This window comes from Vibrio sp. CJQ_6 (assembly GCF_043106745.1).
Classification (GTDB): Bacteria; Pseudomonadota; Gammaproteobacteria; order Enterobacterales; family Vibrionaceae; genus Vibrio; species Vibrio furnissii.
Window position 1 is genome coordinate 1 of the sequence record NZ_JBICMV010000019.1, and the last position, 57671, is coordinate 57671.

The window sequence follows — 57671 nt, forward strand, 5'->3', positions numbered from 1 at the left end:
GATGCGATCATCCAAAGTACAATAAGCGTCTCTCATGTAATCACCTATTTAAAAATAAACATAGTTTATCTGTGGCCTTTCCTTAAATAAGCAACTATAAGCATTACATACAGTTGAACACAAGGAGGTTGATCACCCTTTTCAGTAACTAGAAGGAGAGATTTTGGGTGAAAAGCGATTCCATCACCGTTGGTGATTGTGATGCGAGAAGATTATATGAAAGACATGAGGAGGCAGCTTGCCTCCTCATGTGAGGCTAACCTAATATCGGCATACATTTATTCAATGATTGCCCGTTATCAATTATGACTACAGATGTTACAACGCTAAATTGGGCGAAATCATGGCGAATGTTAAAACTATACATAAAGGACTAGGTATACACGTCAGAAGCCAACGGCTAATCATATATAGTGTTATTGTTCTTCAAGGTGATTTTTCAACAACGCCATTTATTTCCTATTCTTCTATCAATACCTTATATGCTGTTTCTATTGCGGATTTAAAATCAATATCACTAAGCATGTCACCTTTTCGGATTGTTGTTTTAGCGATTAAGAAACCCTCATCATCAAATTCAATTTTACTATTACCATTCAAGAAATAGCGAATGGCATCTGCATATTCTTCAATGCATTCTTCATTTAACTCTGAGGGACTGACACCTTGAGATGGTGATACAGCATCATCGATTAGCCCATTTTTACGATATATAAGTTTTTCACCTGTATCTTCAATAATAGGTAAGTCATGAATTTGCTTGAGCATATTGATTTGATTTCTTGCTGACCTCAACTCGTTATATAAGGTTTGAACCTTGAACTTAACAACATCACTACCAATAGTTGCAAAATCAGCATCTGTCATTGAAGTAAAGTCTACAGGTGAATAATCCGCAGATGCCTTACTTACTTTTGCCTTATCTATATCATGTGACCACGCGTCGAATAAGACTCTGTATGGGTTGGGTTTTCCCCGAACGGTTTTGTTATAAATTGAGCTGGCACTCATTTTTATTCCAATAGCCTCTAATGCACCAACTACATTAGGCACGGTTAAATCCACATGATTCTTTTTAAAACCATAAATAATTTTATTCAACGCTTTTAGGCGTGTTTCAACATTTGAATTTGCATCTTTAAGAAGGCTCTTTAGAACGGTATCAACATCATGCTGCATGGCATACCTCCATCAAATTCTCTAATCTCAAAGCTGCAACTAGATACTTCCCTTCCTGTGCTTTGATGTCGTTTTCAATCAACTTTGCCGTTGCTGATATAGCCTGCTCCTTTTCCTCATGACTTAAGTTCCTTAGAAATATTGGTTGCTCACCAATGGCAACAAGTGCTTTATCAACAAACGTGTCACGTTTGAACTTCAAGTTTTTATCTCTTTCGAAATAGGGCAAATAAGACTCGGACTCTACCACTGCGTTCAAATGTTCAAAGTTAGTACAATCCTCAAAACCGATACTTTCAACGAAATCTTCGCTGGTATTAGTTAGATTTCTAACCGTTTCAAACAGTAAGTTCCCATAATAAACCTCAGAAAGAATCAAATTCACATCTCCTGAGTTCATTTCCATGTTATTTTCCGCTTTCTTAATCAAGTTGTTCAGGCTAGCCCATTCTTCTGAACGACCATTTGCTTTGAACTCTCTCTTCCTCTGCTTTATAAGCTTCCTATAATCAGATTGCAGAAGACTATACTCATCATTGAGTTCTTTAGCCTTATAAAGAAGAGCATTCACATGCGCCCAAATATTAGTTAAGAATGGTTTACCACTGATTAGATACTTACAATTCAAGCACTTACCTATACCATTAAAATGTGCAGCATCTTCATCACGCCCTTCATGACAAAGCGTCCCTGAGTTCGGGCATATCCCCAATGCATTAGAGTTCCAACTGCGTTCTTGAACGTCTCCCCAAGATGTTAGATAGATATCAGGGACGTAAGCAATCTGCCTCGCCTTCTCGATATCCGATGTCTTCAGCTCTTCTGTAAGAGCTAACTCCATCTTGCTACTTATTTTAGCTTGAACTTCAGTAATTCTGTCATTTATATAGCTCTTATCATATTTGGTATAACGGTATGTAGTTCGTACGTTAGCGTGGCCAGCGATTAACTTAGAAATGATATGAATAGGTACACCAAACTCTTCGAGCCTTGTAATGCCTGTAACTCGCGTGCAGTGCGGCGTTAGATAACTGATGTAAGAGTTACCACCGCCAACATTATTTCTAAATTTTTCAAATTTCTCTTGAGATATTACAGAGTAATCAGCTCCCTCAGCATCAAGACGGCGCTGGATCTCCACCATCAATTGGTTCCACATCTTTGTAATCAACAGCTTAGTTGGTGGAAAATCTCTACTTTTTTCATCAGAATTCAAATTACACCTAAACAAATAGAAGCGTGAAGGTGTAATTTCTAAAACCGCAGCAGTTGGCTTGCCGCCTAGGATAGTTTGAGGTCTATCAAGATCTTTCATGGCAGCAGGAGATTTAACGGGATGATGTTTGTTCAAAAACTCTAACTGTCGTGAATATATAGTAAGTGCATCTTCATGATGCCAAGGAATCGTATACCCACTAACCTCACTGAAAGCTACACTTCTATCTGCTGTCTTATTCGTGTTGATGTACATGTAGGCTTGTCTAACTATTGGGGATCCATTTTCATCAATATTTTTACTCTGTATAGCTTCCCTTACTAAGCTAATGTCACGCTTAACAAACCCTCGGTCTTGATTAACTGAATATCTCGATTTCCAATAACCTGCATGACCACTGTCATTTGGTATCCATCGTAAACTGTCAAAGTCATAACGATAGTCGTCACCCTCACCACTATCTAACACTTGAGCTTGAATTATTCTTATCGGTAATAGAAAAACCAAAGCCAATAGATTATTCAAGGTTGGGTTAAATACACTATTACCTTCATCATCAATGAAATATTGATCTTTAAGCGTCTTTGCCCACTTATATTCCTCGTCAAGCAAGATATCAATGGCTAGTTGGTGGACTCGCATTGGTATCACCGCTTTAGGTGTTTCGTCTTTACTAGAACCAGTACTTTTCTTGAAAACCTTATCTCTCTGAATACGATCCCATTCATAATTATCAAATAGAGGTTCGAAACCATTCTCAGGATCAATGTTATATTCATTCATCGCCCAAAGCATCATATCTCGGATGTACATGGACTTCGCTCTAACAGTCGCTTTAACTTCATTCTCTAGATAGTGAAGAAAACGTTGAGAACCTCTACGTCCCTGAACTAAAAGCTCAGTTAGTTCATCGACTGTATGAATACACTCAATCCCCAGCACATTCTCAACATAATCAAGCAAGTTATAAAATGCTGAATTTTGCCCCTTCTGGGTCTTTAAAATAAGCGTATCAATGTAAGATTCATTAATCTTTACAAGAAGAGAATATGCAGCTAACTGCTCTTGACGGCCTAGAGATTTGACTTTTCCACGAGCAATACTTCTACCTTGAGGTTTAATAAGATCGTCAGGAACAATCTTCTCTAAAATACCTTTCGGAACTTCAGTTTCGTTAAACTCATAGATTGTTCTTAGAAAAGCAGTTATGCCGTAAAGATCCCTCCTTGTAAGGTTATTTGATTCATCGCCTCTGTTTCCTTTGAATAAATCATAATTACTCACGACCAAATCAAAAAGGTATTGAGCATCTTCTATTTTCAATTCCTTAATACGATATCGCTTGTAAAATAACGAATAGAGCCTAGCGAAGAGCCTTCCCTTTTGTCTTGGTGCAGAGTTGTCACCATAAGATGAATTGTGCTCATCAAATTCATCCACAAACTTTTGAACATCAGGACTAGACTTAGTAGCCAAAGCCGTTAAATATGAGGCTGACCAATTGAACTTGGCAAAGTTGTAGAATTCAGAGAAGCAAACTTTCCTGCGTAGCATCTCATCATGCAGTTTTTCTGAAAAAACACCTGGTAATGATGTAGCATTTAACACCAAGAAACACTCAATCAATTTCGTGTTGCTTAACTCTTTTATGCCCGTATCTTCGATGTATTTTAAGACAGTTGATTTTGTGATTTTCAATTTAGACCTACATACCTTTTAGAGACAATAGATATACACCTGCAACATTTTTCAAAGCTTCGTCGATTGCTCGTTTATTCGCTGACTTATATATTTCTTGTGACATAATACTTCTATGGTTCATCATATCTTGAAGTACTTTTGGAGGTACGCCAGCCTCCTCCAAAATTGATGCAAACCAATGTCTCATAGAGTGCGGCGCAATCCCGTTCTTTGCACCATACTCAACATAATATCCTAATTTTTGAAGTCTCTTACATGCTTGTTTAAATGCTTTTAAATAAGAGTTAATTGACATCGGCGCACCAAGATCATTCACATCTCCAGTTTTTATAAAAAAGAATGGATGCTCATACCCATACTTGGCTTTATACTCTCTCATACAGACTTCTCTTTGATGCATATACTGTTTGAACAATTTAACGAATAATATTTCAGCATCTTCATGAATTAATCTAATTGGTGTTGTGTAGTCTGGATCAAGAGCCAAGTCTTTCCACCCAGCATAATAAGAGTTAGAGTTGTTCTCGTTATCTCTCGGTAATAGGCCTCGCTCCAAAAGATACTCTGCTCGACTTTTATTTTTATATGGAGGGATATCACAACTCGATTCTGATGGGTGATGAAGAGAGATTTCAAGCTTCCCCGAGCTAGGGTAAATATTGAAATCGTTGAACCATAAATGGAACGGCTCACTCTCTCTTAGCCCACCAAAAATCAAGAGCATTGTAATCATCTTAGCACCAATATTTTCTCTTCCATTTCGCAGTTTGAATCCTTCATTTAGAAGTGGCTCAATCAAATCCTCTGGAAACTGGGACACCTTGTTGGAGGTTGTGGTAGTACTCTTGGAAAACTTGAATATGTGATCTGTTGAAGTCGCCTGTAGCCTAGCAGCAACCTTATTAACGTCTGTAACGTGGCTCAGGAACGAGTTATTCTTAACTTGGCTAGCACGAAAGAAATACTCCTTATGTATCTTAGAAGGTGACTTAGGCAGGGTGCCATTCAATCCTATGTAGCGAGAGAAATCTAGAATGTAACCGACATTCCTTCTGACTGTTTTTGCGCTGCTTGGAGTCCAACCCAAACCAGAATCTCCAGATAATGAGCACTGAATAAAGCCCCTTATGGTGTCAGCAACATTGTTGTCATTCTTGTAGGCAGGAGCCTTCTCAACACAGAAGTCGTAGAATAAGCCAATTGCTCGGGCTACCTGACGTTGCCAAGACCCGCTGTTACTATTTGTCTCGAAGTAGTTAATTAACTCTCTAAATACGATTGGCTTCTCTGAGCCAAGAGGTTTGATGTAAAGGACGATAAAGTGATTCGTCACTCCACTCTTGAGCTTTATTTTCTGCTTTACCGTAACATGGTGAACAGGATGAGCGTAAGATTGCTTCCTGAACTTCATTCACCTAACCCCTCTTGCTTACAATGATTAACTATCTTCCATCTTCTTGTTGTAAGTTGTAAGGGATCAACACTTAAACTCACTTGAACAATAATACAGTTTAACTTATAGTTATCAAGACTATTGTTGGAAGTTGTTGTAAGTACATTATAGGTTATATACGAGCAGTCGACTCATAATCGATTGGTCCCCAGTTCAAGTCTGGGAGGGGCCACCAAATGCCAGAAGGCTCGTAGAGAAATCTACGGGCCTTTGTCTTTTCTGGCCCGGTCGATATCCGGCCCTTTTCTCTAAACAATGGTGACTTCGGTAAGCTGTGGTCCATTAGGTCAGCCTAAAGGCTCCACGTGGTCACTACAGAGTCACACTTTCCCTGTCAGAGTGAGATCCACTATCATCGCTATCCATTCCTTATTGATTCTAAGCAACACACGCCCTTAGAACACAAGTTTAAAATGCATAAGCTATTGATATAAAAATAATAACCATGTTATCTCTCATTCAGAGCACCGATACCCTCATCAATCAATTCCGTTACGATTCCTATACAAGAACACTCGCCCACAGCAAAGAATGAGATGATTTAGATGTGGATAAGCGCGTTGATAATACTGAAATTTATACGTACAAACGTCGTTTCCAAACGGGATTGAAAGCGACGTTTTACTAATGATTTGGATGATGAGAAAGGGATGAATTGAGTTTTAACGTTGTAATTGGATGGCTTGAATCAATGCAGACAACCCCTGTTCAATTTTAGAACGAGGGCAGCCAAGATTGAGCCGTAGGTATCCCTTTCCTGAATCGCCATAAACATCACCAGACATGATCGCGACATTGAATCGTTCAATTAACGTCTGATGAAGCAACGACATATCCAGATCTAACGACGATAAGTCAATCCATGCTAAGTATGTCGCATCAGGTATGACATAGTGAATGTCCTGATATGCATTGTGCAGTGTTTCTTGTACATACTGATGGTTCGCAAAGACATATGCATTGAGTGCATTTAACCAAGGCTCCCCTTGGTTATAAGCGGCCATCGTGCCAAGAACGCCAAGAATAGACGGCGACGAGAGCCCGTCCACTGCTTTTAGTTTATGTAGATAGCGCTCGCGTATGGTGGCATCTGCAATCAATGCATATGCACCGTTGAGTGCTGGAATATTGAATGACTTAGATGCAGAAGTCACCACCGCCCACTGCCCTGAACGACTCATGCCCACATAGGGTATGTGCTGTTTAAAACACACATCCATATGAATTTCATCCGAAATTACGTTGACTTGGTATTTGTCACACAACGCTGCAATTTTTTCGAGTTCACAACAGCTCCATACCCGTCCTGTTGGGTTATGAGGGCTGCATAATAACAACACCGTATTGTTGTCATCAGCTAATTTGCTCTCTAGGTCAGGCCAGTTAATTTCGAATCGACCTTGCAGCTTAATCAGCTCGCTACGAACACATTTTCTATCTTGCCCTTCGATCATTTTATCGAATGCGTCATAAGCAGGTGTATGAAAAACAACCCCTTGATTCGGCTTGCTCCACAGTTCTATTAATTTCGACACAATATAGATGACAGAGGGGCCGTAAACCAATTGATTGGTGTCGATGTCACAATCAAAACGAGAGCAATACCAATGACTGATTGCGGTTTTAAAATCATCATGATTCCAGCGACTGTAGCCCAGCACCGGATGCTCAAGCCGCTGTTTTAGCGCACGGATGACCACCTCTGGCGCGGCAAAATCCATGTCTGAAATCGTAAAAGGCAACAGACCAGACTTGCCAAATCTATCTTGAACATAGTCCCATTGCGTACAGTAAGTACCAGTGCGATCAATAGGCGTATCGAAGTCGAATTTCTGAGTCATACCAACCTTCCAATTGAACATCCTCAGCACCGTTCAAAGAACCATAGTGCTGAGGTATTTATATTCAAAAACAATGATTAACTTGCCGACATGATGGCTTGCATTTCGTTTTTAACCAGATGGACTTGCGTTCCAATCACGACTTGCAGGTTGTGCTGATCCAGCTTCACCACGCCAAGAGCGCCATGCGCTTTTAATTTGGCATCATTCACCAAGCTCATGTCGTTCACAGAAAGGCGAAGACGTGTGATGCAGTTATCCAACGAAGTGATGTTCTCTTTTCCACCCAGTGCCGCAAGCACCGCAGCACCTTTACCCGATTCGTTGATGAACGCCGCTTCAAGTTCTTTATCCACTTCCGCCGTATCCACTTCACGGCCCGGTGTTTTTAAATTGAACTTGGTGATGGCAAACTTAAACACTGAGTAATACACCACGAACCAAATAGCAGCGACAAGCGGTACCAAGTACCATTTCGTTGCGGTACCTTGCAGGACGCCAAATACCAAAAAGTCAATGAGGTTACCGTCAGTGTTACCAATGGTCACATCAAGCAATCCCATCACCATGAATCCTAAACCGGTGAGGATGGCATGCACAACATAAAGCACAGGAGCAACAAACAGGAACAGGAATTCTAGCGGCTCAGTGATACCACCAACAATGCATGCAACTACACCAGAGATGAGCAACGCTTTAATTTTTGAGCGGTTCTCCGGGCGGGCACAGTGGTACATCGCCAAAGCAGCACCAGGTAAACCACCAAGGAAAGTCGGCATTTTCCCTTGAGATAAGAAGGCTGTGACCTCTGGTGTAAACGTCGTGGTATCCGCACAAGAGAGTTCCGAGTAGAAGATATTCAACGCACCAGACACCGTTTGACCACACACATCCATGGTGCCACCAGCCTCGGTGAATCGAATTAAGGCAACCAAAATATGGTGAAGCCCAATGGGCAGCAATAAGCGTTCCCCAGTACCAAATAGCATAGGACCAAAGTCGCCTGCGCTTTCAATCACATGACCGATGCCATTGATGCCTGCCGCGAAGTAAGGCCATACAAATGGAATAAAGACCCCCACGACACCCAGCACCAACGCAGAAATGATCGGAACAAAACGGGCACCACCAAAGAAGGCCAGCGCATCTGGCATTTTAAAGGTGTAGAAACGTTGGTGAAGCTTGGCGACTATCACCCCCACCACCACCGCACCCAAGATACCGGTATCAATCGATTCAATACCGATAATGTTTTTGACGCCATAAGCAACACGTTCAGATTGACTATCCAATACACCTGCGACAGTGAGGAAAAAGTTAATCGCTAGATTGAACGCAGCATAACCGACAAATCCCGCGAACCCTGCGACACCTTTTTCTTCACGCGCCAATCCGAGTGGAATCGCGACCGCAAACATCACAGGCAAATAAATGAAAGCAACGAGGCCAATTTTGGTCATCCACATAAACAGATATTGCAATGGCGCATTATCTAAAAAGGGAATCGCTTCTTTAATCGCTGAACTGGAAAAAGAACTACCGACCCCAAGAAGAATACCTGAGAATGCCAGCAGTGCGACGGGCAGCATGAACGTCTTACCGAGGCTTTGCAAAAACTCCCAAATAGTCGATTTGTTGCTTTTAGACATAATCTGTCTCCGGAATTTAAGGACTTGTAGGGCTCATGCACTTCATTCGATGAAGTCATGACGTCTTATTGATATGCGCTCAATATACGCCGCTAAAATTTTTGGTAAAACGTTTTACCAAAAGTTATGTGATCAAGTTAAACAACTTTTATCTAAAGCCTGTCGGGCTTTAAAAATCAGATTAATACGGTTAAAGTTTGCTGATAAAACGTTTTTCTAATCCACAAAGTGAATCTATGTCTTCAAACAAAGTGACCATTACAGAAGTCGCTAAACATGCTGGCGTTTCGGTAACGACGGTCTCAATGGTATTGGGAAATAAAGGCCGAATTTCTCCCGACACCATAGAGAAAGTCAACGCCTCGGTAGAGACGTTAGGTTACATTCGTAACCGCGCCGCCGCCAATTTACGCTCAAATTCCAGTGAGATTATTGGGCTGATCCTGAAAGACATTAGCGACCCTTATGATGCGGAAGTCACAGCCGGGTTAAGTGAAGAGATTGAACAGCAGGGCTACATGTTGTTTCTGGCTCAATGTGGTGATAGCCAAGAAAAATTTGAACACTGTGTATTAACCATGGCACGCCAGGGCGTGGGGGGCATTGCATTTTGTTCCATCGGCGAAAACCAACAACTGAATGTCGACAACCTCAAGCAACACAACCTTCCCATGGTGTGTATCTCGCGCTCGTCCGTAGACAAACACATCGATTATGTCGGCCCAGATAACATGCATGCAGCGAAACTGGCGACAGAACATCTGGTGAAACAAGGTCATCGTAGAATCGCATATGTGGGGGGAGCGAGCAGCTCATTGTGTCGAGCAGAGCGAATTGGTGGGTATTGCACCACCTTGATGCAGTTTGGTTTACCCTTCAAACCGGAATGGGTGGTGGAGTGCGAAAAGAATCAAGCAGCAGCGGCACAAACCGTGCAACAATTGTTACTGGAACATCCACAGATTACCGCGATGCTTTGCCATCACTCATCGACAGCCTTGGGCGCAGTTTATGGCGTAAAACGAGCAGGACGATCCATTGGTAACGATCAGTTCATTGGGAAGCAAGTCGCCATCATTGGTTTTGACGATGTTGAAGAAGCTGAACTTGTAGATCCCCCACTAACATTTATCAATTTCAATGCTCGAGAGATGGGAAGACAAGCCGCAAAACGCTTGATCAGGCAACTCAAAGAGGTGGATCCTGAACCCTATCGATTGGTGCTGTCTCCAAAGCTCATCGTTCGTGAATCGACCTAAGTGAATACACAACGGCGAGCCGACGTGCATTGCAATCACCGACGAATCATCACGTCAATCCTTGATTGATACGCCATGTTCGGCAAAGTTGATGCGAAACTCATCAGGCTTTTTACACTTGTGAATTAATGAGCAAACCTTGACTCACCAAAAATAACGGAAGTTGAGCAGCAGCGAATTCATGCCTGCGTTTTTCGAGTAAATACCACCGTTAGAATAGTGAAGATAGGTGAGCATCAGTGCGCCGACATCATAGCGCAGGCCGAGGGTTAGCCGATCCTCGAACTGGATGTTGCCTCCCATATCGCGATCGCTGAACACAGACTTGCTGATGTAACTCAGCCCAATGCCAGCTTCTAGCAGCGGCTTGCCACCAGCAAACTGCGATGAAAATTGGTAAGATAACACGGGCGAAAACGCGACCATGCGCAGGTCCTCATCCTCATCGAGTGACCACTGATTCAACGATAAGTCCAAGTAGGCAGAGAGGTGCCCCGCCTCACTCTCCCACCATTGTGCATCGAGATGGCGTTGAATCCCGATCCGCACCAGCAACTCATCATCAAAAGACGTTCCAACGCCCAGAGTTACACTGTCGAACCCAAATTGGCAGTCAGCGGCAGCCGAAAAGCAAAGCGAGACACCCACAATCAATGGCTTCCAAAAGCAGACATTCATCATGTATATCTTCATCATTATTGATAAATACAATTTTAGTTCGCAATGTCGATTTTGGCATGCCTGCCGACAATCACTTGAAAAAATGCCCGCATTACTGCGGGCATCAAGGTTAAACCACCGGCGGAAAATCCAACACCATGGTGGCGACACTGAAATAAACAATGACGCCAATGGAGTCGGCAATGGTGGTGATCAGCGGTGCGCTGGCTGATGCTGGATCAAGGTTCATTTTATTGAGCACAAACGGCAACAACATTCCAACCACCGACCCGATGATCACCACGATTTGCATTGTCAGCGCTACGACTAATGCAATGTCGCCCCCGCTACGCCACCAACCCAGCAAGGAGACCGCAGTCGCCATGGTTGCACCAAGCAGCGCCGAGATCGCCAGTTCCTTACCGACCATCTTGGCCCAATCTTTGGCGACCACTTCACCCGTCGCCAGTGCACGCACCATCAACGTGGCCGACTGCGATCCCGCATTGCCACCACTGTCGATCAACAGCGGCAGAAAGAACACCAGCGCCACGTAGGTTTGAATCGTATCTTCGAAATAGGCAATCCCCGCGCCGGAAAAGAGGTTCCCAAACACCAGCAGCACCAACCAAAACACCCGTTTGCGATACATCAAGCCGATGCTGGCGTCTTTAAGGCTGCCGGTAAAATTCACCGCCGCCGTTTTATGAAAGCTGCGATCCGCCTGCGCTTCCGCCACATCCATCGCGTCGTCATACGTCACGATCCCCACCAACCGATTGCGGTTGTCCAATACCGGCAACGCCAACAGATCGTATTTACTGATCGCCTGCGCCGCGAGCGCTTCTTCATCATGTGCGCGCACAAAGATCATCACCTTGGTCATGATCGTCGCCACTTTGATGCTCGGTTCGGCTAGTACCAACTCTCGCAAAGAGATGATGCCGAGCAGCCCTTGCTCCTCATCTAGCACGTACGCTTGATAGATGGTTTCACTCTCATGCGCGCACAGTTTGAGGTGAGCCAACGCCCCTTCCACGGTCAAATCGCGTGTTAAGGTGGCAAAATCTGTGGTCATCACGGCGCCAATCGTGCCTTGCGGATAGGCCGACAGAATCTCGATGTTTTCGCGATCCGCCGCGTTCATCAAGCGCAACACCTGCTGCTGAATGTCTTGTGACAACAACGCCAACAGATCAACCCGCTCATCAGGGGCCATTTGATGCGCCATGGCCGCCAATTCTGCCATCGTCATGCGCTGTGCGATATCCACCTGTATGGTCAGCGGCAGATAGCTGAACAATTCCGCTCGGGAATCTGGCGTCAGCAACTGCAAAATGTCTTTCAGTTCGGCCTGCGAAACGTGTTGCGTGTCTAACAGATGGACCAATGTTTCTGCACAGTCGGCCTTGGGATTGCGCGCAATGAATTGATTCAATTGCGTTTTGTCGGCATGGCGCAGCAGCGCCATCATTTCATGAATCATGCTGAGTTCTCCTAGCCTTAGCGCCAAAAATGAGTCAAACGAAACCAGTGAGAACGGACTTTGCCTGCCAGTTCATAGGGCGAGATTTGCAAACGCTGGCGAATGATGCCGATAGCCGCACGGCTTTCCAGCACACCGACAACGCGGCGCTCGTCATCCAGCACCGGCAGCATGGGCCATGAGCTTTGGCGCAAACGCAACGCAGCCTGATAGGCGGGCGCAAAGGGGGAAACCCAGTGCTGCGCGCCTTGGGCCAGCGCAACAATAGGCAATGTCGGCTGTGCAACCGCCAACGCCGACAGCGGAACCAGCCCCAAATAAGTGCCCTCGTCCGAGGTGACGATCACGGCATCGATCAATTGACCGACAATGTGCAGACTGCGCAGCATGTGAATGACATGATGCACTTTCAGATCGTCCCCGACGCAAAAGCAGTCTTGGGTGAGATGATCGCGAACCCGGTTAAAACCGGACATACGCAGCACCACGCGGTGCTGACGCTCAAAGATGGGTGTAACAGTCATAGCTCTCTCCTGAGATTTGCTCAGGACAAAGAAACCTTAACGCACCGCAGCGCCCACGCGAGATGACGTGCGAGTTTGCTGCGTGATCCCAACAGTTCTTCTCGGCACGCAAGCCGTCACGCCCGATAACACGCGCGCAAACAACGTTGCCAAACCCGAGATGGTTTGGTCAGGACACTGGAATGTTCGAAAACGGATGAGAGAATCTGCATCTGCCAGCGGTGATAATCACCAGGCACATGCATAAGCAGAAGGCTGGTGAACTAGAAACCGCGTGGCATTTTCGTTAAACCGAAAAGACCATACTGTGATATTCGACTACTCGATGAGTCCATAGGTTTCTGTTGTTCCTCGAAAAATTAAACGATAGTCAGCGCAAAACGCGCTGTGCTCAATAAGCGAGCGGGATGTTAAATCTGGCGTAAAATCTTGTCAACGATTGCACAACATGCGTGAACATTTTTAACCCTACGCTGACAAACCGTCACAAACGCTGACACACCTCACCCAGCATTCATTCAGCCGCGAAATATCAGCCTGAAGCAAAAGCCTCAAGCCTGCTGCCGCTTTTGCCTATCGTCACCAAATTGCAATCGAAACGCCATCAAAGCCTCATCCAATCGCAGCGGTTCTGACACACTCGCCCTCTAGCATGACGATAAAACACGGATCGTGAGGACGTTATGCTTTCCACCAGCCCTTTTAAATTGCCGCGCAAAACCCCGTTTGGCCTGGGTGAACACATCGCCGAATGGGCGACCGGTTTACACCAACTGGATAAATTTTACGCTCAGCGCCCAGCCGGGTGCGATACGGCGCAGTTTCTGCGTTTCACGCTCGAAGTGTTGGGCATTGATTACCAAGTGGTCAAAGGCGCACTCGGCCAAGTGCCGCAAACAGGCGCGACCGTGGTGGTGGCAAACCATCCTCTGGGTTGCGTGGAAGGGGTGATTTTGGCTGAACTGCTGCTGACTCGCCGCACCGACATCAAGATCCTCGCCAATCACTACCTTAAAACCGTCCCCGAGCTCGATGAACTGTTTATCGGCGTCGATGTATTTGAAACAAGTAAAGCGCACAAAGCCAATTTGCTGGCGCTGCGTCAGGCGCATAAACATCTGGAACAAGGCGGTTTATTGCTGATGTTCCCCGCGGGCGAAGTGTCGCAATGGGTCGACAGCAAACGGGTCGACAGCAAACAGCGCCGTTTAGAAGACAAAGAGTGGAGCCAGTCGGTCAGCCGCTTGATCAAAAAACACAAGGCCAAATCGGTGCCAGTGTATATTGATGGCCAGAATTCCAAACGCTTCTACATGGCCGGGAAAATTCACCCGCTGCTGCGTACGCTGATGCTGGGGCGCGAACTGCTGAATAAAAAACAGCACTGTATCGACATCGCGATCGGCGAAACCATTCACTACAAAGAAGTAAACGATCTGTGCGATCAGCAACTGGTCAACTACCTGCGCCTAAACACCTATTTGCTGCACAACCCTGCCACCATTACGCGTAACAAAACCGCGCAAGACAGCTCGCTGGTGCCGATTGAGGCGCGCCTGCCGCTAGACGATCTGCGCCAAGACATCGCGCGCCTGTCATTTTCGGATCACTTGCTGCGTCACAACGAATTGGATGTCTACTGCACGCGTGCCGAGAACATTCCCGCCATCCTGCATGAAATTGGCCGCGTGCGAGAACGCAACTTTCGCCAAGTCGGCGAAGGCACCGGCTTATCGCTGGATATCGACGAGTTCGACCGCGACTATCTGCACCTGTTTATCTGGGATCGTGACCAAGAGCTGCTGGTCGGCGCGTATCGCTTAGGGTTGGTTGATGAACTGCTGGCAAGTCGCGGCCTTGATGGCCTCTACTCCAGCACCCTGTTTCAATACGACCCGCGCTTTTTGCATAACATGGGCAAAGCGATTGAGATGGGGCGCTCGGTGATTGATGAGGCGTACCAAAAAAGCATGGCGCCCCTGCTGCTGCTGTGGAAAGGCATCGCCACTTATGTGCAACGTCATCCGGACTACACGCACCTGTTTGGCCCGGTGAGTATCAGCAGCGACTACAGCGACCAAGCGCGTCGCCTGCTGGCCGACACCATGACGCTGCATTATTACGACCAAGCGCAGGCCGAACTGGTGGAGGCAACCAATCCGCTCCCAGTCGGCCAAAACCTGTGGAATGCCAGCCTGCTGACGTCGCTCGCCGACCTGCAACTGCTGTCGCGCGTGATTGCGCGCATTGATGAGGGCAAAGGGATTCCGGTGCTATTGCGCCAATACCTTGGCCTCAATGGCAAACTGGTCAGCTTCAACATCGACCCCGATTTTAACGACGCGCTCGATGGGTTAATTGTGGTCGATTTACGTCACGTGCCACAGCGTACGCTCGCCCGCTATATGGGCAGCGACGAAGCGCAGCACTACCTTGATCATCACGCCCAGTCACCGGACCTTACGGTGCTCACTTGAAGCCATCATCGTCGTCATCATCTGAAGAACATGTGTGAGTCGGTCAGCATCAACGCAAGCGTCTCTCAACGCCACCCCATCAGCAAAAAGGGCTGCCCATGGCAGCCCTTTTCATGTCAACACACTTTCCCGTTATTCAACCGTCACCGCTTTAGCCAAGTTGCGCGGTTGGTCAACGTCCGTGCCTTTGATCAAGGCCACATGGTATGACAGCAACTGCATCGGAATGGTGTAGTAGATTGGCGCCGTGATGTCGCTGACGTGCGGCATGGTGACGATCTTCATTGTGGCATCGGCTTCAAAGCCAGCTGCTTGATCGGCAAACACATACAGCAAGCCGCCACGAGCGCGCACTTCTTCAATGTTGGATTTGAGTTTTTCCAACAGTTCATTGCTTGGCGCCACCACCACCACCGGCATATCGGCATCAATGAGCGCCAACGGGCCGTGTTTCAGTTCACCCGCCGCATACGCTTCTGCGTGAATGTACGAGATCTCTTTTAGTTTGAGCGACGCTTCCAGCGCAATCGGGAAATATTCGCCACGACCGAGGAACAGCGTGTGTTGCTTGTCGGCGAAGTCTTCGGCAATGGTTTCGATCTCTTTCTCACATGCCAGCGCCGCTTCAATTTGTTGTGGCAACGCATGCAGCGCTTCAACGATCTCTTTTTCCTGCGCTTTGTCGATCACGTGTTTCTGTTTGCCCAGCGCCGTCACCAACATCAGCAGTGCGGCCAGTTGCGTGGTGAACGCCTTGGTCGATGCCACGCCGATTTCAGTCCCCGCGCGCGTCATGAATGCGAAGTCGGATTCACGCACCAGTGAAGAGCCAGCCACGTTACAGATGGTCATCGCGGCCATGTAACCTTTTTCTTTCGCCAGACGCAATGCCGCCAATGTATCGGCCGTTTCGCCAGATTGCGACAGGGTGATCAGCAAGCTGTTTGGACGCGTCACAAATTTGCGGTAACGGAATTCAGATGCAATTTCGACATCGCAGCTCACGCCGGCCAGCGCTTCAAACCAGTAGCGCGCCGTCATCCCCGCGTTGTAAGACGTGCCGCACGCGACGATTTGGACGTGTTCCACGTTATTCAGAATGTCTGCCGCGTGCACGCCAATGCTTTCAGTCACCACAGAATCTTTGGTCAGGCGACCTTCCATGGTGTTGATCAGTGCTTTCGGCTGCTCAAAAATCTCTTTTTGCATGAAGTGGCGGAACTGGCCTTTGTCACCCGCATCGTGTTCGGCATTCGATTCGACGATGTCACGCGTCACGGCTTCACCTAACGTGTTGAATACGTTCACTTCGCGGCGCGTCACTTCGGCCACGTCCCCTTCTTCCAGGTACATAAAACGGCGCGTTACGCTCAGCAGGGCCAGTTGATCTGACGCCAGGAAGTTTTCCCCCACGCCAAAACCAATCACGATCGGGCTACCCGAGCGCGCCACCACGAGACGAGACGGATCTTTGCGATCCACCACCACGGTGCCATACGCGCCTTCGAGCTGTTTCACGGTTTTTTGCACCGCTTCGAGTAGTGAACTTGCCGTGCGACGTTCCCATTCCACCAAGTGCGCGATCACTTCGGTGTCTGTTTGTGAGGTAAACACGTAACCGCGCTCACGCAACTGTTCACGCAGCACTTCGTAGTTCTCAATGATGCCGTTGTGAACCACGGCAATATCGCCCGACATGTGTGGGTGAGCGTTGACTTCAGACGGCTCACCGTGTGTCGCCCAGCGCGTGTGCGCAATCCCCGTGCCGCCCGCCACGTGCTGCGCATCGACAGCATCCGCCAGCTCTTGCACTTTGCCCAAACGGCGAACGCGCGTGAGCTGACATTCACTGTCAACCACCGCCAGACCCGCTGAGTCGTAACCGCGGTATTCCAGACGGCGTAGGCCTTCGACCAAGATTTCAGCGACATCACGTTGTGCTACTGCACCAACAATTCCACACATGGTATTAACTCCGTAACTATTTTTTGTTTCAGCTTCTCTGTGGCATTCCAGCCGGGGCAGCAAGCAAAAGGCCCGTCAGAGAAGGAGGGTATTCGTTGTGCTCAGGCGCGAATCACACGCACCTGATGAGATTCAATTTGTGCCACGTCAGCGTCGGGCAATTCTTTATCGGTCACCAGCACATCAATCGTGTCCCAGGACAATTCGAGATTGGGGATTCTGCGCCCCACTTTGTCGGATTCCACCATGACGATCACTTCACGCGAGACTTCCGCCATCACCTTGCTCAGGCCAACCAACTCATTGAACGTGGTCGTGCCGCGCTCCAAATCAATGCCATCGGCACCAATAAACAGTTGGTCAAAATCGTACGAACGCAGCACCGATTCCGCGACTTTGCCTTGAAAGGATTCAGAATTCGTATCCCACGTTCCGCCAGTCATCAGCAGCGTCGGTTCACTTTCTAACTCGTTGAGTGCGTTGGCAACATGCAAGGCGTTGGTCATCACCACCAAGCCACGCTTGTCGTTCAGCTGCTCAATCAACGCGCCGGTGGTGCTGCCGCTGTCGATCACAATGCGATTGTGGTCGCGAATTAATTTCGCCGCGGCTTTGGCAAGCGATAACTTTCGAACCGAAACTTTTGGGCTCATTTCATCGGCGACTACCTCTTTGGGAAGCGCAATGGCGCCGCCATAACGTCTGAGCAGCAGACCGTTACTTTCTAACGAGGCGAGATCCTTTCTAATGGTCACTTCGGAGGTTTCAAACTGGCTGGAGAGCGCTTCAACGCTGACTTCACCTTGCTCATTCACGAGGTTGGCAATAGCGTGGCGTCTGAGCTGTGTATTTCGTTTCGACATGGTTTATTTTTTATCAAGTTTCGAATCGAAACGAAGTATAATCAAAACGAAACATTTATGTCCATTTATTTTGATCCAAAAAATTAATATTTCGCGCTAAAACCTTGTCCTAAGACAAATCTTAAACAGTGATATTGACGCCGTTCAGTGGTAGAATTCGCACCCTAAAAGAAAAAAAATTACAGAATACGGCGTGATATTTTTGTAACTTTGGCCGTTTACCCTGACTAAGTCGCGGATTTCTGAAATTTTAACCCCAACAAATGGTCATAAAATGACTAAACTTGTTGAAAGACTTTCAGCTTTGGAGTGAGCGAAACTCGTGAACTACACTTGGCAATTGAAGACGACATGTTGCCACCACCGAGATCACTTTGGGGCGATGCACCAAACTTCTATTTCTTAATTTCTATTACCGGAGAGACCCTTCCATGAAAAAGACCAAAATCGTTTGTACGATTGGCCCTAAAACTGAATCTGTAGAGAAGCTAACTGAACTGGTTAACGCAGGCATGAACGTGATGCGCCTGAACTTCTCTCACGGTGACTACGTAGAGCACGGTACTCGTATTGCGAACTTCCGTCAGGTCATGGAAAACACAGGTAAGCAACTGGCTATCCTGCTGGACACCAAAGGTCCAGAAATCCGTACAATCAAACTGGAAAACGGCGATGACGTTGATCTAGTTGCTGGTCAAGAATTCACTTTCACCACTGATACTTCAGTTGTTGGTAACAAAAACATCGTTGCTGTGACTTACGCTGGTTTCGCACAAGACCTGAACGTAGGCAACACCATTCTGGTTGACGATGGTCTGATCGAAATGGAAGTGACTGCGAAAACTGATTCAGAAGTAAAATGTAAAGTGCTGAACAACGGCGCACTGGGCGAAAACAAAGGTGTGAACCTACCTGGCGTATCTGTGAACCTGCCAGCACTGTCTGAAAAAGACAAAAACGACCTGAAATTTGGTTGTGAGCAAGGCGTTGACTTCGTTGCGGCTTCTTTCATCCGTAAAGGTTCTGACGTGAAAGAGATTCGTGAAGTTCTGGCTGCAAACGGCGGCGAAAACATCCAAATCATCTCTAAAATTGAAAACCAAGAAGGCGTAGACAACTTCGACGAAATCCTAGAATTGTCTGACGGCATCATGGTTGCACGTGGCGACCTGGGTGTAGAAATCCCAGCGGAAGAAGTTATCTTCGCGCAAAAAATGATGATCGAAAAATGTAACCGCGCACGTAAAGTGGTTATCACTGCAACGCAAATGCTAGATTCAATGATCAAAAACCCACGTCCAACTCGCGCAGAAGCGGGCGACGTTGCGAACGCGATCATGGACGGTACTGATGCAGTCATGCTGTCTGGTGAAACTGCGAAAGGTAAATACCCTGTTGAAGCCGTAACCATCATGGCGCAAATCGCAAACCGCACAGATTCAGCGCTGAAAGCGGAACTGGGTTCTCGTCTGGACAGCCCACGCCTACGCATCACTGAAGCCGTATGTAAAGGTGCAGTGGACACTGCTGAGAAACTAGCCGCGCCACTGATCGTCGTTGCAACTGAAGCGGGTAAATCTGCACGTTCAGTACGTAAATACTTCCCAACTGCAAACATCATCGCGGTTACCACCAACAAGAAAACTGCTGCACAGTTGGTTCTGAGCAAAGGTGTTTCTCCAGTGGTTGTGGATTCTATCGACAGCACTGATGATTTCTACCGTCTGGGTAAAGAAATCGCACTAGAATCTGGCCTGGGTAAAAAAGGCGACATCGTGGTGATGGTTTCTGGTGCACTTGTGGCATCCGGCACAACCAACACAACGTCTGTACACGTACTGTAATTCAGTCGGTTCAGCACATAAAAAAATCGGGGCATGGCCCCGATTTTTTGTTTCTGTCTCTTACCAACCAAAAAACTCTTTGTGGTGGGTGTTAAGCAATAACACCATCGGCAGGAAATAAAGCGCACTGAGCTTAAATCCTAACACCAACAAAAAGCCAATCGTGAGCCTCACTAGAAAATGATTAACCATACTCTGCCTCGTCTTGCCCAGAGTGTGCGATTTCCGTTCCCTTTCCCCGCCCCACTGCGGAAAAAGTGACTGCTCCATTCAAATTTGGGCGACCATCGATGAAAAGATCGACAGTTTACTTATTAATCAGTTTAGCTCAAGCGGGAATAAAAATTAGACTTTAGTCGCATTGTCAGAAAAGTGTGACACTAGGCGATGTCATCACTGCTATGGCAGACCGATACGCGGTTTCGGCCCAATGTTTTCGACTCATACAGCGCAATGTCCGCACATTTATACGAGCGATTGCTGTCGAACGTCAGGTCGGTTACGCCCGCGCTGATGGTCACGGTTAGACTTTGGTCGATAGCCACAGCAGCACGCAAACGATCCACCACGCGGTGCGCTTCGTCAATGGCAGTGTGTGGCATGATCACCGCAAACTCTTCGCCACCAATACGCGCAATAAAATCGGTGCTGCGTAGCTGGTGCGTGAGGATCTGCGCAACCTGAATGATCACGCGATCGCCCTGATCGTGCCCCTGTTCATCATTGATGCGTTTAAAGAAATCAATATCGATCAACACCAAGCAGGCGTCATGATTGTGGGCATAGCGTTCGACCAGTTGCGTTTGCGTTTGCAGCTCTTGTTCGAACTTGCGGCGGTTCCAAAGGTGTGTCAGGGAATCTTTTTCACTCAGCTCGCGCAGTTGGTTTTCCAACGCTTTGCGCTCGCTGATATCAATAATCGAGGTGATGTAGTAACTCACGCGACCCGCTTCGAAAATAGCCTGAATGCGCACAATGGTCGTGAGCATCTGCTGATCCTCGGTGACCAACTCCACTTCCCCTTCCCAGCTATGTTGTTCCGACACTTTTTCAAGCACGTTGAGCACCTGATCCATGCCGTGGTGACTCAGCAGCACTTTGAGTGCGTTCCGTCCCAGCACCCAATGACTGCTCAGCCCGGTCATCGTTTCAAACTCTTCGTTGACCATGATCACTTGGTGCGACTTATCAGAGATCATCACCGCCGACATGCCGCTGAGCGCCGCACGCGCGAGTTTGCTTTCAATCGTCCGTCGATGGTAATGCAGCGCCATGGAAATGGTCGGCAGTGCAAAAATCAGCACGATCAAAAAGACAAACACGCCCTCTTTTACCAGATCGTTCAGATCGCGCGCGACGCGATGCGTGAGTTGGGCTTGGGTCAGTTTGATCACCAAATGCAGTTGTTGCTTGTCAGCAAACGCCATGGTGGTGAACACCAACAGATGGTCGGCTTCTTGGCGGTAGCCGCGTGCCTGCTGCTGCATCTGCGCCCACGTGAACGGGTATTCACGCGCAAAGTGATGCGGTGAATAGGCGCTGTCTTGGTTGTGCATGAACGGCGTTTCCGGCGTCAGGTAGACACCTGTATTCGAAATCAGTTTTGGTCGCAGGGTGGCATCCAGCGCGTAGCTGAGACGATTCGACAGATTGAGAATGTCCACATCGATCATCACATACCCGACCCGCTGGCCAGCCATATTGATGGGCGTCACCACACAAACAGAAGGAATCGTCTCCATCGTCTCGCCCCGCTTCACACGGCGTGTGCCACTCCAAGCGCCTACTTGGTCATCCCCCAATGATTGCGCGTAGCGCAGCAATGCGCTCTGTTGGTAGTGCTCCTCAGTCTCAACCGCTTTGGCCTGATGCGCAGCCGCCGAGTAATCGACGCGAATCAACACCTGCCCCTGCACATCCATGAAGCGAATATGGTCGTACCATTTCTGGCTTTTGGCGACCGACATAAACACGCCCGCCAAACGAGATTGATGCTGTGGGGTTGGCGCCTGAGCAAAGTCGTACGTACTTTGGCTATGACCTAACAGGTCAACGACCGAAAATAGCTGTTCTTGAATCCGGGAGAACTCACGCTCACTGTAGGTGAGCTGATTGAGCGTTTCGCGCGCGGTTTCGGTGATGTTGCTCTGCTTGAGCTGCTGATAGCGTTGCACGTAATACGCGGTAATCGCGGTGGTGATCAACGTACAGGCGATGAGAAGAAATATGACGACTCTCGAAAACCTCATGACCCTGCACTATCATCCCTGCGAAAAAGAAGGTGGGTACTATATCACCATTTCATGCGCACTGAATAAAAAAGCGACCGCAGACTCGGTTTTGATTGTGTCGAAATAAAACAGCCAGAATCGAGCATGATCCTGGCTGTTTACCGCATGATGGGGTGTTTATTCTGCCAGTTTATAAATCACATCCACGCGATCGCGAATCACCAACGTGGCATCCTGATAAGTATCGCTCGCGCTGACTTTTTCATTCATGCTCATCGCACGCATCATCACGGGCTGCGGATTCATGGTGTTGTAATCAATTCGCCACACGCCGCCCAAGTTGCGTTTGAACCCTTTGGCAATCGAGCGCGCTTTCAGTTTCGCGTCTTCAATCGCCGCCATGCGGGCTTGCTGTTGGTATTTCGCTTCATCACGCACTTTCAGCTGCACGTTATCAACTTGATTGATGCCGTTGGCCAGCGCCACATCCAAATACTGGTTCAGGTTGGCCACATCATCCACTTCCACCGTTACACTGCGTGACGCACGGTAGCCGACCAGTTCCGGTTGGCCGGATTTCGGGTAATGGTATTGCGGTGCCAAATAGAGGTTGGAGCTGGAGATGTGCTGCGCATTGACGCCCGTCGCTTTCAGCTGCGCGGTAAATGCCGTCACCACTTTATCGACCGCAGCCTTAGCTTGCTCGGCATTCATGGTGGTTTCCGTCACTTTCACAGAGAACTGCGCCATGTCTGGTTTTGCGACGACTTCACCGTACCCAGTGGTCACCAAATGCGGAAAGTTAGGGTCTTGCGCCTGAACGCTGGCTGCGCCAAATAAGCACGCCACAATCGCAAGCTGAGGGATCAATTTCATGCCGTTTACCTTATCGGTTTACGCTAGGTGACCTAGCCAAAATCCGGTCGTCTGCATGACGATCCGGTCAAAATCATTGGCTCTATCATAGGTGAAATAATGCGCGTTCGAAGCGTATGGCGGTGAAAATCACACAACTTTGACTTTGCTCGCAAGCGCTCCCCACAGGGGTGTCATCTATTGCGGTAATGCGTGTCGGGCATAACTGACAATCGACTCCGAGATGGTTTTCAGTAGGCCGCTTTCCAGTTGCCAATGGTGCCAATAGAGCTTTTGATCGACGAAATACTCCGGCAACATGTCCACCAACAGCCCTTGCTGTAACTCCTCTCGAATCTGCACTTTGGGGATCAACGCAAACCCAAAGCCATGCAGCGCCGCTTTGACACACGCTTCCGAACTGCCGACCGAATGTTTGATCTCACTTTGCATGTCGTGCCCCAAACAGGCATGGACAAAACGTTCATTGATAAAATCCTGTTGATCAAACGCCACCGAAGGCGCCACATCCAGCGCCGCACCAGTCACGCCATGTGCAAAATAACGCTGATAAAATTGCGGCGAGCACACCGCCAAGTACGGCATGTTGCCCAGCAGCACCGCCTGGCACCCCGGAATGGTTTTCGCGGACTGACTAATCGCCCCCACCACTTCGCCGTTCTTGAGTTTCTCAATCGTGCGGTGCTCATCATCCACCAGCAGATTGATTTCCACTTTGCCGGGCGTGATCAAGGGGGCCAACGCCGGCAACAGCCACGTGGCGAGGCTGTCGGCGTTGGTCGCAATTGACACCGACACTGCCTTGTCTGCGCCATCATTATTTAATTGCGGCAGAATGTCTTGCTCCAGCACGCACACTTGGCGATACAAGCCCAAGAGCTTTTGCCCTGCCGGAGTGACTTTGGGCGGAGACTGACGCACCAACACCGGTTGTGCCAACCATTTCTCCAATTGCTTAATTCGCTGAGACACCGCGGACTGCGAGATGCACAGCGTTTCCGCCGCTTTTTCAAAGCTGCCTTGGGCGATAATTTCGTCCAACGCTTCTATCCAACGGTAATCCAATCCACGCATGCTTTCACCATAAGTAATCCTAATGACTTATTAATATTATTAGTTTTATTTATTTTTAACTATCCCTTATTTTTGCTCTCAGATAACTATTTAATCACTTTTGGAATATAACTATGAACTTGTGGATCTTGCTTCAGGGCTTTGGATTCGGTGCCACCATGATCATTCCGATTGGCGCGCAAAATGCGTATGTACTCAATCAAGGCATCAAACGGAATCATCACCTGACCACCGCGACCATTTGCAGTTTCCTCGACATCTTTTTTATTTCGCTGGGTATTTTTGGTGGAGGAGCCATTCTGTCGCAAAGCGAATGGCTGCTGACGTTCGTCACCCTTGGCGGCATTGCGTTTCTGACCTTTTATGGCCTGCAATCGTGGAAAAGTGCTTTTGCCAAACCGAGCGACGAAAACACCACCACCACAACCGCACGCGGTCGCCGAGCGGTGATTCTCGGCACGCTGGCCGTCACAGTGTTAAACCCGCATTTGTATTTGGATACGGTGGTGATTTTAGGTTCGATTGGTGGCCAGTTTGAGGGCAACGATCGCCTGTCATTTGCCATCGGCACCATCATGGCATCGTTTGTGTGGTTTTATTCGTTGTCGATTGGCGCGGCAAAATTAGCGCCCACCCTCTCCAAACCCAAAGTGAAACAAGCGATTGATATCGGTGTGGCGCTGATGATGTTTGGGATTGCCCTCGCCCTGACCAATAACCTGTATCAGTTATGGCACTAAGGAGTCCCGATGTCGGCATTAGAAACCTTGTATCAAGCCAATGTGGCGTTGCTTCACCAAGCTGGAGTGCCATTTCAACAATGGCAACATGAACCGATTTTGGACTTCGCCACCGATGAAAAGGTGGCTCGAGAGCTGGGCTGGACCGGCACGCACACCAAAAGCCTGTTTCTGAAACTTAAAGGCGGCGGCTACGCCCTGCTGTTTACCGAAAAAGATGCACGTTTGGATGCCAAAGCCATCAAAGCGTTAATCGGCAAACGGCCGTCGATTTGCAGTGATGAGGAGATGACCGAAGTGACCCGCTGTCTTCCCGGCGCAGTCGGCCCGTTTGTGTTGCCCCAAGCCATTCCAGTGATTGTTGATCCAGCGCTGCTGCACAAACAAGAGCTGCTGTTTACCCCCGGCCATCCTCATCTCACGCTCGGCTTTTCGGGCGCTGATCTGGATAAATTGCTCGCCAACATCGCGAATCCAATCATCATGCTGGCATAAAAAAACGGAGGCTTTCGCCTCCGTTATCGTGATTCGCTGCAAGCTTAGTCGAGCTTGTTGAGATGCACATCCATTTGTGGGAATGGAATCTCGATACCGTTTTCATCCAGCGCTTCTTTCATCGCTTGAGTCAGATCCCAGTAAACAGCCCAGTAATCGGCACTGTTCACCCAAGGACGCACGATCAGGTTCACGGATGAGTCAGCCAAAGCATGTACCGATACGTTCACTGCTGGCTCTTTCAGCACGCGAGGATCGCGTTCAACAACTTCGCGCAGCACTTGTTTGGTCTTTTTCAGATCCGCTTTGTAAGAGACACCAATCAGGAAATCCACACGACGCGTGTCGTAGCGAGAGTAGTTGGTAATCGCACCACCAATCACAGCCGAGTTGGGCAGAACGATCATCTTGTTGTCTGGTGTTTTCAAAATAGTTTGGAAGATTTGAATCGAATCCACCGAACCCGCCACACCGGCCACTTCAACGTAGTCACCCGATTTAAATGGACGGAACGCAACAATCAGGACACCCGCCGCAAAGTTCGACAGTGAGCCTTGCAGTGCCAAACCAACTGCTAAACCCGCGGCACCAATCACGGCAACCACAGACGCAGTTTGAACACCGATACGACCCAACGCCGCGATCAGAACAATCACAAATAGCAGGTAACGCACCAGACCATGGACGAATTCGACGACTGCCGGATCCATGTCTTTTTTCTTCAGGACTTTCGAAACACTGCCCGCGACTGCTTTCACCACGAGATTACCGATAAACAGAATCAGTAGTGCGGAGATAATATTGACACCGTATTGAATCAATAGATCCGAGTTATCTGATAGCCAAGTGTTTACGTGGCTCAGACCGTCAACAATCGGCATTTCCACGCCGCTCGATTCACTAGCCATAGTATGTATCCTCTAGAATAATCTTTCTTCGATGTTTTTTTGTAACCCACTGACAATCAAACACATTTATAGATAACGTCCCTGACATCAGAATTTTGGCAATTTATCGTAATCTTGGTAATTTGCAAAGTCAGGTTTTAGCAAAGACCGACAAAACAAAAGGTTATCTCGATTTTGGACAAGCCTGTATCAGATTAAGCAATAATCACCTTCTCTGCCAGTGGTTCGCTAAAATTTAATCCAGCCACAAAACAAAAAGCCCGCTCAATGAGCGGGCTTTCTTAATCGTGAGAGACGACTTACAGTACGTCTACCGCGTTCAGGTCAGCAAAGGCTTTCTCAAGACGAGCAACCATAGACGCTTGACCAGCACGTAGCCATACGCGTGGATCGTAGTATTTCTTGTTCGGTGCGTCTGTACCCGTTGGGTTACCGATTTGACCTTGTAGGTAATCGTGGTTGTCTGCTTCGTATTGACGGATACCATCCCAAGTTGCCCACTGTGTATCAGTGTCGATGTTCATTTTGATCACACCGTAAGAGATAGATTCTTTGATTTCAGCTTCAGTTGAACCTGAACCACCGTGGAATACGAAGTTCAGAGAGTTCGCTGGTAGGCCGAATTTCTCAGATACGTATTTTTGAGAATCACGCAGGATAGTTGGAGTCAGCACAACGTTACCTGGTTTGTATACACCGTGTACGTTACCGAAAGATGCTGCGATAGTGAAACGAGGGCTGATCGCGTTCAGTTTCTCGTATGCGTATGCAACGTCTTCTGGTGAAGTGTACAGCTCAGATGTATCCATATCAGAGTTGTCTACGCCGTCTTCTTCACCACCAGTACAACCCAGTTCGATTTCCAGAGTCATGTTCATTTTAGCCATGCGCTCTAGGTATTTAGAAGAGATTGCGATGTTGTCTTCTAGAGACTCTTCTGACAGGTCGATCATGTGAGAAGAGAACAGCGGTTTACCAGTTTCTGCGAAGTGTTTTTCACCAGCGTCTAGTAGGCCGTCGATCCAAGGCAGTAGTTTTTTCGCTGCGTGGTCAGTGTGCAGAATCACTGGCACACCGTAAGTTTCAGCAACTGCGTGTACGTATTTTGCACCCGCTACAGCACCAAGGATTTGTGCACCTTGACCTTCAAGTTTAACGCCTTTACCTGCGAAGAAAGCAGCGCCACCGTTAGAGAACTGAACGATAACTGGAGCTTTAACTTTCGCAGCTGCTTCAAGTACAGCGTTAACAGAATCTGTGTTTACACAGTTCACTGCAGGAAGTGCGAAGTTGTTTTCTTTAGCTACTTGAAATACTTTTTGTACGTCATCGCCAGAGATAACACCAGGTTTTACGAAGTCGAAGATCTTAGACATGGATGTAATCCTATTTTCTGTCGTTTTAAAAATAAAAACGGTAAGTTTTAATTCTTGCAAACGTTTGCTCACAACTGGCGACATTCTAGCAGAATAAAATCGGCCATGCAGCAAACAAGAAAGCGGGAGATATCCCCCGCCTTCGATGATTTATTACGCTTTAGCGCGTGCTTCTAGCATTTCAACCGCTGGAAGTACTTTACCTTCAACAAACTCAAGGAACGCACCGCCACCAGTAGAGATGTAAGACACGTCCGCTTTGATGCCGAACTTGTCGATCGCTGCCAATGTGTCACCACCACCCGCAACAGAGAAGCCTTCAGATGCTGCGATGGCTTCAGAGATACCTTTGGTACCTGCTTCGAAGTTCTTGAATTCGAAGACACCCACTGGGCCGTTCCACAGAATGGTTTTCGCACCTTTCAGGATTTCAGCCAGTGCTGCAGTTGAGTTTGGACCCAAGTCGAAGATCATGTCGTCGTCTTGAACTTCAGACACATCTTTGATCACTGCTTCTGCGTTTTCGTCGAATGCTTTTGCACACGCAACGTCAGTTGCAACTGGAATCGCACACTCTTCCATCAGTTTTTTCGCTGTGTCAACAAGGTCTGCTTCGTACAGAGACTTGCCCACGTTGTGGCCAGCAGCCGCGATAAAGGTGTTTGCAATACCACCGCCAACAACCAGTTGGTCAGCGATTTTAGACAGTGACTCAAGCACAGTCAGTTTGGTTGACACTTTAGAACCGCCAACGATAGCAACCATTGGACGCGCTGGATTGTCCATCGCTTTGCCCAGTGCTTCAAGTTCGTTTGCCAGTAGAGGACCTGCACAAGCGATTGGCGCGTGCATGCCGACACCGTGAGTCGATGCTTGCGCGCGGTGCGCAGTACCGAATGCATCCATAACGAATACGTCACACAGTGCAGCGTATTTTTTAGATAGCTCTTCTTCGTTTTTCTTTTCGCCTTTGTTGAAGCGAACGTTTTCAAGAACAACCAGTTCACCAGCGTTCAGTTCCAGACCGTTTAGGTAGTCTTTCGCCAGTTTCACTTCGCAATCAAGCGCGTCGTTCAAGTAGTTCACGACAGGCTGTAGAGAGAACTCTTCTGCGTATTCACCTTCAGTTGGGCGGCCTAGGTGTGAAGTCACCATAACTTTCGCGCCCGCTTCCAGACAGTACTTGATTGTAGGCAGTGATGCGATGATACGAGCATCAGAAGTCACTTTGCCGTCTTTTACTGGCACGTTAAGGTCTGCACGGATAAATACGCGTTTACCAGCCAGGTCCAGGTCAGTCATCTTGATTACAGACATGGTTTGTCCTCTCAAATATTCAAAGAAAATAAAAGTTTTCGTCAACTCGGCACTCCGGCCGAGCCTGTCAATTCTTAAACTGCTTAAGATATGGGGACTGGAATATTTATTTCAATACAAAAAATAAATATTTTCCCCAAGCGGGTGGCGACTACTTTGCTGCCTGCATTGCCAACGCGGTATCAAGCATACGGTTCGCAAATCCCCACTCGTTATCGCACCAGACGAGCATTTTTACCAACTGCCCGTTACTCACTCGAGTCTGGCTTCCATCCACAATCGCGCTGTGCGGATCGTGATTAAAATCGATGGAAACGAGCGGCGCTTCAGTATAGTCAACAATGCCACTCAATGTACACTGAGATGCATTCACTATGGTTTGATTTACGTCATTAACTTTCACATTTGTATTGATCGTAACACTTAAATCCATCGCAGTGACGTTTACTGTTGGAACACGCACGGAAATGGCTTCAAATTTGTTTGAAAATTTCGGAAAGATTCTTTCAATCCCTTTATGCAACTTAGTGTCTACAGGGATGATCGATTGGCTGGCTGCACGTGTGCGACGTAAATCGGTGTGGTAGGCGTCGATCACTTGTTGGTCATTCATCGACGAATGAATGGTGGTGATGGTGCCCGAATCGATGCCAAATGCCTCATCGAGCACTTTGATGATCGGCACGATGCAGTTGGTGGTACACGACCCATTCGACACGATGTGCTGATCGGCCGTGAGCGTGTCATGGTTCACGCCATAAATAATAGTGTTATCCAAATCAGCCGCCCCCGGATGCGAAAACAGCACTTTGCGCGCACCGGCGTCCAGATGCTGCAGGCCATCGGCTTGAGAGCCAAATACGCCGGTGCAATCGAGCACGATGTCGACGTCAAGGTCACGCCATGGCAGCAGTGGGATCTCCGACAGATGCAGAATACGAATGCGGTCTAAATCTCCATGCTCATGATGCACGTAAATGTGCTCCTGATCATGACTGATTTTCTTGCCAAATCGGCCGTGGGTGCTGTCGTATTGCAACAGGTGCGCCATCGCCTCTGGCTTGGCCAGCTCATTTACGGCCACCACTTTGATGTGCTGATTTTTGCCACTCTCGTAAACGGCCCGAAGAACATTCCGGCCAATGCGTCCGAATCCGTTGATCGCCACTTTTAACATGGGTTCATTTTTCCTTATGGTTTATCCTGACGATGGTAACGAGAAACGCCCCCTGATTCACGTAAAATTCCTAACTATTTCTCTCGTGTCTCCCCTCAGTTACACCCCACGATACGTAATCTGAGGCCAACAAAAAAGCCCTCACCAAACGGTCAGGGCTTCGAGTCAGCCGATGAGGCCAGCAACAGTATCGTCGGTGCAGATTAGAACGCCACGTCCAGACCGACCCAGTAACGACGGCCATCTTCCACGTAGCCGTAGTCTTCGTATGTCACGTCTTCATCAAACAGGTTGTAGATCGCCGCTTTGACGCTGGTGTTGCTGGTCAGCGCGTAGGTGATCCCCGCATCCACGAAGGTGTAAGACGGTGCCGTCAGCGTGTCACGCGTGCTCGCAGGCTCTGATTCTTTGCCATGGTACGTCACTTTCGCCCAGCTGCTCATCAGCTCGGTGGTTTGCCAGTTTAACTGGGTCGTGAACAGGTGTTTTGGCAACTGTTCCAGTGGCATACCCGCGTAATCGCCGGTTTTTTGTTTGGAATAGGTGTAGGTGTAGCTGCTCTTCCAATCCCAATCATCGCCCAGAGGCAGATCCAACGACGCTTCCACGCCGCGCGTTACCGCTTTGTCGACGTTGGTGTAGTAACGCGGCGCACTGCCCCATTGGTTATTGCCTTCACTACAGATGCTGTCCGGACATGTCACCGCCGAGATCTTGTTTTTGAAATCGTTGTTGAACAGACCAAGCGATGCTTGCAGGCCTTGCTGACCGTTGTAGATCAGGTTGATCTCTTCACTCACGGATGTTTCTGGATCCAGATTCGAGTTCCCGTGAATGTTACCGCCACGGCTGACAGAAACCCAGTCATCACTGGCTTGACGCAGATCCGGCGCTTTAAAACCAGTGGAAACGCCGCCTTTCAGGGTCCATGCGTCGTTGATACTCCATACGGAATATACCCGCGGACTAAAGTGCGACCCGTAATCTTGGTTATAATCGTAACGACCGCCAAAGGTCAGCGCGACCGTCTCCAACACGCGCCATTCATCTTCCATAAACAGCGCAAATTGCGAGTTATCCAACTCAGTCACGCTGCCGCCGGTGTTGCCCGTCAAATCTTCCAGTTCCGATTTTTCACCTTGAATACCGATGCTCAACGTGTTGTTGGCAAACGGAGTGACCAACACCGATTTCGCCAGGGTATTGGTCAGCGTCATCTCGCGCGATTCGTTGTCGCTTTGCTCATACTGAATGTAGCTGTCAGAGCGTCCAATGCTGCCCCAGTTCCCTTTGTGGCTCAGTGCAAATGACGTGCGGTTGTATTCACCCAAGCTTTCATCATCACCGGTGGTCACTGATTTGCCCGGCGTACCTTCGCGTTTTTGCTGGGTAATGTCTGCGCTGAACGCAATCTCTTGATTGTCACTCAACTGATAAATCAGCTTTGAACCGATGCTACGCAGGGTTTTGTCTTCAAAACCGTATTCGATGTTGTCTTCATCACGATGTTGATTCTGGCCATACACTTGCAGAGAAAGAGAGTCGGTCAGTGGACCTGACGCAAAGAAGTTCACATTCTGCTCGTCGCCAGACGCGCGATCTTCCTGAATCACCGTGCTTAATTGCACTTTGCCCGACCAGTGTTGACCCGCTTTCTTGGTGATGACGTTGATCACGCCGCCCATCGCTTCTGAACCATACAGTGTCGACATAGGGCCGCGAATAATTTCAATCCGTTCAATCGCTTCCAGAGGTGGCAACCAAGCCGATTCAATACCTGCACCATCGCTGTTTGGGCGAGTTTGGCGAGACGACAGGCGCTTACCGTCGACCAGAATCAAGGTGTATTTGGATCCCATACCACGAATGCTGATGTCTTTGGTGTCGCCACCGCCCGTCACCACCACACCGGGAACGGTGCTCAACGCATCCGTCACATCGCGATAGTAGCGCGACGACAACTCTTCTTGCGTCAGCACCGTGACACTCGCCGTCGCATTCGTCACGACCTGCTCATACCCCGCCGCCGTGACGACGATTGTTTCGTCCGCTTTCACACGTTCTTCTGCATTCACCTGGGCAGAAACCATCAAGCCAAAAGCCACGGCCAACGCAACTTTAGATGGATTCACTCTGGACATGAACCACTCCTTTAAATGATAATAATTATTAATTTCAGGAAGGCATTATTCATAAATTGTCGGCGTAGAAAAGGTTCACAAATGGAATAGTTGGGACCGTTTTTGGAACAAGGCGTCGAATTTTTATCCAAAGGTAAGTCATCCATGCAGGATCTCAGTGCGGTGCGTGCGTTTTATGCACTCTGCCAACATAAAAGCCTGACTGCGGCAGCAAAATCGCTGGAGCAACCCAAATCCACCCTCAGTCGCCGCTTGGCGCAACTCGAAGAGGATCTCGGTCAGGCGCTGGTCGCCCGACAAGGGAATCGTCTCACGCTCACCAAAGCGGGTGAGGTGTTTGCCGCCTATTCCGAACAACTGATCGAACTGGCCAATCGCAGCCAAGAAGCGCTCCACGAGCTCAATACTCAGGTCAACGGCGAGATGACGTTGGTGGTGCATCCCAATCTGACTCGAGGCTGGTTAAGCCGCGTGTTAGATAGCTTCATGCAAGCCCATCCGCAGTTGAAAGTGCGCCTGCACAGCCAGTTTCAACACGGGGATGGATCGCTCGATCCGGATCTGATTATCTGGATTGGCGATATTGCGCCCGCGGGTTATCGCCGAGAACAGCTTGGTTTGTGGCGCTATGCGGCCTACGCGTCGCCTCAATATTTGAGTGACCATTCGCATCCGACGCATCCCAGTGAGCTAAGCGATCACCCTTGGATCGACTTGATTGCTTTTCGTCAGGACGCCTTAACGCTGCATCATGCCGAGCATGGGCATTACGTGCTGCCCGCGTTAGAAAGCCGCTTACAAAGTGACAATCTAGTGATGCAAATCGATGCCATCGCCAAGGGCCGCGGGATAGGCTTGTTGCCCACCTGGGTGGCGAAAGGGTTTGAAAGAAGCCATCCCGGCAGCCTAGCGCCGTGTCTGGAAGAGTGGTCTTCCGACCCCACCAGCATTCACTGCTTCTATCCGATTGGCCGCCATCCATTGCGATTACGGCTGTTTATTGATGCGCTGCGCGCCGCCCGCCCGGACGAGTGGCAATAACCACGCGCGGCTCATGTCACCGAATAACCACTGTCACCGCGCGAAAACCGCCGCTCATCGCCAAATCAAAGGGTCACAAGATCAAAAAAGCCCCGCTCAATGAGCGGGGCTTTTGGTGTGCGAAATGCTTGAGCTTATGCCAGCAGTTCTTTGGCTGTGTTCACGACGTTTTCAGTGGTGAAGCCGAACAGTTTGAACAGCTCGCCAGCCGGTGCAGATTCGCCGAAGGTAGTCATACCGATGATGCGGCCACCAAAGCCAACGTACTTGTACCAGAAGTCTGCAATGCCAGCTTCGATAGCGATACGAGCAGTCACATCTGCAGGCAGTACGGATTCACGGTACGCAGCGTCTTGTTTGTCGAATGCATCGGTCGATGGCATCGACACCACGCGCACTTGCTTGCCTTCGGCAGTCAGTTGCGCTGCAGCTTCCACCGCCAGCTCGACTTCAGAGCCAGTGGCAATCAGGATCAGCTCAGGTTTGCCTGCGCAATCTTTCAGGATGTAACCACCTTTGGTGATGTTCGCCAGTTGCTCGGCATCACGAGGTTGCTGCGCAAGGTTTTGACGCGAGAAGATCAGCGCAGTCGGCGCGTCTTTACGTTCAATTGCCAGTTTCCAAGCCACGGCTGATTCAACTTGGTCACATGGACGCCATGTGTTCATGTTTGGCGTCAGGCGCAGAGAAGCGATTTGCTCAACCGGTTGGTGCGTTGGGCCATCTTCACCCAGACCAATCGAGTCGTGCGTGTAGACTTGGATGTTCTGAATCTTCATCAGCGCAGCCATACGCATTGCGTTACGCGCGTATTCCATGAACATCAGGAAGGTCGCGCCGTAAGGCACGAAACCGCCGTGTAGTGCAATACCGTTCATGATGGCGGTCATACCAAATTCACGCACGCCGTAGTGGATGTAGTTGCCTGAGAAGTCGCTTGCTTCTAGCGATTTCGAGCCAGACCACATGGTCAGGTTTGACGGTGCAAGGTCGGCAGAGCCGCCCATGAATTCAGGCAGCAGTTTACCAAATGCTTCCAGTGCATTTTGCGATGCTTTACGTGACGCAATGTTCGCTGGGTTGGCTTGCAGTTCAGCAATGATCGCGCTGCTGGCTTCTTCCCAGTTGGCTGGCATTTCACCGGCTACGCGGCGTTGGTATTCTGCAGCTTCTGCTGGGTAAGCAGCTGCGTAAGCGGCAAATTTCTCATCCCATGCTGATTCTTTGGCTGCGCCAGCTTCTTTGGCATCCCACTCTGCGTAGATGTCGGCTGGGATTTCAAAGGGTGCGTATTCCCAACCCAGGAATTCACGCGCGGCTTTGATTTCGTCAGCGCCCAGAGGAGCACCGTGACAATCGTGTGAGCCCGCTTTGTTTGGCGAACCGAAACCGATGATGGTTTTGGTACAGATCAGCGTTGGACGCGGGTCTGCTTTTGCTGCTTCAATCGCTGCGTTGATGGCGTCTGAATCGTGACCGTCAACTGCAGGAATCACATGCCAACCGTAGGCTTCAAAGCGTTTTGGTGTGTCGTCTGAGAACCAGCCTTCTACGTGACCGTCGATCGAGATGCCGTTGTCATCCCAGAATGCGATCAGTTTGCCAAGGCCCAGTGTGCCAGCCAGAGAACACGCTTCGTGTGAGATACCTTCCATCAGACAGCCGTCACCCATGAACACATAAGTGAAGTGGTCAACGATGTCGTGGCCCGGTTTGTTGAATTGTGCTGCCAGTGCTTTTTCAGCAATCGCCATACCCACAGCATTGGTGATGCCTTGGCCCAGTGGACCTGTGGTGGTTTCGATGCCCGGTGCGTAACCGTATTCTGGGTGACCTGGGGTTTTTGAGTGCAGTTGACGGAAGTTTTTCAGATCGTCAATCGACAGATCGTAACCGCTCAGATGCAGCAATGAGTAAATCAGCATCGAGCCGTGGCCGTTCGACAGCACGAAACGGTCGCGGTCTGACCATTTTGGGTTTTGTGGGTTGTGGTTCAAGTGACTGCGCCAAAGTACTTCAGCGATGTCAGCCATACCCATTGGGGCACCCGGGTGGCCAGAGTTAGCTTTTTGTACACCGTCCATGCTCAGTGCACGGATTGCGTTAGCCAGTTGTTTGCGAGAAGACATGTCAGCTCCTAAAGCGATAAGCGAAGTAAAGGTATCCGAAAATTGAATGGCCAATATTGTCGCAAAGCCCTTTCGGCACTGCAAACCTTTTGCTGGCGATTTGTCCCATTTTTGCAATGTTTTGCAACAGATTGGGGGATAACGGCTGAAATAAACCATTCACCAGGCAAACGTTTGGCTATGAGATAGAATAAAAAAGAGCTTGTAATTTGAGCATTCAAAACTAGAATAGACGTCTAGATGTAGAAACGCCTACATATTGAACAATTTTGCAGAGTAGCGGCCTCCCCCGCTACTCTTTTGATTATAGAATTGGAGCTATCATGGCTAAGCACTTGTTTACTTCTGAATCGGTATCAGAAGGTCATCCAGATAAAATCGCAGACCAAATCTCTGATGCGGTTCTAGATGCCATTTTGGAACAAGATCCAAAAGCACGTGTTGCTTGTGAAACTTACGTTAAAACCGGCATGGTAATGGTCGGTGGTGAGATCACAACATCAGCGTGGGTGGATATCGAAGAGCTGACTCGTGAAACGGTACGCGAAATTGGTTACATCCATTCAGATATGGGTTTTGACGCCAACTCATGTGCCATCTTGAACACCATTGGTAAACAGTCTCCAGACATCAACCAAGGTGTTGATAAAACCGATCCGAAAGAGCAAGGTGCCGGTGACCAAGGCATCATGTTCGGCTACGCCTGTAACGAAACCGAAGTGCTGATGCCAGCACCGATCACTTACTCTCACCGTTTGGTTGAGCGTCAAGCGAAAGTCCGTAAAGACGGCACGCTGCCTTGGTTGCGTCCGGATGCAAAATCACAAGTCACCTTCCAATACAACGATGGCAAAATCGTGGGTATTGATGCAGTGGTTCTGTCGACTCAGCACAGCGATTCCATCTCGACTGCGGATCTGCGTGAAGCGGTCATGGAAGAGATCATCAAACCGGTTCTACCAGCAGAATGGTTGAGCAAAGACACCAAATACTTCATCAACCCAACCGGTCGTTTCGTGATCGGCGGTCCAATGGGTGACTGTGGTCTGACAGGTCGTAAGATCATCGTGGATACCTACGGCGGCGCAGCGCGTCACGGTGGCGGTGCGTTCTCAGGTAAAGATCCATCAAAAGTAGACCGTTCAGCGGCTTACGCAGCACGTTATGTTGCGAAAAACATCGTTGCAGCGGGCATGGCTGATCGGTGTGAGATTCAACTGTCTTACGCAATCGGTGTAGCAGATCCAACGTCTATCATGGTAGAAACGTTCGGTACTGAGAAAGTGTCTCACGACATCATCATTGCAGCGGTACGCCAGTTCTTTGACCTGCGTCCTTACGGTCTGCAAGAGATGCTGAGCCTGCTTCAACCTATCTATAAGAAGACAGCGGCATACGGCCACTTCGGTCGCGAAGAGTTCCCTTGGGAAGCGACCAATAAAGCGGCTGAACTGCGCGATTTCGCTGGCCTAAAATAAGCCACACGAATACTGAAAAAGCCCTTGTCACACGACAAGGGCTTTTTTATTGCCCGCAGTTCGATAACACCCCGCAATGTGTACAAAATTTGTGCAATCCATTTGTATTTTTGAGACTCGTCATCAATAGTTAATAAAGTGTTAATGAGACTAACTGTAATGACGCCTCATTGACGAAAGCAACACCACACCGCGTTGCGGCGCAGCAGGTCAGTTGTCGCGAGCATCGCATGCTGAACACTTTTCTCTGCCACCTCGATCAAGGAGGATGTATGCCTCGGACGGTTAACCCTTCTGACTTCGACCAGAAAAACAAAGAAGTCAGCCCACAGGAGTACGCCCGCACGCTGCCGTGCAACACGATCAGTGTGTCGACTCCATTTCACTGGCTTGCGCTTGGACTCCATGACTTCATTCGCATGCCGCTCATCAGTGCCTTTTACGGGGTGTGCTTCATGGCCGCCGCAATTGGCATTGTGCTGCTGGTGCAATGGCAAGGCACCCATCTGGTGATCCTGCCAAGCTTGGTGGTCTATATGCTGATTGGTCCCTTCTTGTCGCTCGGTTTGTACGCCGCCAGTTGGGAACGCGAAAAAGGCCACACCGCCGGTTTGCTCCACTCCATCAAAGCGATTACACGCAACTCCAGCTCACAATGGGCCTTTGCGGTGATGTTGGTCGTTGCCATGATTTTCTGGATGCGCATTGCCGCGCTGCTGCACGCACTCTACCCATCAGTGCAAGGCGCGCCGCTGACCGACTTTTTGCCATTTTTAGTCATCGGCTCGTTGGTAGGTTTTGTCATCGCTTGCATTATTTTCAGTATCTCAGCCTTTTCGATTCCACTGATGATGGAACGCCGCGTCGATGTCATGACCGCCGTATTTACCAGCTTTAACGCGGTGAAATCGAACATTCCAGCCATGATCGTCTGGGCGGGCATCATCTGCGGTGGCATCCTGATTGGCTTTGCCACCTACGGCATTGGCATGTTGTTTACCATGCCGATTCTGGGCTACAGCACGTGGCATGCGTATCACGCCATTATTAAAAAGAAACACAACACTTAAGGTCTCCAACCTGACATTGCAATTGGTGTTATGATTGCCTCAACCCTGTGTTGAGGCTTTTTTTTGGAGAGTTTTCTTGGTCGATTTTGAACTGCAATATCGCGCCAAAGCGCAAATTCAACGGTGTATCGACATCGCATCCCGTCACTTTGGCCGAAAGTTTTCTATGCCCGAACTCAGTTTTCGTCTGCGCGGCAAAGTCGCAGGCAAAGCCTATCTGCAACTGTGGGAAATTCGCCTCAACCCCGTGCTGTTTACCGAAAACCGCCAAGCATTTCTCGATGAAGTGATTCCTCACGAAATCGCTCATTTGATCACGCATGCCGTTTATGGCCGAGTCAGACCGCATGGCGCAGAATGGCAACACGTAATGACGCAGGTCTTCGCCATTGCCGCCAACACCACACACCGCTTTTCGGTGGCCTCGGTGCAAGGAAAAACGTTCGAGTATCTGTGCGCCTGCAATCGTTACCCGCTATCCATTCGTCGCCATAACAAAGTGCAGCGTCACCAAGCGGTGTATCGCTGTCAGCAATGCCATCAAACCCTGACGTTTACCGGCCAACAGCTGTCGTAATCGGCAACCTGCGCCTCGTACGGCGGCAGGAATCGTAACCCTTCGAACCAAACACGCCAGCTTCTTGCAACCGCGTGCTAGATTTCAAATTTTTGAGTGATAGACTGATAAAAATCATACTAAAAACAGTCTTTACTTATGTTTCGTTTTCGCTTGTTACTCACTGGCAGCCTGTTATTGGCTGCCTCTTTTGCGTGGGCGTCCGCGCCCGCTTCATTTTCACAGGCCAAAAGAGAGGCCGTGAAGATTTATCAGGATCATCCGGTCACCTTTTATTGTGGCTGTGATATTCAATGGCAGGGCAAAAAAGGCACGCCCGATTTGAAAGGTTGCGGCTACCAAGTCCGCAAGCAGGAAAAACGCGCCAGCCGAATTGAATGGGAGCACGTAGTGCCTGCGTGGCAATTTGGTCATCAGCTCCAATGTTGGCAGCAAGGTGGACGCAAACAATGCAGCCGCCACGATACGGCGTTCAAACGCATGGAAGCGGATCTGCACAACCTGACGCCCGCCATTGGCGAGGTCAATGGCGATCGCTCCAACCTCAATTTCAGTCAGTGGCATGGCATTGATGGCGCCACTTATGGCCAGTGTGAAATTCAGGTCAACTTCCAGCAGCGCAAAGTGATGCCGCCCGAACGCGCCCGCGGCGCCATTGCACGGACGTATCTCTACATGAGTCAGGAGTACGGGTTTCGCCTCTCCAAATCACAGACGCAATTGATGCAGGTGTGGAATCGCCAATATCCGGTCGATTCATGGGAGTGCGAACGCGATCAGCGCATCTTCAAAGTTCAGGGCAACCACAACCCATTTGTGCGCCAACAGTGCAGTAGCTAATACAATCTCTGGGCAATCCTGTCATTGCCCTTGTTTTTTTCACTTTGAGCATCCATGTTAGATGCCAGTAACCAGCGTAATTTCAGGAAAAACAGCATGCGAGTTCCCCGTATCTACCACCCGCACCCGATCACTCACCTTGGCCCCTTAGCCTTAAGCGACGACGCCGCAGGCCACATCGCCCGCGTGTTGCGTATGCAAGAAGGTCAGGAAGTCTTGGTGTTTGACGGCAGCGGCGCCGAATTTCCGGCCATCATTCATGAAGCGGGGAAAAAACAGGTCGTGGTCGACTTGGCCGAGCGCATCGACACCAATCTTGAATCGCCATTGAACCTGCACTTAGGCCAAGTGATTTCACGTGGCGACAAAATGGAATTCACCATTCAGAAGTCCGTTGAATTGGGGGTCAATACCATCACACCGCTGTTGTCTGAACGTTGCGGCGTGAAACTCGATGCCAAACGTTTCGAGAAAAAACTGCAACAATGGCAGAAAATCGCCATCAGTGCGTGCGAACAATGCGGCCGGAACGTGGTGCCTGATATTCGCCCGATTATGACGCTGGAAGCGTGGTGCGCCGAGCAAACCGACGCGCTCAAACTCAACCTGCATCCACGCGCAAAATATTCCATCAATACCCTTCCAGAGCCAGTGACCAAAGTGCGCTTGCTGATCGGTCCGGAAGGTGGTCTGTCGGCAGAAGAGATCGACATGACTCAACAATACCATTTTGAAGAGACGCTGCTGGGCCCTCGCGTGCTACGCACCGAAACCGCAGCGCTCACCGCAATTACAGCCCTGCAAGTTCGTTTCGGCGATCTTGGCTAACGGAGATGAGCAATGATTAAACTCGGTATCGTTATGGACCCGATTTCGTCCATTAACATCAAGAAAGATTCCAGCTTCGCCATGATGCTCGAAGCGCAACGTCGCGGCTACGAAATTCATTACATGGAAATGAATGATCTACACTTAGATCAAGGCGTCGCCATGGCGGACACCAAAGTCGTCGAGCTAAAAGAAGATCCAAACGGCTGGTACGAATTCAAATCAGAACAGACCATCGTCTTGTCTGAACTGGATGCCGTCTTGATGCGTAAAGATCCACCATTTGATACCGAATACATCTACGCGACGTATATTCTAGAGCGAGCGGAAGATGACGGCGCGCTGATCGTCAACAAACCGCAGAGCCTGCGTGACTGCAACGAAAAACTGTTCACCGCATGGTTCCCGGAACTGACGCCAACCACCATCGTGACGCGTAAAGCCGAGAAAATTAAAGCCTTTCGCGAGCAACATGGGGATGTGATTTTGAAACCGCTGGACGGCATGGGCGGCGCTTCTATTTTCCGCGTCAAACAAGGCGATCCGAATGTGTCGGTGATCATCGAAACCCTGACGAACCACGGCCAGAATTACTGCATGGCGCAAACGTTCGTCCCCGACATCAGCAACGGTGACAAACGCATTCTAGTGGTAGATGGTGAACCGATGCCTTACTGCTTGGCGCGCATTCCAGCACAAGGGGAAACCCGTGGGAATCTCGCCGCCGGTGGACGCGGTGAAGCTCGTCCATTGAGCGATACGGATCGCCAAATTGCAGAAACCGTGGCACCAATCCTGAAAGAGAAAGGCTTGATCTTTGTTGGCCTCGACGTGATTGGCGATAAACTGACTGAGATTAACGTCACCAGCCCAACCTGTATTCGTGAAATTGAGGCGGCGTTTGACATCTCCATCACGGGCAAACTCATGGACGCGATCGAGCGTCGCGTGAAAGCCTTGTCACTGTAGGAGCATGGGCTCCTGAACGCTAGAAGGTTGGAGACAAAATGAATCTGACGAACTATTTTCTCGTAGCGATGCCCAGCATGAAGGATCCGTACTTCAAGCACAGTGTTATCTACATCTGCGAGCATAACGAAGAAGGCGCGATGGGGCTGATGATCAACGCGCCGATCGACATTACGGTCGGCGGCATGTTGCAGCAAGTGGAAGTGGAACCGGCGTATCCGCAATCACACGAAGAGAGCCTGAAACGTCCGGTATTCAATGGCGGCCCGGTGTCGGAAGATCGCGGATTTATTCTGCATCGTCCCAAAGATCATTACGAATCTAGCATTCGAATGACCGACGACATTGCCGTCACCACATCCAAAGACATTTTGACCGTGCTCGGCACCGAAGCAGAACCCAGCGGCTACATCGTCGCCCTTGGCTACTCTGGCTGGTCGCCGGGTCAGTTGGAAGATGAACTGGCGGAGAACTCCTGGCTGACGATTGAAGCCGATCCGGAGCTGATCTTTAACACCCCGATCCACGAAAAATGGAACAAGGCGATTCAAAAGCTCGGCATTAATCCGCACCAGCTATCGACCCAATCTGGCCACGCTTAATCACAGCAGCGCTTCTCGAAGCGCTGTTTATTTTTTACCGTAAGACCCACGAGAAACACCCTATGTCACGTACCATTATGGCGTTTGATTTTGGCACCAAAAGTATTGGCAGCGCGATCGGCCAAGAGATCACGGGCACCGCGTCACCGCTGAAAGCCTTCAAAGCCAACGACGGCATTCCGAATTGGGATGAGATTGAAAAGCAGATCAAAGAGTGGCAACCGGATCTGTTGGTGATTGGTTTGCCGACCGATCTACACGGCAAAGCACTGGAAACCATCACGCCGCGGGCGAAAAAATTTGCCCAGCGCCTGCATGGCCGTTTCGGTTTACCGGTTGAACTGCACGATGAACGCCTCTCGACCACGGAAGCGCGCTCGGAGCTGTTCTCGATGGGCGGTTACAAAGCGCTGAGCAAAGGCAATGTCGATTGCCAGTCGGCGGTCATTATTCTGGAAAGCTGGTTTGAGAGCTTGTGGAACGAGTAACCCTGTTCCTCTGGCAACCTCCTCTGCAAATACCGTCCTCAACGAACACCCTCCTCAACAAACACAAAGAAAAACAGCCACTGTCGTGGCTGTTTTTTATTCCATGTCGATTTTCACATGATCCAGCGACCCGCTGCTGGTCACATCGCCCCGCTGCGTCTTGAGCATCAAGCGCAGATCATTGGCCGAATCCGCACTGTGCAGCGCATCTTGCTCGCTGATCTTGTGCTCAACCACCAACTGATACAGCGCCTGATCAAAAGTCTGCATGCCGACCTCTTTTGATTTCGCCATGGTGTTTTTCAACTCATGCAGCTCGCCGCGACGAATGATGTCCGACACCCGCGGACTGTTGAGCAGCACTTCAAACACCCCGTGACGCCCTTGGCCATTTTTATCGCGGATCAGTTGCTGGCCGACGACGCCTTTGAGGTTCATCGACAAATCAAACAGAAATTGTTCACGCTGCTCTTTCGGCACCAGATGTAAAATCCGTTCAAGCGCTTGGTTGGCGTTGTTGGCGTGCAAAGTAGCCATGCACAAATGCCCCGTTTCGGCAAACGTCATTGCGTATTCCATGGTTTCCCGACTGCGGATCTCGCCGATCAAAATCATGTCCGGTGCCTGACGCAGCGAGTTCTTCAGTGCCACTTCATAACTTTCCGTGTCCAACCCCACTTCACGCTGCGTCACGATGCAGCGCTGATGTTCATGGACAAATTCAATCGGATCTTCAACGGTGAGAATATGCCCGGTGCGATGCATATTGCGATACCCGGTCATGGCGGCCATGGTGGTCGATTTCCCCGATCCAGTCGCCCCCACCACCAACACCAAACCGCGTTTGGCAATCGAGAGATCTTTCAACACGGGTGGCAGTTTGAGTTCATCAAACGTGGGAATTTGCGTTTCAATGCGGCGAATCACCGCGCCGGGCAGCTCGCGCTGAAAAAAAGCGCTGACGCGAAATCGCCCTAAATCACGCACAATGGCAAAGTTGGCTTCACGCGTCGCCAAGTAGTCGGCATGGCGCGTGTCATCCATCATCGCGGCCAACAGCGTCCTGACCTGCGCTTCATTCAGCGCGTCGCCGTGGGCGCGCAGTTCACCATCGACCCGATACAACACGGGCGCGCCCACAGTGATATACAGATCCGACGCTTTATGCGTCATCATGCCTTGCAGGCACTCCTCAAGTTGCATCTTGTTCTCTCTTAAAATGCGGACATTTCCAGTTCAATTTTCTTCTGCACTTCCGCCGGATCCACCAGCCCTTGTGCGATCAACTGCTTGGCGTTCTGTTCCATGGTTTGCATGCCATGCGCCGCGCCCGTCTGAATGATCGAATACATCTGCGCGACTTTGTCTTCGCGGATCAAGTTACGAATCGCCGGCGTCGCCAACATGATTTCATGACACGCCACTCGCCCACCGCCGAGACGTTTGAGCAGTTTCTGCGCAATCACCGCGCGCAGCGACTCTGACAACATCGAACGCACCATGTCTTTATCACTGCCCGGAAACACGTCAATGATGCGGTCAATGGTTTTCGCCGCCGAACTGGTGTGCAGCGTCCCAAACACCAAATGGCCGGTTTCCGCCGCCGTCAGCGCTAAGCTGATGGTCTCTTGATCGCGCAGCTCACCGACCAGAATCACATCCGGATCTTCACGCAGCGCACTGCGCAGCGCATTTTTAAAACTGTGCGTGTCGCGGTGCACTTCACGTTGGTTGATCAAACATTTGTTGTTGCTGTGCACAAACTCAATCGGATCTTCGATGGTCAGCACATGCTTGTTGTGGGTGGCGTTAATGTAATCAACCATCGCGGCCAATGTGGTCGATTTACCCGAGCCCGTAGGCCCCGTCACCAACACCAGCCCTTTCTCGTAATTGGCGATTTTGTTGAAGATGTCCGGCGCATGCAGTTGCTCTAGCGTTGGAATCGTCGTTGGAATGGTCCGAAAAACTGCGGATGCGCCGCGCGACTGATGGAAAGCGTTGACACGAAAACGACCGATATCCGGTAATTCAAAGGAAAAGTCCACTTCCAGCTTTTCTTCGTACTCACTGCGCTGGGCATCATTCATGATTTCAAAAATTAATCGATGCACGTCAGCGTGTGTAAACGCAGGCACACCAAGCTTTCTCACCTCGCCATCGATGCGCACCATCGGAGGAACGCCCGCAGAAAGATGTAGATCTGACGCATTATGCTTTACACTAAATTCCAGTAACTCAGAGATATCCATCTATTTTCCTTACTAAAGTCTGGCTATGAGTAGTATTCAACAAAATCTTGAACATATCACTTCACAGATCGAAAACGCACAGCAAAAGTGTGGCCGTTCTCGAAGCTCTGTGCAACTTCTGGCGGTCAGTAAAACCAAACCCGTCGAGGCAATTCTCGAAGCAGCAGAGGCCGGTCAGCGTGCCTTTGGTGAAAACTACGTGCAAGAAGGCTGCGATAAAGTGCAGTTTTTTGCCGAGCATCACCCGGAACTGAACCTTGAATGGCACTTCATCGGCCCATTGCAATCCAACAAAACAAGGCTGATCGCCGAGCATTTCGACTGGATGCACACCATTGACCGCGCCAAGATTGCGCAGCGTCTGAGTGAGCAGCGCCCCGCCCATTTGCCGCCATTACAGGTGCTGATTCAAGTGAACACCAGTGGTGAAGCCTCGAAATCTGGCGTCAGTGAGAATGATTTATTTACACTTGCGGAATTGATTTCCGGCCTGCCAAACCTCACTTTAAGAGGATTGATGTCCATTCCGGAAAACGTGCCGGATTACGCATCGCAGCTGGCGGCATTTCGTCAACTGGCGGCATTGAAAGACCAGTTGGCCGAGAAATATGACGGCATCGATACGCTGTCGATGGGGATGAGTGGCGACATGGCGGCGGCGATTGAAGCTGGCAGCACCATTGTGCGCATTGGCACCGCGATTTTCGGTCAGCGCGATTACCCCCGCGCGTAACGCGGCATCCACCCTAAATTTTGATTTGGATATGATCATGGAACACAGAACCATCGCCTTTATTGGCGCAGGCAACATGGCGCATGCCATCATTGCAGGCTTAGTGGGTAGCGGCTACCCAGCGCAACGCATTATCGCCACCGCACCGTCGGAAACGCGTCGCAAACCGTTGGAAGACAACTACGGCATTCGCACCACCAGCGACAACCTGGCTGCGGCAAGCGAAGCTGACGTGGTGGTCTTGGCGGTCAAACCGCAATTGATGGCCGACGTCTGTCAGCCGCTGCACGCGATCGACTTTTCCAGCAAGCTGGTGATTTCCATCGCCGCAGGTGTGTCCGTGGCACGTTTGAATGCCATGCTCGGCAGTACACTGAATTTGGTTCGCGTGATGCCAAACACGCCATCGCTGGTCAATCGCGGCATGGCAGGGCTGTACGCTGCGCCGTCGGTTTGCGACGCCGATAAAGCCTTTACCGCCGAGCTGATGAGCGCCGTGGGCAAAGTATGCTGGGTAGAACAGGAATCGGGCATCAACAGCGTGATTGCAGCGGCGGGCAGCGCGCCGGCGTACTTCTTCTTGTTTATGGAAGCGATGCAAGCCGAAGCGATGGCACAAGGATTTGATAAAGACACCGCGCGCCTGCTGGTACAACAATCCGCGCTGGGCGCCGCCGAAATGGTGCAAGCCAACCCCGACATCGAACTCGCCACACTGCGCGAGCAAGTGACATCGAAAGGCGGCACCACCGCCGAAGCCATTCGTACCTTTAACGACCATCAGTTAACGGAGATTGTGGCGAAAGCAATGCGCGCAGCGGTCAGCCGCGCCGAAGAGATGGAAAAATTATTTTAATCTGACGGTCACTCACCCATGGGTGACCTTTATCTGTAGTAAGGGCTTCTTATGAATGCAATGAGTTTTCTAATCTCCACCCTGTTTGATATTTATATCATGGTCGTGATTCTACGAATCTGGCTACAAGCAGCGCGTGCAGATTTCTACAACCCATTTTCTCAGTTTGTGGTCAAAGCAACGCAACCGGTCGTGGGGCCTCTGCGTCGCGTGATCCCATCAATCGGGAGTCTGGATCTGGCCACTGTGCTGTTTGGTTACGTGCTGTGTATTCTCAAGTACGTCGCATTGATCCTGATCGCTTCACGCGGCGGTGTGGTCTTCAGTGCTGATTTTCTGCTGCTGGGTCTGTTGTCTCTGGTGAAAGCCGCTGGCGGCCTACTGTTCTGGGTGCTGGTGCTACGAGCGATTCTCAGCTGGGTCAGCCAAGGTCGCAGCCCGGTGGAGTATGTGTTCCATCAACTGACAGAGCCAATGCTGGCGCCGATTCGCCGCATTATTCCAGTCATGGGCGGCTTTGATCTCAGCGTGCTGGTGCTGTTTATCGTGCTGCAATTTGCCAACTTCCTGATGGGCGATATCATTGGCCCCATCTGGTATCAGCTATAATGAAAGCAGCTTGGTTTGACGGGGACGATCTACTGCTGCGGCTCTATATTCAACCCAAGGCCAGCCGCGACAGCATTGTAGGGTTACACGGGGATGAACTGAAGGTGGCGATCACCGCGCCACCGGTGGACGGAAAAGCCAATGCGCATCTCAGTAAATACTTGGCCAAACAGTGTAAAGTTGCCAAGGGCCTGATCGATATAGAGAAAGGAGAGTTGGGGCGTCATAAACAGATTCGCATCCACACGCCGGCTCAGATACCGCCCGAAGTTCAAGCCATCCTCGACTAGATAGCCAGCTCCCCGCCTCCTATGGCGGGGACTATTTTTTTAAGAAGGAGAAAAACCATGCGTCAATGGACACTCGCCCTGTTGCTTGCATGCGCGGCCATCCCCGCCAGTGCAGAGCAATTGATCAACATCAAGGATGTTGAGGTACACTACTCCGCTTTTAACTCAACGTTTCTGACGCCGCAGGTGGCCAAAAGCTACCAACTGACCCGAAATGGGTATTCCGCGGTGCTCAACATCAGCGTGCTCGATACCAGCACCGTGGGCAAACCCGCCGTGGAAGCGACGCTGTCAGGTCAGGTCAAAAACCTGATCGGCAACATGCGCGAACTGGCATTCAGCGAAGTCAAAGAAGGCAATGCGATTTACTATCTGGCCGAATTTCCGATCAGCAATGAAGAGGAGCTTCGCTTTGATATTGATGTCAACGCCGGCCTCAAAGGCGCTGGCAAGCTGAAATTCACGCAGAAGTTTTACGTTGAACCGTAACCGTTAACCGAAAAGAGAATGCGATGAAAAAGATTGTTTTAGCCACCGGAAACCAAGGCAAAGTCCGTGAAATGGCCGACCTGTTGGCTGATTTTGGGTTTGATGTGGTCGCACAAAGCGAATTCAATGTCTCTGAGGTAGCCGAGACCGGCACCACCTTTATCGAAAATGCCATCATCAAAGCGCGCCACGCGGCCAAAGAAACCGGCTTACCGGCCATCGCTGATGACTCCGGCCTAGAAGTGGATGCCCTTGACGGCGCGCCCGGCGTTTATTCTGCGCGCTACGCGGGTGAACACGCCACAGACCAACAGAACCTAGCCAAGCTGCTCGATGCGATGAAAGATGTGCCAGAAGCGCAGCGCACGGCGCGTTTCCACTGCGTTTTGGTACTGATGCGCCATGAGAACGACCCGACGCCGCTGGTTTGCCACGGCAGCTGGGAAGGTCGCATTCTCACCGAAGCGCACGGTAGCAACGGATTTGGTTACGATCCAATTTTCTTCGTTCCGGAAGACAACTGCGCATCGGCTCAACTTGAACCGGCGCGCAAGAAGCAGTTGTCGCACCGCGGTCAGGCGTTGAAAAAACTATTTCAGGCGATTGAAGAGCAAAAGCAGTGATGTTGACCCCGCCGGCACTCAGCCTTTACGTACACATTCCGTGGTGCGTGCAGAAATGCCCGTATTGCGATTTTAACTCGCATGCGCTCAAAGCCGACATTCCGGAAACCGAGTACATTGATGCGCTGTTGGAAGATCTCGACACCGATATCGAGCGCTATCAACTGACGGGCGATCCGCGGTTGTTGCACTCGATCTTCATCGGCGGCGGCACGCCAAGTTTGATCTCGCCCGACGGCATCGGCCGCTTGCTACGCGGGATTGAAGCGCGTATTGCGTTCAAACCCGACATCGAGATCACCATGGAAGCCAACCCGGGCACCATCGAAGCAGAGCGCTTTGCCGGTTACCGCCAAGTGGGTGTGACGCGCATTTCGATTGGGGTGCAGAGCTTTGAACCGGAGAAACTCACTCGCCTGGGCCGTATTCACGGCCGCGATGAAGCCGTCAAAGCCGCCCAACTGGCACATCAGATTGGCTTAAATAGCTTTAACCTCGATCTAATGCACGGCCTGCCGGATCAAACATTAGAGCAAGCGCTGGCGGATCTCGACCGCGCCATCGAACTCGCGCCGCCGCACCTGTCGTGGTATCAGCTCACCATTGAACCGAACACCCTGTTCTACTTCAAGCCGCCGACCTTACCAGACGACGACGCGCTGTGGGACATCTTCGAGCTCGGTCATCAGAAACTGACCGCAGCGGGGTATGTGCAGTATGAAATCTCAGGGTACAGCAAGCCGGGTTATCAGTGTCAGCACAACCTCAACTACTGGCGTTTTGGTGACTACCTTGGCATCGGGTGTGGCTCGCACGGTAAGCTGAGTTTTGCTGACGGGCGCATTGTGCGCACCACCAAGGTCAAACACCCGCGCGGTTATCTGGCGGCGTATCAAAACCTAGCGAAACCTTACCTCGACAGCGAGCAGTTGGTGGCGGATGTGGATCGGCCGTTTGAGTTCTTCATGAACCGCTTTCGCCTGATTGAACCGTGCCCGAAAGCCGATTTCAGCGCCACCACCGGCCTGCCGATCAGCGTGATTCAACCCACATTGGATTGGGCAATTGAACAAGAGTTTCTAAGTGAAACGGAGACCCACTGGCAGATCACCGAGAAAGGAAAACTATTTCTGAACGATCTGTTGGAAGCGTTTATGGCAGACGACGAGTAACCGCCCTTCCCCTCAACAATCGCCATTTGGCTCAGTCCTTCATGCCGAGCCAAATGGTGATAGCGCCGCGCGCTCTTGGAACCGGGAGTGCCGCCATGCCCTTTGGGACATGGCCAACCCAATGCGTATTAAACGGGATTTGAAGTTAGAAGATCGAGCGGCCAATGCGCTGCGCGAATAACTCCAGTGCTTTGGTGCCTGCCAGCGAGTTGCCGGACGGATCCAGCTCGGGCGACCAAACCGCAATCGTCATTTCGCCCGGCACGACAGCAATAATGCCGCCGCCCACGCCAGATTTGCCCGGCATCCCGACCCGATAAGCAAACTCACCCGCCCCATCGTACAAACCACAAGTCGCCAACAGCGCATTGATCTGCTTACTTTGTGTCGCAGTGATCACGCGTTCATGGGTCAGCACCGACACACCTTTGTTGGCGAGATAACTGAAGGTTTTCGCCAGTTCAACACAGCTCATGTTGAGCGCGCAGGCGTGGAAATAGTTGGTCAGCACGGGGAGCACTTCGTTGTCAAAGTTGCCAAACGAGCGCATCAGATAGGCAATCGCCGCATTGCGATCGCTGTGCTGCATTTCCGAGTTCGCCACCACTTTATCGTAGATGATCTGCTCTTCGCCGCACAGTTGGCGTACAAATTCCAACAAACGCTGGCGCGGCGCCGATAATCGGCTGTGCAGCATATCGGCCACCACAATCGCCCCCGCATTGATGAACGGGTTCCGTGGAATCCCCTGCTCCATTTCGAGCTGAATCAGCGAGTTGAACGCTTGCCCAGAGGGCTCTTTGCCCACGCGGCGCCACAGTTCATCCGGTTGATACAACCCCATGGCGAGCGTCAAGCTCAGGGCTTTGGAGATCGACTGAATGGAAAATCCTTCGTCTGCATCTCCGGCTTTGATGACCTCACCTTGATTGGTGTAGACCGCCATGCCTAATTTATGGTTCGGCACTTGGGCCAGTGCCGGGATGTAATCCGCGACTTTTCCTTGTCCGATCAGTGGGCGAACGTCATCCAATATGCTCGCCAGTAATTCTGGTGTCGGTTTCATTGTGTCGGCTTTACTTTCTTATTGTTATCGTCCCTATTCCAGCGGAGCGCACCAAATCCACGGTGATTTCCTGAGGAACACAGTCAAAAAAGCCAACATTGCAGCAATGTTGGCTTTCGTTCACGTTACGTGCCGAGCTAGTATCGGCCGCTCGGCCGCGGCTTGTCCAGTATTAACTGATGCGTTTGTATTTGATGTCCCAAACGCCGTGTCCCAGACGATGGCCACGCTGTTCAAACTTCGTCAGCGGACGCTCTTCCGGACGAGGGACAAAGTCACCCTCTTGCGCGATGTTCTCAAAACCCGGCGCTTGATTCATCACTTCAACCATGTGTTCTGCGTAATTTTCCCAGTCGGTCGCCATGTGGAACACGCCTTCACCCAGAATCAACTTCTGACGCACCATTTCAGCAAACTCGAGCTGAACGATACGGCGTTTGTGGTGACGTTTCTTGTGCCACGGATCGGGGAAGAACAGTTGCAGCGTCGCGAGACTGCTGTCTGGAATCATGTTGGCAAACACTTCCACTGCATCGTGACACATCACGCGCAGGTTGGTGATGCCCGCTTCGCGAGCGGAGGACAGGCACGCACCCACGCCTGGGCTGTGTACTTCGATGCCAAAGAAGTTTTTCTCAGGTGCGTTTTTGGCCATTTCAACCAGTGACGCCCCCATACCAAAGCCGATTTCCAGTACCACAGGATTGTTGTTGCCAAACACCTGCTGCCAATCCAGCAGCGCATCCTGATAATCAATTCCCATTGTTGGCCAGCACTCTTTCATCGCTGCTTCCTGACCTTTTGTCAGGCGGCCTTCACGACGCACGAAACTGCGGATTTTACGCACAATTTTGCCGTCTTCGGTGAACTCGTTTTTGGTTACTTCAGTCATTGGTATTGCCTGTTCAATTTTTAGTCTCGACTCAAAGGGCTTGTGATTATCCAAAGAATTGCTTTGGGCGCAAGTGTTATTGTCGTTGAAATCCACTCCTAAGCGACAAGCGGGCACGCGAAGTGCTTCTGCCACCAGCTAACACGCGTCCTTTGCTCGTGTTTGCCATGCGCTGCCGCTTGCACCCCAAGGGCGTTCATCACGCTGAAATTTGGATCATCTGTTTTACATCTTTGTCATTCTATGGTGCAATTTTGCCCCATCACGCTCATGCATGCCGCGCAAATTGTGACTCGATTCGCAAACGCAATGTTTACCAAGGATGAGGCATGCAGGCGCAACATTCGGCTACGGCCACCAACAATCGGACGCGCCATGCAAGACGGCGCGGTTGAACGACGCCGTTCAGCGTTGAATTGATCAGTAACACTTAACCCCATCGGATGACTAAATAGAATGACCATGCCGTCGCTCACACCGAAGCAATTTCAAGAGCACCTGCTCACTTGGCAACGCCACCATGGCCGACACGATCTGCCGTGGCAACAAAACCCATCACCCTATCGTGTGCTGGTGTCTGAAGTGATGCTGCAACAGACGCAAGTCGTGACGGTCATTCCCTACTTTGAGCGCTGGATGGCGAGTTTCCCAACCATCGAAGCGCTCGCAAACGCGACGGAAGATGCCGTCATGAATCATTGGCAAGGGCTAGGCTACTACTCACGAGCGCGCAATTTACGCAAAGCGGCCCTCTATATTCAAGAAACATGGAACGGTGAATTTCCGGCTGACGTCAACGCCCTGCAAAACATCCCTGGCGTCGGGCGCTACACTGCAGGCGCGATCGCCGCCTTTGCCTTCAATACCTATGGCCCTATCGTCGACGGCAACGTGAAACGCCTGTTTTGCCGTTATTTTGGCATTGAAGGTGTACCGGGAACCTCTGCCGTGGATAAACAGCTCTGGAGCACAGCCGAAGCGTATACGCCGACTCACAATAATCGCCAGTATGCGCAAGGGCTTCTCGATATGGGAGCGACCCTCTGCAAACCCAAAAACCCAGCCTGCGATGCCTGCAGCTTCACAACCACATGCAAGGCTTATCAGACCAACCGCGTGAGTGAACTGCCGACGCCCAAACCCAAGAAAGTGACCCCAACCAAGCCCGGACATTTTCTCTGGCTCGAATCCGATGGCAAGTTATTGCTCGAAAAACGAGCGGATGATGGCATTTGGGGCGCGCTCTGGTGTTTACCCCAGATTTATCTTGAACCGGAGCAGCTTGGGGAGCACATCAAGCTCAAAGGTGAGTTCAAACATACGTTTACACATTACAAACTCGATGGAAAAGTGTGGCAAATTGATAAATTGGGCGTCGAAAATCCCCAACAGCAATGGATGCCGTTGCACCAGTTGGATGATGTCGGCCTACCCAAACCGATTCGCACTTTCATCGAAAAACACGTGAAGACACAAGCGTAGATGGGACAGGCGCGCTTCACATATCGAGGACGGGCACTTGCCCGAAGCAGCATTTAGCGCGCCTTTCAAACAAGGTCATTCCCCAAGGAAACGACCTAAATCGGGCAAGAACGTGGTGTAGCTCTGGTGCCCACGTTGGATGTGGCATTGCTGAATCGGCACTCCGTACAACTCGGTCAAGTGGTGCTCCGTTAACACCTCATGTTTGGGGCCCGTCAAACACCGTTTATCTCTCATCAGCAACACCACGTGATCCGCAATGAACTGCGCTTGCGCCGGATCATGCGTTGAAAACAAGATGCTGATCTGACGCTCTTTCGCCAACGCGTGGAGCAATTCAATCACCGTGGCTTGATGGGCCAGATCCAACGCAGTCGTCGGTTCATCAAGAATCAAAACATCGCACTCACTTGCCAATGCGCGGGCGATGAGCACCAGTTGCTGCTGACCGCCGGATAATCGATCAAACGCCTCGTGCGCAAGGTGGTCAATCGACAGCATCGCCAAGGCGCGCTGAGCCATGGTGATGTCATGCTGACTTGGCGAGGAAAACAGGCCAATGGCGTTGGCTCGACCCATCAACACCATATCGAGAACGGCATACGAAAATGCGCAATCAAAACGTTGCGGCACAAAATTAATCCGCCCCGTATGCTCAACGCGGCCTTGCAGCGGTCGTTGATCGCCCAACAGCGTTTTCATCAAGGTCGTTTTGCCTTGCCCATTGCCCCCCAATATCGCGGTGATTTCGCCCCGCGATAACACAAGATCCACGGGGTCAAACAACGGCCGATTTGGGCGATGACCGCAAACCAGTTGCTCCGTTTTCAAGGTGATGGGATTCATCGCAACACCTCCCGGCGATTCAAATAAACCAGCACCATGATCAGCACCGTGCCAATCAGGGCGGTTAAAATTCCCAGCGGCACTTCACCATCGGTGATGGTACGCGCCAGATCATCCACCACCATCATCAGGGACGCGCCAATCGACATCGACGCGGGCAACAACCGCCGATGATCGGGGCCGACGAGCATTCTGCCCACATGAGGCACCACCAACCCAATCCAACCAATATTGCCACTCACCGCCACTTGGCTGGCGATGATCACCGCACACAGCATCAACACCAGCCAACGCGTGCGATGTGCACGCACATCCAGCACACGGGCATCATCTTCTCCCATCGACAGCACATTGATGCGCCATCGCATGCCCAGCAACATTACACTGGCCAGACTCAGCGGCAGCGCCATGGTGAGCAAACTTTGCCAATTGGCGGTCGCGACACTCCCTAACAACCAAAACACAATGTTGGGCAGCACTTCTTCTGTGTCGGCAAGAAACTGCACTAAACTGACCAATGCACTGAACAAGCCACTTAAAATGACCCCGGCGAGAATCAACACCAATCGGTTATGTTGGCCAAATAATTTCGCGATCACAAACACCAACATCAGCGCCAACACGCCAAAACTAAACGTGGAACACAGCAATCCCACTTGCCCAAATCCAAGCAAAATCGCCAGCGTACCGCCAAACGCAGCGCCCGAAGACACTCCGATAATGTGCGGGCTCACCAAGGGGTTTCGAAACACCCCTTGCAAAGTGGCGCCGCACAGCGACAACCCAGCCCCCGCACCTAACGCCATCAGCACTCTGGGCAGGCGAACGTTCCAAATAATCTGCGCTTCAATGGCAGAAGGCGCTGGCGCCACATGCATGATGGGGTGGAGTAACGTGGTGACCACCGACACAAAGCCCATGGCGTAAGTGCCCACGCCCAATGACAACAGCGCAATGAGAAACGTGCCTAGGATCAGGGCACTTTGCGACAATCGCGTGTATCGCTGCACCATTATTGCGTCACAGTGCGTGGCGCAAGATCGAACGCAGCGTGATCGAAAGGAACGTGGTAGAAACGCAGGTAATAATCGTTCGCCATTGCTGACATGTCGATGTCTTTAAATTGGGCAGGATAGAGTTTTTTAGCCATCCACATCTCGCCCAATGCCATCGCTTCTGGCGTTGGGTAACCCCAAGCTTTGGCATATTCAGGCATCAGATAAACACGATGTTGTTTCACAGCCTCGATCAATTGCCAGCGGGGATCATGATTGATCTCGTCGACCACATCGGGATAACGGCTTTGGACAAAAATAACGTCCGGATTCCACATCATCACATGCTCAATAGACACTTGTTGATAGCCTTGGATGGTGCTGGCTGCGACGTTTTTTGCCCCCGCATGTTGCATCATCAACCCAGTGTATTTGCCCGACCCATATGTCGTGAGATTCGGGTTGGCCATGTAAACACGAATGCGCTGCTCGTCAGGAATGGCGTTCAAACGTTGAGCCACTTGGGCACGATTGCGGAAGGTTGCTTGAATTAAATCTTCCGCTTGCTGATCGTGATTGACAATGTGACCGATTAAACGAATCCCTTCTTTCAAGCCTTCGTTATAGGTTTGCTCTTCGTTCACCATGGAGGCATTCATTTTATTGGCCTGACTTTGGATGTCCTTGCGCAATGAAATGGCCACCACCGGAATGCCAGCATCTGTCATCTGCTGAATCATGGCTTGCGGCGCATAGTTCGCCACAAACACCACCTGAGGTTGAAGGTTCAAGAGGCTTTCGAGGTTCACTTGCGTCAAATCACCCGGCATGGGCAATGACGGCAAAGCGGGATACAAACGCACCACGTCGGCCCCCAAATTTTGTTTCCAACTGGACAGCACGCCGACGATTTGCTCTTTCGCCCCCAGTTGCATCAGTAAATCTAACGTTTGATGTTGCAAAACCACTACGCGGTCGACGTGGTCAGGGATTGTCACAGTGCGACCCAGTTGATCGACAATGGTACGGCTCGCCAATGCTGAGGCACTCGCGGTGAAAAGAAGCACAGCAGAGAAGAGAGAAACAAGACGCTTATTCATAGAGAGAGTTCGGGTTGAATGGACGGAAGGCGTCAAAATACGCCGATGTCCATCAGACTCAAGGTGCGAAATCAAAAAAAGTTTAGATAAATAAAAAATAATTTAATCAAATCTCTGATACATCATGCGATCTCGCTGCGTGGCCGTGATAAGCCCCCTCAGCGCCACCCCACACCTTTGGCTCAGCGGCCGATTCCGCCACCCGCATCCGACCTAACATCGATTGTGCTGGAATCGATTTTGCTGGAATTGTCAGGCAATCCCGACATCATCATGGAAGCCAACACAGGTCTTTGGTATAACTTAAGCCAACCTGAAAAAATCCGGTGAAGCCGTAATGGCAAAGTTTGCCAAACGACATTCACACGAAAAAATTAAAGAGGAAGTCATTATGAGCCGCACTGTATTTTGTGCTCGACTACAAAAAGAAGCGGATGGTCTGGATTTTCAATTCTATCCAGGCGAACTCGGCAAACGTATTTTCGACAGCATTTCGAAAGAAGCCTGGGCGCAATGGCAAACCAAACAAACCATGTTGATCAACGAGAAGAAGCTCAACATGATGGATCCAGAGCACCGCAAACTGCTTGAGCAAGAGATGGTGAACTTCTTGTTTGAAGGGAAAGACGTTCACATTGAAGGCTACACGCCACCAAGCCAACAATAATCTTAAGGTTAGCAAGGTTATTTCTAGAGACATCATCACCTTCTGGTATGATGTCTCTTTTTTTTGTCTGACCCCTTCATCCACAACCGCCGGGGAGCGCATGAGAAAGTTAGTTTATTGCATTGCCGCCATGCTGTTGGTGGGCTGCAGTCGTGAATTCATTGAAAGCATTTACGACGTCAACTACGAGCCAACCAACCGTTTTGCAAAAAATTTGGCTCAGTTACCCGGCCAGTTTCAAAAAGATACTGCGGCCCTGGATGCGCTGATCAACAGTTTTTCGGGCAATATCGAAAAGCGTTGGGGCAGCCGCGAAGTCAAGATTGCCGGCAAACGCAATTACGTCAAATACATCGACAACTACCTCAGCCGAACCGAAGTGAATTTCGACGATGGCAAGATCATCATCGAAACCGTGTCGCCGACCGATCCCAAAGGCCATTTGAAAGATGCGATCGTCACAACGCTCTTGACCCCTGATGATCCGGCGCACGTCGATCTGTTTTCATCCAAAAACATTGAGCTCAAAGGCCAACCGTTCCTTTATCGCCAAGTGGTAGACCAAGAAAATCAGCCCATTCAATGGAGTTGGCGTGCCAACCGCTTTGCCGATTACCTGATTGCCAATCAACTCAAAGTGAAACAGGTCGATTTCAAAAAAGCCTACTATGTCGAAATCCCGATGGTCGCCGATCAGATTCAAATTCGCAGCTACCAATACGCCGACATCGTGCAGCGCGCATCGCGCAAATACGACATTCCCGAAGATCTGATCTACGCCATCATCAAAACGGAAAGTAGTTTTAACCCTTATGCGGTGAGCTGGGCCAACGCGTATGGTCTGATGCAAGTGGTTCCCAAAACGGCCGGACGCGACGTCTTCAAACTGGTAAAAAACCGTGCTGGCGAGCCGACGCCGGAATATCTATTTAATCCAGAAAACAACATCGACACTGGCACAGCGTATTTCTATATACTGAAAAATCGCTATTTACGTGATGTTCGCAACCCGACATCGCTCGAATACAGCATGATTTCAGCTTATAACGGCGGCACCGGGGGCGTACTCAATACCTTTAGCCGCGATCGTCAACGCGCAATGCGCGACTTAAATGCCCTGCAACC

50 protein-coding genes and 1 pseudogene (1 of these 51 running past the window's edge) are annotated in these 57671 nt (G+C 50.0%); 25 read left to right on the forward strand and 26 right to left on the reverse strand.

Annotated elements, in window-relative coordinates; genetic code table 11:
* Positions 1-459 precede the first annotated feature (459 nt).
* The 5 genes from ACF8PK_RS10255 to malX all read right to left on the reverse strand — a co-directional run bounded on the left by ACF8PK_RS10255 (position 460) and on the right by malX (position 9039).
* On the reverse strand, positions 460-1179 hold the full coding sequence (locus ACF8PK_RS10255; protein ID WP_078231632.1) for a hypothetical protein: 720 nt from the start codon (positions 1177-1179) through the stop codon (positions 460-462).
* Positions 1169-4093: a VPA1269 family protein gene (locus ACF8PK_RS10260; protein ID WP_392441145.1), complete on the reverse strand. Its 2925-nt coding sequence runs from the start codon at positions 4091-4093 to the stop codon at positions 1169-1171. Before ACF8PK_RS10260 ends, ACF8PK_RS10255 begins: the two co-directional genes overlap by 11 nt.
* A 7-nt stretch (positions 4094-4100) precedes the next feature.
* Positions 4101-5507, reverse strand: coding sequence for a site-specific integrase (locus tag ACF8PK_RS10265; protein WP_078231630.1), 1407 nt, complete (start codon positions 5505-5507; stop codon positions 4101-4103).
* Positions 5508-6211: 704 nt separating this feature from the next.
* On the reverse strand, positions 6212-7390 hold the full coding sequence (locus ACF8PK_RS10270; RefSeq protein ID WP_041942633.1) for a MalY/PatB family protein: 1179 nt from the start codon (positions 7388-7390) through the stop codon (positions 6212-6214).
* A 77-nt stretch (positions 7391-7467) separates the two neighbouring features.
* Positions 7468-9039 (reverse strand): maltose/glucose-specific PTS transporter subunit IIBC, encoded by a 1572-nt coding sequence (malX, locus tag ACF8PK_RS10275; RefSeq protein WP_014205802.1) that lies wholly within the window; start codon positions 9037-9039, stop codon positions 7468-7470.
* 236 nt (positions 9040-9275) lie between these two features.
* On the opposite strand from malX, the gene malI reads away from it, so the two are divergent.
* Complete coding sequence (gene malI / locus ACF8PK_RS10280) at positions 9276-10298, forward strand: Mal regulon transcriptional regulator MalI (RefSeq protein ID WP_392441235.1); 1023 nt, start codon at positions 9276-9278, stop codon at positions 10296-10298.
* A gap of 144 nt (positions 10299-10442) precedes the next feature.
* On the opposite strand, the gene ACF8PK_RS10285 is transcribed toward malI, so the two are convergent.
* From ACF8PK_RS10285 to ACF8PK_RS10295, 3 genes are all read right to left on the reverse strand, one after another.
* Positions 10443-10979, reverse strand: a complete 537-nt coding sequence (locus ACF8PK_RS10285) for an acyloxyacyl hydrolase (RefSeq protein ID WP_392441149.1) — start codon at positions 10977-10979, stop codon at positions 10443-10445.
* A 109-nt stretch (positions 10980-11088) separates the two neighbouring features.
* Positions 11089-12444 (reverse strand): magnesium transporter, encoded by a 1356-nt coding sequence (gene mgtE / locus ACF8PK_RS10290; protein ID WP_392441153.1) that lies wholly within the window; start codon positions 12442-12444, stop codon positions 11089-11091.
* 17 nt (positions 12445-12461) lie between these two features.
* Positions 12462-12968 (reverse strand): CBS domain-containing protein, encoded by a 507-nt coding sequence (locus ACF8PK_RS10295; protein ID WP_392441156.1) that lies wholly within the window; start codon positions 12966-12968, stop codon positions 12462-12464.
* Positions 12969-13651: 683 nt separating this feature from the next.
* Between ACF8PK_RS10295 and ACF8PK_RS10300 the strand changes: the two genes are divergently transcribed.
* Complete coding sequence (locus ACF8PK_RS10300; protein WP_392441159.1) at positions 13652-15445, forward strand: lysophospholipid acyltransferase family protein; 1794 nt, start codon at positions 13652-13654, stop codon at positions 15443-15445.
* A gap of 132 nt (positions 15446-15577) precedes the next feature.
* Here ACF8PK_RS10300 and glmS read toward each other — a convergent pair whose 3' ends face one another.
* Positions 15578-17410: a glutamine--fructose-6-phosphate transaminase (isomerizing) gene (glmS, locus tag ACF8PK_RS10305; RefSeq protein WP_014205809.1), complete on the reverse strand. Its 1833-nt coding sequence runs from the start codon at positions 17408-17410 to the stop codon at positions 15578-15580.
* Between the two features lie 101 nt (positions 17411-17511).
* Positions 17512-18273: a DeoR/GlpR family DNA-binding transcription regulator gene (locus tag ACF8PK_RS10310; RefSeq protein WP_158141159.1), complete on the reverse strand. Its 762-nt coding sequence runs from the start codon at positions 18271-18273 to the stop codon at positions 17512-17514.
* A gap of 431 nt (positions 18274-18704) precedes the next feature.
* On the opposite strand from ACF8PK_RS10310, the gene pykF reads away from it, so the two are divergent.
* Positions 18705-20117: a pyruvate kinase PykF gene (gene pykF, locus ACF8PK_RS10315; RefSeq protein ID WP_004724236.1), complete on the forward strand. Its 1413-nt coding sequence runs from the start codon at positions 18705-18707 to the stop codon at positions 20115-20117.
* A 380-nt stretch (positions 20118-20497) separates the two neighbouring features.
* Here the strand turns inward: pykF and ACF8PK_RS10320 are convergent, their stop codons facing one another.
* The 3 genes from ACF8PK_RS10320 to ACF8PK_RS10330 all read right to left on the reverse strand — a co-directional run bounded on the left by ACF8PK_RS10320 (position 20498) and on the right by ACF8PK_RS10330 (position 24298).
* On the reverse strand, positions 20498-22366 hold the full coding sequence (locus tag ACF8PK_RS10320) for a diguanylate cyclase (RefSeq protein ID WP_392441164.1): 1869 nt from the start codon (positions 22364-22366) through the stop codon (positions 20498-20500).
* Positions 22367-22525: 159 nt separating this feature from the next.
* Positions 22526-23224: an oxidative stress defense protein gene (locus ACF8PK_RS10325; protein WP_004724239.1), complete on the reverse strand. Its 699-nt coding sequence runs from the start codon at positions 23222-23224 to the stop codon at positions 22526-22528.
* Between the two features lie 177 nt (positions 23225-23401).
* Positions 23402-24298 (reverse strand): LysR family transcriptional regulator ArgP, encoded by an 897-nt coding sequence (locus tag ACF8PK_RS10330; protein ID WP_055467061.1) that lies wholly within the window; start codon positions 24296-24298, stop codon positions 23402-23404.
* 113 nt (positions 24299-24411) lie between these two features.
* Here ACF8PK_RS10330 and ACF8PK_RS10335 point away from each other — a divergent pair, with 113 nt between their 5' ends.
* Both ACF8PK_RS10335 and ACF8PK_RS10340 read left to right on the forward strand, forming a co-directional pair.
* On the forward strand, positions 24412-25038 hold the full coding sequence (locus ACF8PK_RS10335) for a LysE/ArgO family amino acid transporter (RefSeq protein ID WP_004724241.1): 627 nt from the start codon (positions 24412-24414) through the stop codon (positions 25036-25038).
* 9 nt (positions 25039-25047) lie between these two features.
* Positions 25048-25533 (forward strand): YbaK/EbsC family protein, encoded by a 486-nt coding sequence (locus ACF8PK_RS10340; RefSeq protein ID WP_014205815.1) that lies wholly within the window; start codon positions 25048-25050, stop codon positions 25531-25533.
* A gap of 44 nt (positions 25534-25577) precedes the next feature.
* On the opposite strand, the gene mscS is transcribed toward ACF8PK_RS10340, so the two are convergent.
* The 5 genes from mscS to ACF8PK_RS10365 form a co-directional block, all read right to left on the reverse strand.
* Positions 25578-26441, reverse strand: coding sequence for a small-conductance mechanosensitive channel MscS (mscS, locus tag ACF8PK_RS10345; protein ID WP_004724243.1), 864 nt, complete (start codon positions 26439-26441; stop codon positions 25578-25580).
* A gap of 299 nt (positions 26442-26740) precedes the next feature.
* A complete protein-coding gene (gene fbaA, locus ACF8PK_RS10350; RefSeq protein WP_014205816.1) occupies positions 26741-27817 on the reverse strand; it encodes a class II fructose-bisphosphate aldolase in 1077 nt (358 codons plus the stop codon).
* Between the two features lie 153 nt (positions 27818-27970).
* On the reverse strand, positions 27971-29134 hold the full coding sequence (locus ACF8PK_RS10355) for a phosphoglycerate kinase (protein WP_004724245.1): 1164 nt from the start codon (positions 29132-29134) through the stop codon (positions 27971-27973).
* Positions 29135-29285: 151 nt separating this feature from the next.
* Positions 29286-30311 carry an erythrose-4-phosphate dehydrogenase gene (epd, locus tag ACF8PK_RS10360; RefSeq protein ID WP_004724246.1) on the reverse strand — a complete coding sequence of 342 codons (1026 nt, stop codon included), beginning with the start codon at positions 30309-30311 and terminating at the stop codon, positions 29286-29288.
* Positions 30312-30514: 203 nt separating this feature from the next.
* A complete protein-coding gene (locus ACF8PK_RS10365; protein WP_004724247.1) occupies positions 30515-32452 on the reverse strand; it encodes a TonB-dependent receptor domain-containing protein in 1938 nt (645 codons plus the stop codon).
* 144 nt (positions 32453-32596) lie between these two features.
* Here ACF8PK_RS10365 and ACF8PK_RS10370 point away from each other — a divergent pair, with 144 nt between their 5' ends.
* Positions 32597-33493, forward strand: coding sequence for a LysR family transcriptional regulator (locus ACF8PK_RS10370; protein WP_004724248.1), 897 nt, complete (start codon positions 32597-32599; stop codon positions 33491-33493).
* A gap of 134 nt (positions 33494-33627) precedes the next feature.
* Here ACF8PK_RS10370 and tkt read toward each other — a convergent pair whose 3' ends face one another.
* Positions 33628-35622 carry a transketolase gene (tkt, locus tag ACF8PK_RS10375; RefSeq protein ID WP_014205818.1) on the reverse strand — a complete coding sequence of 665 codons (1995 nt, stop codon included), beginning with the start codon at positions 35620-35622 and terminating at the stop codon, positions 33628-33630.
* 323 nt (positions 35623-35945) lie between these two features.
* Here tkt and metK point away from each other — a divergent pair, with 323 nt between their 5' ends.
* From metK to ruvX, 8 genes are all read left to right on the forward strand, one after another.
* A complete protein-coding gene (gene metK, locus ACF8PK_RS10380) occupies positions 35946-37100 on the forward strand; it encodes a methionine adenosyltransferase (RefSeq protein ID WP_004724250.1) in 1155 nt (384 codons plus the stop codon).
* 272 nt (positions 37101-37372) lie between these two features.
* Positions 37373-38170 (forward strand): DUF2189 domain-containing protein, encoded by a 798-nt coding sequence (locus ACF8PK_RS10385; RefSeq protein WP_014205819.1) that lies wholly within the window; start codon positions 37373-37375, stop codon positions 38168-38170.
* 76 nt (positions 38171-38246) lie between these two features.
* The gene (locus tag ACF8PK_RS10390) at positions 38247-38747 is read left to right on the forward strand and encodes a SprT family zinc-dependent metalloprotease (protein ID WP_004724252.1); all 501 of its coding nucleotides are present in this window, start codon (positions 38247-38249) and stop codon (positions 38745-38747) included.
* 138 nt (positions 38748-38885) lie between these two features.
* Entirely contained in the window at positions 38886-39587 is a 702-nt protein-coding gene (locus ACF8PK_RS10395; protein WP_004724253.1) for an endonuclease, read from the forward strand.
* 96 nt (positions 39588-39683) lie between these two features.
* Positions 39684-40415, forward strand: coding sequence for a 16S rRNA (uracil(1498)-N(3))-methyltransferase (gene rsmE, locus ACF8PK_RS10400; RefSeq protein WP_004724254.1), 732 nt, complete (start codon positions 39684-39686; stop codon positions 40413-40415).
* Between the two features lie 12 nt (positions 40416-40427).
* The gene (gene gshB / locus ACF8PK_RS10405) at positions 40428-41384 is read left to right on the forward strand and encodes a glutathione synthase (protein WP_004724255.1); all 957 of its coding nucleotides are present in this window, start codon (positions 40428-40430) and stop codon (positions 41382-41384) included.
* A gap of 38 nt (positions 41385-41422) precedes the next feature.
* The gene (locus ACF8PK_RS10410) at positions 41423-41986 is read left to right on the forward strand and encodes a YqgE/AlgH family protein (RefSeq protein ID WP_004724256.1); all 564 of its coding nucleotides are present in this window, start codon (positions 41423-41425) and stop codon (positions 41984-41986) included.
* A 62-nt stretch (positions 41987-42048) separates the two neighbouring features.
* A complete protein-coding gene (ruvX, locus tag ACF8PK_RS10415; RefSeq protein WP_055467261.1) occupies positions 42049-42474 on the forward strand; it encodes a Holliday junction resolvase RuvX in 426 nt (141 codons plus the stop codon).
* Between the two features lie 96 nt (positions 42475-42570).
* Here the strand turns inward: ruvX and ACF8PK_RS10420 are convergent, their stop codons facing one another.
* A complete protein-coding gene (locus ACF8PK_RS10420; protein WP_014205822.1) occupies positions 42571-43677 on the reverse strand; it encodes a PilT/PilU family type 4a pilus ATPase in 1107 nt (368 codons plus the stop codon).
* Positions 43678-43688: 11 nt separating this feature from the next.
* Positions 43689-44726, reverse strand: coding sequence for a type IV pilus twitching motility protein PilT (locus ACF8PK_RS10425; RefSeq protein WP_004724259.1), 1038 nt, complete (start codon positions 44724-44726; stop codon positions 43689-43691).
* Positions 44727-44751: 25 nt separating this feature from the next.
* Here ACF8PK_RS10425 and ACF8PK_RS10430 point away from each other — a divergent pair, with 25 nt between their 5' ends.
* The 7 genes from ACF8PK_RS10430 to hemW are packed head-to-tail and all read left to right on the forward strand — an operon-like array spanning position 44752 to position 49498.
* The gene (locus ACF8PK_RS10430) at positions 44752-45459 is read left to right on the forward strand and encodes a YggS family pyridoxal phosphate-dependent enzyme (RefSeq protein WP_158108025.1); all 708 of its coding nucleotides are present in this window, start codon (positions 44752-44754) and stop codon (positions 45457-45459) included.
* A 37-nt stretch (positions 45460-45496) separates the two neighbouring features.
* On the forward strand, positions 45497-46315 hold the full coding sequence (gene proC / locus ACF8PK_RS10435; RefSeq protein ID WP_004724261.1) for a pyrroline-5-carboxylate reductase: 819 nt from the start codon (positions 45497-45499) through the stop codon (positions 46313-46315).
* A 51-nt stretch (positions 46316-46366) separates the two neighbouring features.
* Entirely contained in the window at positions 46367-46924 is a 558-nt protein-coding gene (locus ACF8PK_RS10440; protein WP_004724262.1) for a YggT family protein, read from the forward strand.
* Positions 46924-47214, forward strand: coding sequence for a DUF167 family protein YggU (gene yggU / locus ACF8PK_RS10445; RefSeq protein WP_004724263.1), 291 nt, complete (start codon positions 46924-46926; stop codon positions 47212-47214). Before ACF8PK_RS10440 ends, yggU begins: the two co-directional genes overlap by 1 nt.
* A 57-nt stretch (positions 47215-47271) precedes the next feature.
* On the forward strand, positions 47272-47703 hold the full coding sequence (locus tag ACF8PK_RS10450; protein WP_014205827.1) for a DUF4426 domain-containing protein: 432 nt from the start codon (positions 47272-47274) through the stop codon (positions 47701-47703).
* Positions 47704-47726: 23 nt separating this feature from the next.
* Positions 47727-48326: an XTP/dITP diphosphatase gene (locus tag ACF8PK_RS10455; protein ID WP_055467258.1), complete on the forward strand. Its 600-nt coding sequence runs from the start codon at positions 47727-47729 to the stop codon at positions 48324-48326.
* Complete coding sequence (gene hemW / locus ACF8PK_RS10460) at positions 48326-49498, forward strand: radical SAM family heme chaperone HemW (protein WP_392441238.1); 1173 nt, start codon at positions 48326-48328, stop codon at positions 49496-49498. The genes ACF8PK_RS10455 and hemW overlap by 1 nt, the downstream gene beginning before the upstream one ends.
* 145 nt (positions 49499-49643) lie before the next feature.
* On the opposite strand, the gene glsB is transcribed toward hemW, so the two are convergent.
* Together glsB and trmB are read right to left on the reverse strand one after the other, a co-directional pair.
* On the reverse strand, positions 49644-50564 hold the full coding sequence (glsB, locus tag ACF8PK_RS10465) for a glutaminase B (RefSeq protein ID WP_004724267.1): 921 nt from the start codon (positions 50562-50564) through the stop codon (positions 49644-49646).
* Between the two features lie 172 nt (positions 50565-50736).
* Positions 50737-51456 (reverse strand): tRNA (guanosine(46)-N7)-methyltransferase TrmB, encoded by a 720-nt coding sequence (trmB, locus tag ACF8PK_RS10470; RefSeq protein WP_004724268.1) that lies wholly within the window; start codon positions 51454-51456, stop codon positions 50737-50739.
* 462 nt (positions 51457-51918) lie between these two features.
* Between trmB and mutY the strand changes: the two genes are divergently transcribed.
* Positions 51919-52938, forward strand: a complete 1020-nt coding sequence (mutY, locus tag ACF8PK_RS10475; RefSeq protein ID WP_392441177.1) for an A/G-specific adenine glycosylase — start codon at positions 51919-51921, stop codon at positions 52936-52938.
* Between the two features lie 75 nt (positions 52939-53013).
* Here the strand turns inward: mutY and ACF8PK_RS10480 are convergent, their stop codons facing one another.
* Genes ACF8PK_RS10480 through ACF8PK_RS10490 form a run of 3 tightly spaced genes read right to left on the reverse strand, consistent with a single transcriptional unit; the run spans position 53014 to position 55879 of the window.
* Entirely contained in the window at positions 53014-53784 is a 771-nt protein-coding gene (locus ACF8PK_RS10480; protein ID WP_206982519.1) for an ABC transporter ATP-binding protein, read from the reverse strand.
* Positions 53781-54797 carry an iron ABC transporter permease gene (locus tag ACF8PK_RS10485; protein ID WP_004724271.1) on the reverse strand — a complete coding sequence of 339 codons (1017 nt, stop codon included), beginning with the start codon at positions 54795-54797 and terminating at the stop codon, positions 53781-53783. The genes ACF8PK_RS10480 and ACF8PK_RS10485 overlap by 4 nt, the downstream gene beginning before the upstream one ends.
* Positions 54797-55879 carry an ABC transporter substrate-binding protein gene (locus tag ACF8PK_RS10490; RefSeq protein WP_208549349.1) on the reverse strand — a complete coding sequence of 361 codons (1083 nt, stop codon included), beginning with the start codon at positions 55877-55879 and terminating at the stop codon, positions 54797-54799. The genes ACF8PK_RS10485 and ACF8PK_RS10490 overlap by 1 nt, the downstream gene beginning before the upstream one ends.
* Before the next feature lie 237 nt (positions 55880-56116).
* On the opposite strand from ACF8PK_RS10490, the pseudogene ACF8PK_RS10495 reads away from it, so the two are divergent.
* The 3 genes and pseudogenes from ACF8PK_RS10495 to mltC all read left to right on the forward strand — a co-directional run.
* Positions 56117-56209, forward strand: a pseudogene (locus ACF8PK_RS10495) (adenine glycosylase); the annotation flags it as partial.
* Positions 56210-56270: 61 nt separating this feature from the next.
* The gene (locus ACF8PK_RS10500) at positions 56271-56546 is read left to right on the forward strand and encodes an oxidative damage protection protein (RefSeq protein ID WP_014205836.1); all 276 of its coding nucleotides are present in this window, start codon (positions 56271-56273) and stop codon (positions 56544-56546) included.
* A gap of 100 nt (positions 56547-56646) precedes the next feature.
* Positions 56647-57671: the 5' portion of a membrane-bound lytic murein transglycosylase MltC gene (mltC, locus tag ACF8PK_RS10505; protein WP_014205837.1), read on the forward strand. Its footprint extends 103 nt past the window's final position; the window shows 1025 of its 1128 coding nt (coding positions 1-1025); the start codon lies at positions 56647-56649; the stop codon falls past the right edge of the window.

Coding starts and splice junctions, on each gene's coding strand:
- ACF8PK_RS10270 (WP_041942633.1), bottom strand. CDS start 7,390: ATGACTCAGAAATTCGACTTCGATACGCCTATTGATCGCACTGGTACT.
- rsmE (WP_004724254.1), top strand. CDS start 39,684: ATGCGAGTTCCCCGTATCTACCACCCGCACCCGATCACTCACCTTGGC.
- proC (WP_004724261.1), top strand. CDS start 45,497: ATGGAACACAGAACCATCGCCTTTATTGGCGCAGGCAACATGGCGCAT.
- ACF8PK_RS10485 (WP_004724271.1), bottom strand. CDS start 54,797: ATGGTGCAGCGATACACGCGATTGTCGCAAAGTGCCCTGATCCTAGGC.
- ACF8PK_RS10310 (WP_158141159.1), bottom strand. CDS start 18,273: ATGTCGAAACGAAATACACAGCTCAGACGCCACGCTATTGCCAACCTC.
- malI (WP_392441235.1), top strand. CDS start 9,276: ATGTCTTCAAACAAAGTGACCATTACAGAAGTCGCTAAACATGCTGGC.
- ACF8PK_RS10355 (WP_004724245.1), bottom strand. CDS start 29,134: ATGTCTGTAATCAAGATGACTGACCTGGACCTGGCTGGTAAACGCGTA.
- pykF (WP_004724236.1), top strand. CDS start 18,705: ATGAAAAAGACCAAAATCGTTTGTACGATTGGCCCTAAAACTGAATCT.
- ACF8PK_RS10440 (WP_004724262.1), top strand. CDS start 46,367: ATGAATGCAATGAGTTTTCTAATCTCCACCCTGTTTGATATTTATATC.
- ACF8PK_RS10500 (WP_014205836.1), top strand. CDS start 56,271: ATGAGCCGCACTGTATTTTGTGCTCGACTACAAAAAGAAGCGGATGGT.
- ACF8PK_RS10285 (WP_392441149.1), bottom strand. CDS start 10,979: ATGATGAATGTCTGCTTTTGGAAGCCATTGATTGTGGGTGTCTCGCTT.
- trmB (WP_004724268.1), bottom strand. CDS start 51,456: ATGACTGAAGTAACCAAAAACGAGTTCACCGAAGACGGCAAAATTGTG.
- yggU (WP_004724263.1), top strand. CDS start 46,924: ATGAAAGCAGCTTGGTTTGACGGGGACGATCTACTGCTGCGGCTCTAT.
- hemW (WP_392441238.1), top strand. CDS start 48,326: ATGTTGACCCCGCCGGCACTCAGCCTTTACGTACACATTCCGTGGTGC.
- ACF8PK_RS10425 (WP_004724259.1), bottom strand. CDS start 44,726: ATGGATATCTCTGAGTTACTGGAATTTAGTGTAAAGCATAATGCGTCA.
- ACF8PK_RS10330 (WP_055467061.1), bottom strand. CDS start 24,298: ATGCGTGGATTGGATTACCGTTGGATAGAAGCGTTGGACGAAATTATC.
- ACF8PK_RS10385 (WP_014205819.1), top strand. CDS start 37,373: ATGCCTCGGACGGTTAACCCTTCTGACTTCGACCAGAAAAACAAAGAA.
- ACF8PK_RS10480 (WP_206982519.1), bottom strand. CDS start 53,784: ATGAATCCCATCACCTTGAAAACGGAGCAACTGGTTTGCGGTCATCGC.
- metK (WP_004724250.1), top strand. CDS start 35,946: ATGGCTAAGCACTTGTTTACTTCTGAATCGGTATCAGAAGGTCATCCA.
- ACF8PK_RS10255 (WP_078231632.1), bottom strand. CDS start 1,179: ATGCAGCATGATGTTGATACCGTTCTAAAGAGCCTTCTTAAAGATGCA.
- ACF8PK_RS10325 (WP_004724239.1), bottom strand. CDS start 23,224: ATGAAATTGATCCCTCAGCTTGCGATTGTGGCGTGCTTATTTGGCGCA.
- mscS (WP_004724243.1), bottom strand. CDS start 26,441: ATGGCTAGTGAATCGAGCGGCGTGGAAATGCCGATTGTTGACGGTCTG.
- ACF8PK_RS10370 (WP_004724248.1), top strand. CDS start 32,597: ATGCAGGATCTCAGTGCGGTGCGTGCGTTTTATGCACTCTGCCAACAT.
- ACF8PK_RS10395 (WP_004724253.1), top strand. CDS start 38,886: ATGTTTCGTTTTCGCTTGTTACTCACTGGCAGCCTGTTATTGGCTGCC.
- fbaA (WP_014205816.1), bottom strand. CDS start 27,817: ATGTCTAAGATCTTCGACTTCGTAAAACCTGGTGTTATCTCTGGCGAT.
- ACF8PK_RS10430 (WP_158108025.1), top strand. CDS start 44,752: ATGAGTAGTATTCAACAAAATCTTGAACATATCACTTCACAGATCGAA.
- ACF8PK_RS10450 (WP_014205827.1), top strand. CDS start 47,272: ATGCGTCAATGGACACTCGCCCTGTTGCTTGCATGCGCGGCCATCCCC.
- glsB (WP_004724267.1), bottom strand. CDS start 50,564: ATGAAACCGACACCAGAATTACTGGCGAGCATATTGGATGACGTTCGC.
- ACF8PK_RS10340 (WP_014205815.1), top strand. CDS start 25,048: ATGTCGGCATTAGAAACCTTGTATCAAGCCAATGTGGCGTTGCTTCAC.
- ruvX (WP_055467261.1), top strand. CDS start 42,049: ATGTCACGTACCATTATGGCGTTTGATTTTGGCACCAAAAGTATTGGC.
- ACF8PK_RS10365 (WP_004724247.1), bottom strand. CDS start 32,452: ATGTCCAGAGTGAATCCATCTAAAGTTGCGTTGGCCGTGGCTTTTGGC.
- ACF8PK_RS10295 (WP_392441156.1), bottom strand. CDS start 12,968: ATGACTGTTACACCCATCTTTGAGCGTCAGCACCGCGTGGTGCTGCGT.
- ACF8PK_RS10420 (WP_014205822.1), bottom strand. CDS start 43,677: ATGCAACTTGAGGAGTGCCTGCAAGGCATGATGACGCATAAAGCGTCG.
- ACF8PK_RS10265 (WP_078231630.1), bottom strand. CDS start 5,507: ATGAAGTTCAGGAAGCAATCTTACGCTCATCCTGTTCACCATGTTACG.
- glmS (WP_014205809.1), bottom strand. CDS start 17,410: ATGTGTGGAATTGTTGGTGCAGTAGCACAACGTGATGTCGCTGAAATC.
- mutY (WP_392441177.1), top strand. CDS start 51,919: ATGCCGTCGCTCACACCGAAGCAATTTCAAGAGCACCTGCTCACTTGG.
- epd (WP_004724246.1), bottom strand. CDS start 30,311: ATGTTAAAAGTGGCGATCAACGGATTCGGACGCATTGGCCGGAATGTT.
- mgtE (WP_392441153.1), bottom strand. CDS start 12,444: ATGATTCATGAAATGATGGCGCTGCTGCGCCATGCCGACAAAACGCAA.
- malX (WP_014205802.1), bottom strand. CDS start 9,039: ATGTCTAAAAGCAACAAATCGACTATTTGGGAGTTTTTGCAAAGCCTC.
- ACF8PK_RS10455 (WP_055467258.1), top strand. CDS start 47,727: ATGAAAAAGATTGTTTTAGCCACCGGAAACCAAGGCAAAGTCCGTGAA.
- ACF8PK_RS10320 (WP_392441164.1), bottom strand. CDS start 22,366: ATGAGGTTTTCGAGAGTCGTCATATTTCTTCTCATCGCCTGTACGTTG.
- ACF8PK_RS10300 (WP_392441159.1), top strand. CDS start 13,652: ATGCTTTCCACCAGCCCTTTTAAATTGCCGCGCAAAACCCCGTTTGGC.
- ACF8PK_RS10490 (WP_208549349.1), bottom strand. CDS start 55,879: ATGAATAAGCGTCTTGTTTCTCTCTTCTCTGCTGTGCTTCTTTTCACC.
- tkt (WP_014205818.1), bottom strand. CDS start 35,622: ATGTCTTCTCGCAAACAACTGGCTAACGCAATCCGTGCACTGAGCATG.
- ACF8PK_RS10410 (WP_004724256.1), top strand. CDS start 41,423: ATGAATCTGACGAACTATTTTCTCGTAGCGATGCCCAGCATGAAGGAT.
- gshB (WP_004724255.1), top strand. CDS start 40,428: ATGATTAAACTCGGTATCGTTATGGACCCGATTTCGTCCATTAACATC.
- ACF8PK_RS10335 (WP_004724241.1), top strand. CDS start 24,412: ATGAACTTGTGGATCTTGCTTCAGGGCTTTGGATTCGGTGCCACCATG.